Annotated in this window: 54 protein-coding genes, 3 tRNA genes and 1 riboswitch (1 of these 58 running past the window's edge); of the genes, 45 read left to right on the top strand and 12 right to left on the bottom strand. The window is 49.2% G+C overall.

Annotated features, from left to right (window positions below; all coding sequences use genetic code 11):
• A protein-coding gene (locus tag CBE68_RS15125; RefSeq protein ID WP_087506937.1) for a YgiQ family radical SAM protein crosses the window boundary here: on the top strand, positions 1-436 show its final stretch. It extends 1,865 nt beyond the left edge of the window; 436 of the gene's 2,301 nt are visible here — the last part of the coding sequence; the start codon falls outside the window, past its left edge; the stop codon is at positions 434-436.
• A 58-nt stretch (positions 437-494) separates the two neighbouring features.
• Here CBE68_RS15125 and CBE68_RS15120 read toward each other — a convergent pair whose 3' ends face one another.
• The 3 genes from CBE68_RS15120 to CBE68_RS15110 all read right to left on the bottom strand — a co-directional run bounded on the left by CBE68_RS15120 (position 495) and on the right by CBE68_RS15110 (position 3,411).
• A complete protein-coding gene (locus tag CBE68_RS15120) occupies positions 495-1,280 on the bottom strand; it encodes a MipA/OmpV family protein (protein WP_158100630.1) in 786 nt (261 codons plus the stop codon).
• A 208-nt stretch (positions 1,281-1,488) separates the two neighbouring features.
• Positions 1,489-2,697: a hypothetical protein gene (locus CBE68_RS15115; RefSeq protein ID WP_087506935.1), complete on the bottom strand. Its 1,209-nt coding sequence runs from the start codon at positions 2,695-2,697 to the stop codon at positions 1,489-1,491.
• A gap of 105 nt (positions 2,698-2,802) precedes the next feature.
• Positions 2,803-3,411, bottom strand: a complete 609-nt coding sequence (locus tag CBE68_RS15110; RefSeq protein WP_087506934.1) for a TetR/AcrR family transcriptional regulator — start codon at positions 3,409-3,411, stop codon at positions 2,803-2,805.
• 202 nt (positions 3,412-3,613) lie between these two features.
• Between CBE68_RS15110 and CBE68_RS15105 the strand changes: the two genes are divergently transcribed.
• The 3 genes from CBE68_RS15105 (at position 3,614) to CBE68_RS15095 (ending at position 8,319) form a co-directional block, all read left to right on the top strand.
• The gene (locus CBE68_RS15105) at positions 3,614-4,726 is read left to right on the top strand and encodes an efflux RND transporter periplasmic adaptor subunit (protein WP_143824584.1); all 1,113 of its coding nucleotides are present in this window, start codon (positions 3,614-3,616) and stop codon (positions 4,724-4,726) included.
• Positions 4,727-4,729: 3 nt separating this feature from the next.
• Positions 4,730-7,774 carry an efflux RND transporter permease subunit gene (locus CBE68_RS15100; protein WP_087506932.1) on the top strand — a complete coding sequence of 1,015 codons (3,045 nt, stop codon included), beginning with the start codon at positions 4,730-4,732 and terminating at the stop codon, positions 7,772-7,774.
• A 191-nt stretch (positions 7,775-7,965) separates the two neighbouring features.
• Positions 7,966-8,319 carry a hypothetical protein gene (locus CBE68_RS15095; RefSeq protein WP_087506931.1) on the top strand — a complete coding sequence of 118 codons (354 nt, stop codon included), beginning with the start codon at positions 7,966-7,968 and terminating at the stop codon, positions 8,317-8,319.
• Between the two features lie 28 nt (positions 8,320-8,347).
• Here the strand turns inward: CBE68_RS15095 and CBE68_RS15090 are convergent, their stop codons facing one another.
• Positions 8,348-9,247 (bottom strand): alpha/beta hydrolase, encoded by a 900-nt coding sequence (locus CBE68_RS15090; protein ID WP_087506930.1) that lies wholly within the window; start codon positions 9,245-9,247, stop codon positions 8,348-8,350.
• A 160-nt stretch (positions 9,248-9,407) separates the two neighbouring features.
• Positions 9,408-9,896: an Lrp/AsnC family transcriptional regulator gene (locus CBE68_RS15085; RefSeq protein ID WP_087506929.1), complete on the bottom strand. Its 489-nt coding sequence runs from the start codon at positions 9,894-9,896 to the stop codon at positions 9,408-9,410.
• 580 nt (positions 9,897-10,476) lie between these two features.
• Between CBE68_RS15085 and nifH the strand changes: the two genes are divergently transcribed.
• The 11 genes from nifH to CBE68_RS15030 all read left to right on the top strand — a co-directional run bounded on the left by nifH (position 10,477) and on the right by CBE68_RS15030 (position 21,827).
• Positions 10,477-11,355, top strand: a complete 879-nt coding sequence (nifH, locus tag CBE68_RS15080; protein WP_087506928.1) for a nitrogenase iron protein — start codon at positions 10,477-10,479, stop codon at positions 11,353-11,355.
• A 50-nt stretch (positions 11,356-11,405) separates the two neighbouring features.
• Complete coding sequence (gene nifD, locus CBE68_RS15075; RefSeq protein WP_087506927.1) at positions 11,406-12,872, top strand: nitrogenase molybdenum-iron protein alpha chain; 1,467 nt, start codon at positions 11,406-11,408, stop codon at positions 12,870-12,872.
• Between the two features lie 101 nt (positions 12,873-12,973).
• Entirely contained in the window at positions 12,974-14,545 is a 1,572-nt protein-coding gene (nifK, locus tag CBE68_RS15070; protein ID WP_087506926.1) for a nitrogenase molybdenum-iron protein subunit beta, read from the top strand.
• A gap of 304 nt (positions 14,546-14,849) precedes the next feature.
• Positions 14,850-15,062, top strand: a complete 213-nt coding sequence (nifT, locus tag CBE68_RS15065) for a putative nitrogen fixation protein NifT (protein WP_087506925.1) — start codon at positions 14,850-14,852, stop codon at positions 15,060-15,062.
• 239 nt (positions 15,063-15,301) lie between these two features.
• On the top strand, positions 15,302-15,988 hold the full coding sequence (locus CBE68_RS15060; protein ID WP_087506924.1) for a NifB/NifX family molybdenum-iron cluster-binding protein: 687 nt from the start codon (positions 15,302-15,304) through the stop codon (positions 15,986-15,988).
• A 13-nt stretch (positions 15,989-16,001) separates the two neighbouring features.
• On the top strand, positions 16,002-16,340 hold the full coding sequence (locus tag CBE68_RS15055) for a DUF6129 family protein (RefSeq protein WP_143824583.1): 339 nt from the start codon (positions 16,002-16,004) through the stop codon (positions 16,338-16,340).
• Positions 16,341-16,664: 324 nt separating this feature from the next.
• A complete protein-coding gene (locus tag CBE68_RS15050; RefSeq protein ID WP_087506922.1) occupies positions 16,665-17,441 on the top strand; it encodes an SDR family NAD(P)-dependent oxidoreductase in 777 nt (258 codons plus the stop codon).
• Between the two features lie 467 nt (positions 17,442-17,908).
• The gene (gene bglX / locus CBE68_RS15045; RefSeq protein WP_087506921.1) at positions 17,909-20,161 is read left to right on the top strand and encodes a beta-glucosidase BglX; all 2,253 of its coding nucleotides are present in this window, start codon (positions 17,909-17,911) and stop codon (positions 20,159-20,161) included.
• A 144-nt stretch (positions 20,162-20,305) separates the two neighbouring features.
• Positions 20,306-20,611 carry an aspartate/glutamate racemase family protein gene (locus CBE68_RS15040; RefSeq protein WP_087506920.1) on the top strand — a complete coding sequence of 102 codons (306 nt, stop codon included), beginning with the start codon at positions 20,306-20,308 and terminating at the stop codon, positions 20,609-20,611.
• Between the two features lie 25 nt (positions 20,612-20,636).
• The gene (locus CBE68_RS15035) at positions 20,637-21,176 is read left to right on the top strand and encodes a hypothetical protein (protein ID WP_087506919.1); all 540 of its coding nucleotides are present in this window, start codon (positions 20,637-20,639) and stop codon (positions 21,174-21,176) included.
• A 48-nt stretch (positions 21,177-21,224) separates the two neighbouring features.
• Positions 21,225-21,827: a DJ-1/PfpI family protein gene (locus tag CBE68_RS15030; protein WP_087506918.1), complete on the top strand. Its 603-nt coding sequence runs from the start codon at positions 21,225-21,227 to the stop codon at positions 21,825-21,827.
• On the opposite strand, the gene CBE68_RS15025 is transcribed toward CBE68_RS15030, so the two are convergent.
• Entirely contained in the window at positions 21,824-22,765 is a 942-nt protein-coding gene (locus tag CBE68_RS15025) for an AEC family transporter (protein ID WP_087506917.1), read from the bottom strand. The two genes, CBE68_RS15030 and CBE68_RS15025, sit on opposite strands and share 4 nt — an antisense overlap.
• Positions 22,766-22,941: 176 nt before the next feature.
• Here CBE68_RS15025 and CBE68_RS15020 point away from each other — a divergent pair, with 176 nt between their 5' ends.
• On the top strand, positions 22,942-23,499 hold the full coding sequence (locus tag CBE68_RS15020) for a sugar O-acetyltransferase (protein WP_143824582.1): 558 nt from the start codon (positions 22,942-22,944) through the stop codon (positions 23,497-23,499).
• Here the strand turns inward: CBE68_RS15020 and CBE68_RS15015 are convergent.
• Both CBE68_RS15015 and CBE68_RS15010 read right to left on the bottom strand, forming a co-directional pair.
• Positions 23,496-24,818: an NTP/NDP exchange transporter gene (locus tag CBE68_RS15015; protein ID WP_087506916.1), complete on the bottom strand. Its 1,323-nt coding sequence runs from the start codon at positions 24,816-24,818 to the stop codon at positions 23,496-23,498. The genes CBE68_RS15020 and CBE68_RS15015 overlap by 4 nt on opposite strands.
• Positions 24,818-26,638: a metallophosphoesterase gene (locus CBE68_RS15010; protein WP_087506915.1), complete on the bottom strand. Its 1,821-nt coding sequence runs from the start codon at positions 26,636-26,638 to the stop codon at positions 24,818-24,820. Before CBE68_RS15010 ends, CBE68_RS15015 begins: the two co-directional genes overlap by 1 nt.
• Before the next feature lie 240 nt (positions 26,639-26,878).
• Between CBE68_RS15010 and CBE68_RS15005 the strand changes: the two genes are divergently transcribed.
• From CBE68_RS15005 to CBE68_RS14970, 8 genes are all read left to right on the top strand, one after another.
• Positions 26,879-27,901, top strand: coding sequence for an alpha/beta fold hydrolase (locus CBE68_RS15005; protein ID WP_087506914.1), 1,023 nt, complete (start codon positions 26,879-26,881; stop codon positions 27,899-27,901).
• 201 nt (positions 27,902-28,102) lie between these two features.
• Positions 28,103-29,491: a family 16 glycosylhydrolase gene (locus CBE68_RS15000; RefSeq protein WP_229744701.1), complete on the top strand. Its 1,389-nt coding sequence runs from the start codon at positions 28,103-28,105 to the stop codon at positions 29,489-29,491.
• A 498-nt stretch (positions 29,492-29,989) separates the two neighbouring features.
• The gene (gene nifE / locus CBE68_RS14995; protein WP_087506913.1) at positions 29,990-31,429 is read left to right on the top strand and encodes a nitrogenase iron-molybdenum cofactor biosynthesis protein NifE; all 1,440 of its coding nucleotides are present in this window, start codon (positions 29,990-29,992) and stop codon (positions 31,427-31,429) included.
• 2 nt (positions 31,430-31,431) lie between these two features.
• Entirely contained in the window at positions 31,432-32,835 is a 1,404-nt protein-coding gene (nifN, locus tag CBE68_RS14990; protein WP_087506912.1) for a nitrogenase iron-molybdenum cofactor biosynthesis protein NifN, read from the top strand.
• Positions 32,835-33,317, top strand: coding sequence for a NifB/NifX family molybdenum-iron cluster-binding protein (locus CBE68_RS14985; RefSeq protein WP_158100628.1), 483 nt, complete (start codon positions 32,835-32,837; stop codon positions 33,315-33,317). The genes nifN and CBE68_RS14985 overlap by 1 nt, the downstream gene beginning before the upstream one ends.
• 50 nt (positions 33,318-33,367) lie before the next feature.
• On the top strand, positions 33,368-33,670 hold the full coding sequence (gene fdxB, locus CBE68_RS14980; RefSeq protein WP_087506910.1) for a ferredoxin III, nif-specific: 303 nt from the start codon (positions 33,368-33,370) through the stop codon (positions 33,668-33,670).
• Positions 33,671-33,679: 9 nt separating this feature from the next.
• On the top strand, positions 33,680-34,204 hold the full coding sequence (locus tag CBE68_RS14975) for a SoxR reducing system RseC family protein (RefSeq protein ID WP_087506909.1): 525 nt from the start codon (positions 33,680-33,682) through the stop codon (positions 34,202-34,204).
• 354 nt (positions 34,205-34,558) lie between these two features.
• Positions 34,559-36,526 (top strand): methyl-accepting chemotaxis protein, encoded by a 1,968-nt coding sequence (locus CBE68_RS14970; protein WP_158100627.1) that lies wholly within the window; start codon positions 34,559-34,561, stop codon positions 36,524-36,526.
• Positions 36,527-36,596: 70 nt separating this feature from the next.
• Here CBE68_RS14970 and CBE68_RS14965 read toward each other — a convergent pair whose 3' ends face one another.
• The 3 genes from CBE68_RS14965 to cmoA form a co-directional block, all read right to left on the bottom strand.
• A complete protein-coding gene (locus CBE68_RS14965; protein WP_087506907.1) occupies positions 36,597-37,655 on the bottom strand; it encodes a phosphotransferase in 1,059 nt (352 codons plus the stop codon).
• A gap of 126 nt (positions 37,656-37,781) precedes the next feature.
• Positions 37,782-38,756, bottom strand: a complete 975-nt coding sequence (gene cmoB / locus CBE68_RS14960; RefSeq protein ID WP_087506906.1) for a tRNA 5-methoxyuridine(34)/uridine 5-oxyacetic acid(34) synthase CmoB — start codon at positions 38,754-38,756, stop codon at positions 37,782-37,784.
• 36 nt (positions 38,757-38,792) lie between these two features.
• Positions 38,793-39,521, bottom strand: coding sequence for a carboxy-S-adenosyl-L-methionine synthase CmoA (gene cmoA, locus CBE68_RS14955; protein ID WP_087506905.1), 729 nt, complete (start codon positions 39,519-39,521; stop codon positions 38,793-38,795).
• 864 nt (positions 39,522-40,385) lie between these two features.
• On the opposite strand from cmoA, the gene CBE68_RS14950 reads away from it, so the two are divergent.
• The 5 genes from CBE68_RS14950 (at position 40,386) to ruvC (ending at position 44,521) form a co-directional block, all read left to right on the top strand.
• Complete coding sequence (locus CBE68_RS14950) at positions 40,386-40,619, top strand: FmdB family zinc ribbon protein (RefSeq protein ID WP_087506904.1); 234 nt, start codon at positions 40,386-40,388, stop codon at positions 40,617-40,619.
• A gap of 105 nt (positions 40,620-40,724) precedes the next feature.
• Positions 40,725-42,491: an aspartate--tRNA ligase gene (gene aspS, locus CBE68_RS14945; protein ID WP_087506903.1), complete on the top strand. Its 1,767-nt coding sequence runs from the start codon at positions 40,725-40,727 to the stop codon at positions 42,489-42,491.
• 48 nt (positions 42,492-42,539) lie between these two features.
• The gene (gene nudB, locus CBE68_RS14940; protein ID WP_087506902.1) at positions 42,540-42,986 is read left to right on the top strand and encodes a dihydroneopterin triphosphate diphosphatase; all 447 of its coding nucleotides are present in this window, start codon (positions 42,540-42,542) and stop codon (positions 42,984-42,986) included.
• Between the two features lie 54 nt (positions 42,987-43,040).
• Complete coding sequence (locus CBE68_RS14935; RefSeq protein ID WP_087506901.1) at positions 43,041-43,787, top strand: YebC/PmpR family DNA-binding transcriptional regulator; 747 nt, start codon at positions 43,041-43,043, stop codon at positions 43,785-43,787.
• 212 nt (positions 43,788-43,999) lie between these two features.
• Positions 44,000-44,521: a crossover junction endodeoxyribonuclease RuvC gene (gene ruvC, locus CBE68_RS14930; RefSeq protein ID WP_087506900.1), complete on the top strand. Its 522-nt coding sequence runs from the start codon at positions 44,000-44,002 to the stop codon at positions 44,519-44,521.
• 33 nt (positions 44,522-44,554) lie between these two features.
• Here the strand turns inward: ruvC and hcp are convergent, their stop codons facing one another.
• Positions 44,555-46,132, bottom strand: coding sequence for a hydroxylamine reductase (gene hcp, locus CBE68_RS14925; protein WP_229744700.1), 1,578 nt, complete (start codon positions 46,130-46,132; stop codon positions 44,555-44,557).
• Between the two features lie 296 nt (positions 46,133-46,428).
• Between hcp and ruvA the strand changes: the two genes are divergently transcribed.
• The 16 genes from ruvA (at position 46,429) to nadA (ending at position 57,444) form a co-directional block, all read left to right on the top strand.
• Positions 46,429-47,043 (top strand): Holliday junction branch migration protein RuvA, encoded by a 615-nt coding sequence (gene ruvA, locus CBE68_RS14920; RefSeq protein ID WP_087506898.1) that lies wholly within the window; start codon positions 46,429-46,431, stop codon positions 47,041-47,043.
• 12 nt (positions 47,044-47,055) lie between these two features.
• Positions 47,056-48,069 carry a Holliday junction branch migration DNA helicase RuvB gene (gene ruvB / locus CBE68_RS14915; protein ID WP_087506897.1) on the top strand — a complete coding sequence of 338 codons (1,014 nt, stop codon included), beginning with the start codon at positions 47,056-47,058 and terminating at the stop codon, positions 48,067-48,069.
• Between the two features lie 495 nt (positions 48,070-48,564).
• Positions 48,565-48,978 carry a tol-pal system-associated acyl-CoA thioesterase gene (gene ybgC / locus CBE68_RS14910; RefSeq protein ID WP_087506896.1) on the top strand — a complete coding sequence of 138 codons (414 nt, stop codon included), beginning with the start codon at positions 48,565-48,567 and terminating at the stop codon, positions 48,976-48,978.
• Positions 48,968-49,657 (top strand): protein TolQ, encoded by a 690-nt coding sequence (tolQ, locus tag CBE68_RS14905; RefSeq protein ID WP_087506895.1) that lies wholly within the window; start codon positions 48,968-48,970, stop codon positions 49,655-49,657. Before ybgC ends, tolQ begins: the two co-directional genes overlap by 11 nt.
• A gap of 2 nt (positions 49,658-49,659) precedes the next feature.
• A complete protein-coding gene (gene tolR, locus CBE68_RS14900; protein WP_087506894.1) occupies positions 49,660-50,085 on the top strand; it encodes a protein TolR in 426 nt (141 codons plus the stop codon).
• 12 nt (positions 50,086-50,097) lie between these two features.
• On the top strand, positions 50,098-51,006 hold the full coding sequence (tolA, locus tag CBE68_RS14895) for a cell envelope integrity protein TolA (RefSeq protein WP_087506893.1): 909 nt from the start codon (positions 50,098-50,100) through the stop codon (positions 51,004-51,006).
• The gene (gene tolB, locus CBE68_RS14890; RefSeq protein WP_087506892.1) at positions 51,006-52,370 is read left to right on the top strand and encodes a Tol-Pal system beta propeller repeat protein TolB; all 1,365 of its coding nucleotides are present in this window, start codon (positions 51,006-51,008) and stop codon (positions 52,368-52,370) included. Before tolA ends, tolB begins: the two co-directional genes overlap by 1 nt.
• A 39-nt stretch (positions 52,371-52,409) precedes the next feature.
• Entirely contained in the window at positions 52,410-52,925 is a 516-nt protein-coding gene (gene pal, locus CBE68_RS14885) for a peptidoglycan-associated lipoprotein Pal (protein ID WP_087506891.1), read from the top strand.
• Positions 52,926-52,936: 11 nt separating this feature from the next.
• Positions 52,937-53,656 (top strand): tol-pal system protein YbgF, encoded by a 720-nt coding sequence (ybgF, locus tag CBE68_RS14880; RefSeq protein WP_087506890.1) that lies wholly within the window; start codon positions 52,937-52,939, stop codon positions 53,654-53,656.
• Between the two features lie 158 nt (positions 53,657-53,814).
• The gene (locus tag CBE68_RS14875) at positions 53,815-54,129 is read left to right on the top strand and encodes a hypothetical protein (RefSeq protein ID WP_087506889.1); all 315 of its coding nucleotides are present in this window, start codon (positions 53,815-53,817) and stop codon (positions 54,127-54,129) included.
• Between the two features lie 216 nt (positions 54,130-54,345).
• A tRNA-Lys gene (locus tag CBE68_RS14870) sits at positions 54,346-54,421 on the top strand.
• A gap of 62 nt (positions 54,422-54,483) precedes the next feature.
• Positions 54,484-54,559, top strand: a tRNA-Lys gene (locus tag CBE68_RS14865).
• 17 nt (positions 54,560-54,576) lie between these two features.
• Positions 54,577-54,652, top strand: a tRNA-Lys gene (locus tag CBE68_RS14860).
• Positions 54,653-54,689: 37 nt separating this feature from the next.
• Positions 54,690-54,831, top strand: a riboswitch (molybdenum cofactor riboswitch).
• On the top strand, positions 54,820-55,797 hold the full coding sequence (gene moaA / locus CBE68_RS14855; protein ID WP_087506888.1) for a GTP 3',8-cyclase MoaA: 978 nt from the start codon (positions 54,820-54,822) through the stop codon (positions 55,795-55,797). (Overlaps the previous riboswitch by 12 nt.)
• Before the next feature lie 5 nt (positions 55,798-55,802).
• Entirely contained in the window at positions 55,803-56,294 is a 492-nt protein-coding gene (gene napF, locus CBE68_RS14850) for a ferredoxin-type protein NapF (RefSeq protein WP_229744699.1), read from the top strand.
• A gap of 115 nt (positions 56,295-56,409) precedes the next feature.
• Positions 56,410-57,444: a quinolinate synthase NadA gene (gene nadA, locus CBE68_RS14845; protein WP_087506886.1), complete on the top strand. Its 1,035-nt coding sequence runs from the start codon at positions 56,410-56,412 to the stop codon at positions 57,442-57,444.
• The last annotated feature ends 227 nt before the right edge of the window (positions 57,445-57,671 follow it).

Genomic DNA, 57,671 nt, shown 5'->3' with positions numbered 1-57,671 from the left:
GAAGCGCGAAGAGGTGGCAGTGCCCAAAGGTGACCGTCAGCGGCGTTTGCATAAAGCCTTGTTGCGCTATCACGATCCGGCCAACTGGAAGCTGATCCGAGAAGCCTTGGTGGCAATGGGTAAAAGGCATTTAATTGGCGACAAACCGAGCTGCTTAGTGCCTGCCGAGGATCGCAACGAACAAACACCGGCACAACGCCGCAAGTCAGGGCGTCACGGTGCTAATCGATTTGCCACTAAACACAGCAGCAATCAGCCGCACCACAAGCAAGGCCAACATGGTCAACGGACTGATAACAAAGCAAATGACTCAGGCGGCAAAACTAAGGTGAAGCGTGGTAAAGGGAGTAATAATCAGGCCAACAACGGCTCGAATCCCGGTCATGCTAAATCGCAACGCCGAGGACAAGGCAAGGGCCGACCGAACGCTCGTTAACGAGCAAGGTGAATGACAATAAAGCTGCCTATATTGGCAGCTTTATTTGTTCTGGGCTTTACCAAAAACGATAAGTGACACCGGTAAAAATAGTCGCTTCATTGTCGTCACTGACCATCGGGCTGTCACGCAGATCGGAATCGAGCATTTGTAGCCTTGCTCCAGCATTAATTTGCCAATCTTGGTTGAGTTGATAGGTGCTGATCAGCTCGACACCATACTTGATAGCGCTGCCTGGTTGATAAGCGGTGGCGCCGATGGTTCTGGCTTCCTCCTCGCTCACACCATAGTAATAATTGGCATAATCGCTATCCATCATTTTGACGAAACCGCGAGGCATAATCATCCAGTTGTCGGTGGCTTGAACAGGGTAGCCATAACTCACACTCGCCATAGAGCCATCGCTTTTGTCAGACACATCGAACGCAACTTTGGCATCAATGACGCCCCAGCTGTTGGCGTGACGATAGCGAGTTCCTAGCATGGCGCTCATGTCGCGATCATCAAACGCTCGCAGTTTTCGGCTCTTCGAGGCGTCAAACTCATCGCTGCTGGCACCAATAAACACGCTCCAACGATTTTGTTGATCTTCGATAATTTTGTATCCCAATTCGAACCCTTCGACATAGATATGAGGGTTGTTGTATTCAATCAGCGGAATGACTGACTGACGCTCATCATAGCCCAGATAAGCCTTGGACGAATGGGCGGCACCGACGCCAATTTTAAATGAAGACTGCTCATTGTTGGCCGTTGCGGGCTCAGGGACAACGTCAATACCAGCAAGTGCTGTCGAACTAATGAAGGATGTCGCCAAAACGGCGGCAGAAAGTTTAATTGTCATGATGTTTCCTAGCAATTTCATATTGTTATTTAAACTTTTGTGGAACTCCTGAGCGGCTAACACAATGATTTACTGATGCATGTATACTCAAAAGTTTACTTTGAGCGAAATGATAGTTGGTTTTGGATAAAAGTAAACCTAAAAGTTTACATGTGCGCAGAAATATCTATAACGCGATGATTAGTGGCTTGTTTTACTAGCTGGCTGTTTATGAGTTGTTGCTGGCGAAGTACTTGGCATAGAGTTCGACATGGCTGGTAAATGACACCAAATCCATTCGATTGAGCTGGTGTAACACATCCATGGAGAAACCAAAACTGTTAAGCAATATCAGGGTTTCGTGGCCTTTCATTCGTCCAGTGCCATATAGCTGACGATAAAAGGCATAGGCCCGAGCTTTCTCAAACAAATTTGGCCTGCCGGTGGCTTGATTGCTACCTTGAGTGATGAACTTCAGCGGATCGAAGTTGCTAAAGCGGATTGCATGAGACAAGTGCGGTTTCAACAGCTCCTCTTGTTGGATCAAGGCCCTTAAGCTGTCACCCGGTAAGTTGTAATGATTGAGAATTTGGTGACGAAATTCGGTCTCCGTTTGTTCATCTAGGGCATTTTGCTGTTGGTTAATCAGTTCTCTTATCTCAAAGCTGGCCAGAGAAATTAAAATACCCAAAGGGAGAATACTGAGTCCTGCTAGCAGGTAGGTTTTCCACTTGTCGATCTCATCATAGCTCTCTTGGAGCGCCAAGTAGACGATCGTGCCGCCAACAATGCGACCGTAGTAACGGATTTTCGACAGGGTAAATTTTAATGACGGGTGAATATGCTCATTGATTTCTTCGCCGATCATTTTGGCAATACACCAAATGAACATGGGGTAACCCATTTCTTCAAGATGCTGTTCAAAGCTGGCCGATGATGAAAGACCCAATAAGGCTTGGTGGAGCGGATTGTCGATAAATGCGCGTACCTTGCGTGACAGCCATTCGACTTCGGCAACGTGATTAATTAGCTCATCGTTGAAATCCTGGGCACAGCCGATATCGCGAATGATCGGCAGCACATCGACTACCTCTGGGCAAACCTGGAGTAAGTCGCCTTTATTCTGCAGTCGAGCATTGATGCGAGAGGTAAGCATCCAATCAAGCATTTTGCGATATTGAGGATCGGGGCACCAAGACTGAAAATTTCGCCGCCGCTCCGACTCACTCACTTCGACATCGAGTCGGACACGAACCAACTCCTGCTGATCATTGCCGTTGCTATCGGTTTCCGATGAGCCAACAAATGAATAAAACAACCGCTCATAATCGCCGCCAATAAGGTACAGGTAGAAGCGCCGCTCTAATTCGCTGAGCACGATCTGCTCCTGATAGCAGTCAGGAATAGCTGGCGTGGTGCCTGGTTGCGTCGGCTTCATCGTCGGCGTTTTGTTCCGTAGCAACTAAAAGACGTCTTTTAGTTATAAGTCAGCGCGATGATGTCTGCCGGATTTGTCATCCATTTGTTACGTTCGATTGGTTATTTATTGCGTCGACTCACAGTTGCCGTAGCTGTTTAAGAAGGTATCGACAACGAGTTCGATTTTGCTGCCGAGCTCCGCCGCCGCCATCGGCTGTGCCAGTTGCAGAATTTGCGGCCATAAAAACAAGCCATTGAACAACGCCATATAAATTTCTGCCACATCATTGGCATCCACCGACTTGATGGCGCCAGCGGCAATTGCCTGCTGAAGCCATGGTGTTACCGCATGGGTGTGGTAAAGCCGTTCGGATAAAGCTTTGGCCATTTGTGGCTGGCGGAAAAATTCCATCACGACCATGCGAGCCAGAGCCGTGCCGTGCGGCGCAAGCAACCGCTGCGCTTCTTGCTGGGTAATTGAGATTAACTGCTGACGCAGGTCAACTTTGGGCTCAAAGCGATAGTCGCGGAGGGCTTCGAGCTGTTGCTGTTCGATTGTCAGCACGGCTTCAAACAATAATTCTTTGCTTTCAAAGTGGCGATACAAGGTGCGCTTGGACACTTCCGCTTTATCACAAACCGTGTTCATGTTGGCGCCAGCAAAGCCATTTTCAATAAATTCTTGTTTGGCAGCGTTCAGAATGGACTGACGCTTTTGTTCTGACCGATTCATCTTGGTGTACTAACCTTTTTGCCTCTGTTCTCACCCACCAGATTAGCAGCTTACAACTAAAAGTATACTTATAAGTTTACTTGTTTCTAAATCGTGCTAATCTTGTTTTAAATAAACTTGTGATTGTACTTCTGGGGTTGTCCTGTTGAACCACCAGTTACTCATCACAGATTCATCTTTTTTTGTGCAGTTGAGGCATATCGTGAAAAACAAATTGAGTAGGCATTTCAGTCAGGGCAGGCACTCCGCCTTAGTGATGGTTGCTGCGGTGGTGGCGTTCGGTTCGGTAGTGGCTTGTAGCCCTGCGCCAGAGCAGCCACAAGCTGCCGTTGTTCGGCCGGTGTTGACCGAAGTGGTTTCTGCCGCCACGACCAATGGTCATAGTCTGACGGGCACAGTGCAGGCGGCGCAACGGGCCGATTTATCGTTTCGCATTGCAGGTCGTTTAACTGCCATTCTGGTGCAAGAGGGCGATGTGGTTGAAGCGGGGCAATTGCTAGCGACGCTTGAATCGAGCGATTTGCAGTTGGCCAAAAAGGCAGCTGAGCTTGAATATGAAAGCGCGCAAGCGGATCATCAGCGAGCCAGTGTGTTGTTTGAGCAGAATCAGGCCATTTCCAAGAGCGATATGGATCAGATCACCACACGTCTGCAGTTGGCTGAAAATCGGTTAAACGAAGCCAATCAGCAACTCGCCCATACCCAGTTGCTGGCGCCATTCGCCGGCGTCATTGGCCAGCGCATGGTTGATAATCATGTGCAGGTGCAAGCCAATGAAGTGATCTTAATGCTGCACGATGTCGACAACCTTGAGGTGGCGATTCAGGTGCCTGACCACATCATGATGCTCGATAGCGACAGCGATCAGGCAGTTGCTCAGTTAACTGTGCTGCCAGATGAGCTGTTTCCATTGCGGGTCAAATCCTACACCACACAAGCCGATCCAACGAGCCAAACCTATACCGTCACTTTGGCTTTTGAAGACGTCCGTGGTCACAGCATTTTGCCGGGGATGACTGCTCGGGTCTTTGCTCGTACGGATGCTGATACCGACGACAAGGTGCTCGATGTCGATGGCTTTATTTTCGTGCCGTTGACTGCCGTTCAGCCAGACAATCAAGGCCAGCAATATGTCTGGATCATCAATCAGGACAATCGCACCGAGCAACGCTTTGTAGAAACCGGCACATTGTTCGGCGACCGCATTGCCATTACCGCCAATCTAAAAGCGGGGGAGCGCATTGCCATCGCCGGTACTGCCAGTTTGCAAGCTGGCGTTGAAGTTCGACCGATCAGTCACCAGTCGCAGAGGTAATCGATGAATATTGCGCAATACACCATTACCAAGCGCACCAGCGTTTGGGTGTTGATCACGCTGATCTTGTTGGGTGGCTACCTCAGTTATCAACAATTGGGCCGGTTTGAAGATCCTGAGTTTGTTATTCGTCAGGCGGTGATTGTCACGCCTTATCAAGGCGCCACAGCACAAGAGGTGGCTGATGAGGTCACCGATCTGATTGAAGGTGCGGTCCAGTCAATGCAGGAGTTGAAAGAGGTCGAATCGATCTCGCGTCCTGGTATGTCAGAAGTGACGGTTGAAATGGCGATGAAATTTGCCAAGACCGATACCGAGTTGCAGCAGCTTTGGGACAAGCTTCGGCGCAAGATCCATGATGTCCAGAGTCAGCTTCCGCCGGGCGCAGGGCCATCCATTGTCAATGATGATTTTGGCGATGTGTACGCGCAGTTTTATGCCATTACCGGCGAGGGTTTTAGCGATCAACAATTACAGGATTATGTCGATGAGCTGCGTCGCGAACTCGTGTTGGTGCCTGGGGTGGCGCGAACGGCAACTTTAGCCGAAAAGCAACAAGCCATTTTTGTTGAGTTTGCCAGCGAGCGCTTGGCGCAGGCTGATATTTCAATGGAGCAAGTATTCGCCGTACTCGAACGACAAAACCAAGTGACGGTAGCCGGCAGCGTTGCCACTGACAACATGCGGGTACCGGTGATCCCTGCCAGTAATTTTCAGTCCATCAATGAGCTGCAAAACCTGCATTTGACGCTCGCTTCGGATAACACAGTGATCCGCCTTGGCGATATTGCCACCGTTACCCATGGCTACCAAGAGCCGGTCGATATGATGATGCGCTACAACGGTCAGCGGGCTATTGGCTTGGGCATCTCTAATATCGCCGGTGGCAATGTGGTGGCGATGGGCGATGCGGTCAAAGCGCGTATTGCCGAGTTAGAAGCTCAGCGTCCAATGGGCATTGAGCTGCATGAAATTTCGCTGCAGTCGGATTCGGTGCGCGATTCAGTGGCGGATTTTGTGCTCAATCTGGCAATGGCCGTTGCTATTGTATTTATTGTGTTGTTGCTTGCCATGGGCGCGCGCTCCGGTGCCATTATCGGTTTTGTGCTGTTGCTGACGGTCGCGGCAACCTTATGTGTGATGTTGTTTGACGACATCGCCATGCAACGAATTTCACTGGGGGCGCTAATCATCGCATTGGGCATGTTGGTTGATAATGCCATTGTGATTGCCGATGGCGTGCAGGTGCGCCTTCGTGACAATCCTGAATTAGACCGCAAGCAGGCCATTGCCGAGGTGGTTGATAACACTAAGTGGCCTTTACTGGGCGGCACTGTGGTCGGCATTCTGGCATTCAGTGCGATTGGCTTGTCGCCGTCGAACATGGGCGAATATGCTGGCTCATTGTTCTGGGTGATCCTCTATTCAATGATGCTCAGTTGGGTGTTTGCCATCACCATTACGCCGTTGCTTTGCCATGACTTTCTGACGGCATCAAGTAACAAAGCAACACAGCCGAGCGGCTTCATGACTCGCTATCAGGGGCTGCTGACTTGGGTGTTGCATCACCGCAAAACCACAGTTGTGATGATTCTCTCCATTCTGGTGACGGCGATTTATGCCTTACGTTTCGTTCCGCCGGGCTTTATGCCAGAGTCGCAGCGGCCCCAGTTTGTAGTTGATGTGTACTTGCCCCAAGGCTCCGATATTAGCCGCACAGAGCAGATGCTTGCGCAAATTGAACAAGATGTCCGAGCGAAAGAGGGCGTCACTAATACCAGCAGCTTTATTGGCGCCGGCGGTTTACGTTTCATGCTGACGTATTCACCCGGAGCGGCAAACCCTAGCTATGGCCAATTGTTGGTCGACGTTGATGATTTTCGCCGTATCGATGACCTGCTAGCGCAACTACAAACTGAGCTGACTGAAAACTATCAGGATGCAGCCATTATGGTGTGGAAGTTTGTTCTTGGTCCCGGTGGCGGCAAAAAAATTGAAGCTGGCTTTCGCGGCCCCGATAGCAAGGTGTTGCGGCAATTGGCTGAGCAGGCCAAAGACATTATGAATGCCAATCCACAACTGATTGCGATACAAGATGATTGGCGCCAGCAGGTTCCGGTATTACAACCGGTCTATGCCGCCGATCAACTGCAGCGCTTTGGTTTAACCTCCTTTGATGTTAATCAGGCCATTGCGCAAACGCTGGCCGGGCGACAGGTTGGCGTCTATCGCCAAGGCAAAGATCTGATTCCGATTATGGTGCGCTCGCCAGAGCATGAGCGCAATCAGCAAATGGCGATTGAAAACAGTCAGGTGTTTAGTGCCAAAAGCAATCGTTTTATTCAAGTGAGCCAGCTGCTCGAATCGATTGAGGTGGTGTGGCAAGACGATGTGCTAAAGCGCTTCGATCGGGTGCCAACGATTATGGCGCAAGCAGATCCAGCCCCAGGCGTGCTGACCTCAGAGGCCTTTGCCAGCATTCGTACAGAAATCGAAGCGATGGCCTTGCCGCCGGGTTATGAATTGCAGTGGTACGGCGAGTACAAAAATGCCAAAGAAGCAGATGAAGCCATTGCTATTTCTGCGCCATACGGTTTTGCGGCCATGGTGTTGGTGGTGATCCTGATGTTTAACGGTATTCGCCAAACTTTGGTCATTTGGCTAACAGTGCCTTTGGCAGTGGTTGGTGTCGCGGTTGGATTAATCGTATTCCAAACGCCTTTTGAATTCATGGCAACGCTCGGCTTTTTGAGCTTGGTTGGTATGATGATCAAAAATGCCATTGTCCTGGTCGACCAAGCGGATCAGGAAATCAATGCCGGCGCCAAGCCCTATCAGGCGGTGATCAAAGCGGCAACCAGTCGCGCAAGACCCGTCATGCTTGGCGCATGTACCACGATTCTTGGTGTGGCGCCGCTATTGATGGATCCGTTTTTCAAGAGCATGTCAGTGACGATTATGTTTGGCTTGTTGTTTGCCACCATTCTCACCTTGGTGGTGATCCCGCTGTTCTACGCCATGATTTTTCGGATAAAAAATCCGCTCTAATCCAAGCCACACTGCTTGCTTCGCAGGCAGTGTGTTCTATCTTTTTCACCTCAAGTTTACATGGCTCGGCATTCATTTCGGGTCTCTGTTCGATGGATGAATGCTCGGAGCTAATTCAGCTGGCGTTCAGCCAACAAAAGTAAACTTTTAAGTATACATTTTGTATTGTCATCACCTAGGAGAGATTGCTCATGACAAGCTTCAAGTTGTTTAGAAATGTTGGATTTGCAGTGGCCTGCGTGAGCTTGTTGTCGATGCCTGCACTGGCTGATGAGCAGAAAATTCAGGATTGCCGGATTGTTGCCACCTATATTGATCAGCATATTCCTCAGTTCGCTCAGCAAGAAGATAGCGACAGCAAACCCGAGCTGGCAGCAGGCGCTCAGGTCGCCTTTGCTGACAAAGCCAAGAATCAGCGTTTTCAGGAGTTAACCCGAGAAGTGATTGCGATGACCGCAACCACAGGTATTGCCGAATCACATTGGTGGAACGCGGTGTACCAGAAAAAATGTGCTGATGATTTGCTAGTGGTATCCCGAGGCTAATTGCTCCAGCGAGGCATCCAAAAGATTTTCACTGATTTGTGTTGTTAAACATGTGCCTGAAGCCGCGGTTGTATGCCGCTGGCGTCACGCCGCCATGAGCTTCGCCTTCAATAACGTCAAAACGGTAAACAAAATCGGGGTAATTGCGGGTGGCAAGTACTTCTGCCAATAGCTTGCTTTCCATTACATGAGCCACCGTTTCGGCACCGCCCACGGCCATATAAAACCGGCTATTCAACGCTTGTTTGGTTGACTCGACAAATACGCCGCCGCCATTTCGGTACAGCTTGCTTTCTTCCATCAACAATCGTCGGTCATTGACATACCAAGCTGGTGTCGCGGCGATGTGCATTTGGAACAAGTCTGGTTTGTGAAGCAGGCTGTATAGGGCAAACAAGCCGCCATAAGAGTTACCGACTAGTGCACGACGCGTGGGATCGGCGCGAAAATTGTCTTCAATGTAGGGAATGAGCTGTTGTTCGATAAACGACAAAAATGCTTTGGCGCCGGTGTTGGCATCAGCATCTGCGGCAGGAATATAGTCTCGTTCTCGCAGTTGGTTGTAGTTGGCATTTGGCCCTGGGTAACCAATACCCACCGCAATCACATCGGGCATCTTGCCATCGTAAACTAATCCGCCGATGACACTGTTAATGAGCGGGGTGTGCCAGTAAGCGTCGAGGTAGTACACCACTGGGTAATGTTTGGTGGTGTTTTGATGGTAACCGGCGGGTAGCCGAATATGTAGCTCGTAATCACCATTACTAGTCAGCTCGGTAGTCATTGTGCGAATGTGAACATTGCCCAGCTGATAAAGCGGATAGTCGTTGTTTGCATTGACCTTGGTGGAGGTGATTAGCACGAGCATGAATATAGTAAAGGGGGGCAACAGTGCCTTTATATGCGAAACCAGATTCTGGCCATTCATGGAAATTCGATCCTTGTTGTTAACTTGTAGTGTGGGTTAGCAGTCTGCCGACTGAGCGCATTTATCATCGAAAGAATGCGCTGAATACAAATTGATCGAGGCAGTTTTTTAGTGAACAAAGCACCAGCAATATCAATAAATTAGATTTTAGTCACGTTGACTATAACTGGGTGCCAGTATATGGCTCCAATGGTAGCTCTGTTTTATCAATGACTTTTCTTAACACAAAACTGGAATGGACGCCGGTGACCCCTTCGATGCGGGTTAAGCGGCCGAGTAAGAATGCCTGATAATAATCCATGTCAGGCACGACCACTCTAAGTAGGTAGTCAGCGGATTGACCGGTCACAATGTTGCATTCGATGACTTCTGGGAAATCGCCAATGATTTTTTCAAAATTGGCAAAGCGCTCTGGCGTATGGCGGTCCATGGAAACCGACAAAATCACCGTGAGTTTCAGCTCTAGTGCTTCTTGGTCAAGCAGCGTCACGTGTTTTTTGATGATGCCACTTTGTTCTAGCCGTTTTACTCGGCGCGCACAGGGAGTTGGCGACAGGCCGATCTTCTCTGCGAGTTCGAGGTTGGAGATGCGGCCATTTTGTTGCATCTCCGCCAAGATCAGTTTGTCGTAACGATCAAGCTTAAGCATCGGGCAATACCTTTAATGTTTAATAAAGAGTGAAATAGATCTCAATTTCTTTTGATGTGGTTAAACTAACTTCTAATTTATTACTTTGTAGCGAATTAACCTAATTTGATGGCTTATTTGTGTGATCTTTAGTGCCACTCACTCAATGTTTCTTTCTACACTAAGTTCACATCATAAGTCTCAGCCAATTGGTTACCCCAAGCGCTGAGAAGCCAAACGGATGATGTGGTGCAGACGGCTCAAAAGGTTAGTTGAATCCAACTCATCCAATGCTTCAAAAGAGCATCAGGCAAACCGTTTCGAAGCATAAGCCGCCACATGGCCTCTGTGTTCACCGTAGCGCCCCTCTGATTTCAAACCCGCAGCATGGACTGCGGGTTTTTGCTTTTTTGCTGCAAATTGTTTGTGTTGATTACGACAAAAGACCTCCATTTGTTGTGGCTTCATCGGTCATTGTTCTATTCTTAAATTTATAAACCCAATAAAAACAATAGCTTAATTTGTTGTGTGATCTTGGTGTGGTTTTCGCACTGTCCTATTCGGGAACCGTTTTTAAACCAATTTCTTGAAGGGACAAACCATGGCTATTCGTCAATGTGCAATTTATGGCAAGGGTGGTATCGGCAAATCCACCACTACGCAAAACCTCGTGGCTGCGCTGGCTGAAGCTGGTCAGAAGGTCATGATCATCGGTTGTGATCCGAAAGCGGATTCTACTCGACTGATCCTCCACGCAAAAGCGCAAAACACCATTATGGAAATGGCAGCAGAAGCTGGCTCAGTTGAAGATCTTGAGTTGGACGATGTTCTTAAAGTTGGCTACGGCGGTGTTCGCTGTGTTGAATCTGGTGGTCCAGAGCCAGGTGTTGGCTGTGCCGGTCGTGGTGTGATTACTGCGATTAACTTCTTAGAAGAAGAAGGCGCCTACGAAGAAGATCTCGACTTTGTATTCTATGACGTACTGGGTGACGTTGTATGTGGTGGTTTCGCGATGCCAATTCGTGAAAACAAAGCGCAAGAAATCTACATCGTTGTATCTGGTGAAATGATGGCGATGTACGCCGCCAACAACATTTCTAAAGGTATCTGTAAGTACGCTTCTTCTGGTGGCGTTCGCTTGGCAGGCTTGATCTGTAACTCACGTAAGTGTGACCGCGAAGACGAGTTGATTGAAGCATTGGCCGGCAAGATCGGTACTCAAATGATTCACTTCGTACCTCGTGACAACGTGGTTCAGCAAGCAGAAATCCGCCGTATGACCGTGATCGAGTACAACCCTAAGTGTAACCAAGCTGATGAGTACCGCATGCTGGCCAAGAAAGTAATGGCTAACGAACTGTTCGTGGTACCAGAGCCTTGCACCATGGACGAGTTGGAAGATCTGTTGATGGAATTCGGCATCATGGAAGTCGAAGATGAGTCCATCATCGGTAAAACCGCTGACGAAGCTGTTGCTTAAGCGACTGAGCAAGCAAACCTGCCACTAGACAAACTTCTCAGGAGAAGACTATGTCAATGGATAAAGCTGAAACTCAGGCGCTCATCAGTGAAGTGCTTGAGGTTTACCCAGACAAGGCGAAAAAAGATCGCCTGAAACATTTAACGGCAAATGATACCGAGCAGGCTGGCAAGAAGTGTGTCACTGCAAACCGTAAATCTTTGCCTGGTGTAATGACTGCCCGTGGTTGTGCCTACGCCGGTTCTAAAGGTGTGGTATGGGGCCCAATCAAGGACATGGTGCATATTTCCCATGGTCCAGTTGGCTGCGGTCAGTACTCACGAGCTGGTCGTCGTAACTACTACACCGGTATGACCGGCGTGAATAGCTTCGGCACCATGAACTTCACCTCTGATTTCCAAGAGCGTGACATCGTATTCGGCGGTGACAAGAAACTGTCTGCCATTGTTGATGAAATCGAAACCCTGTTCCCGCTGAACAAAGGTATTTCAATTCAGTCGGAGTGTCCGGTTGGTTTGATTGGTGATGACATCGAAGCCGTTGCCAAAGGCAAAGGCGCTGAAATCGGTAAAACCATCGTACCTGTGCGTTGTGAAGGTTTCCGTGGTGTCAGCCAGTCATTGGGTCACCACATTGCTAACGATACCTTGCGTGACTACGTACTGGACAAGTCAGAAGATAAAGAGATCGAAACAACCCCGTATGACGTTGCCATTATCGGTGACTACAACATCGGTGGTGACGCTTGGTCTTCTCGTATTCTGCTTGAAGAAATCGGTCTTCGCGTAGTGGCTCAGTGGTCTGGTGACGGCACCATCGCCGAGCTGGAAAACGGCCCGAAAGTGAAGCTGAACCTAATCCACTGTTACCGTTCAATGAACTACATCTCACGTCATATGGAAGAAAAATATGGTGTGCCATGGATGGAGTACAACTTGTTCGGCCCAACCAAGTGTGAAGAGTCGCTGCGCAAGATTGCTGCTTTCTTCGATGAGAAAATCCAAGCTAAAGCGGAAGAAGTCATTGCTAAGTACCGCCAGCAGTGGGAACCCATCGTTGCTAAGTACAAGCCACTATTGGAAGGCAAGAAAGTCATGCTGTACGTCGGTGGTTTACGCCCTCGTCACGTGATTGGCGCCTACGAAGATCTGGGTATGGAAATTGTTGGTACCGGCTATGAATTTGCCCACAACGATGACTACACCAAGACCATTCCTGAAGTGAAAGATGCCACTTTGATTTACGACGATGTCACCGGCTATGAGCTGGAAAAATTCGCCGAAAAACTCAAGCCAGATCTAATCGGCGCGGGTGTCAAAGAGAAGTACATCTTCCAGAAAATGGGCGTGCCTTTCCGTCAGATGCACAGCTGGGATTACTCAGGTCCTTACCACGGCTTTGATGGCTTCGCTATCTTCGCTCGCGATATGGACATGACGTTGAACAACCCTTGCTGGGACAAGCTCACTGCACCTTGGAAAAAATCTGAGGAAGCAGAGCTGGCAGAAGCGGTTTAAGCCTCGCTTTGGCAAGTAGAACACTGAATTGAGCGCATTGCGCTTATGTGTATCACTCAACCCGTCTGTTCACAGATGAGTGGCGCGGGAGGAGAAAGAAAATGAGTCAATCAGTAGAAGATATCAAACCGGGTTATCCGTTATTCGGCCAGCCGGAATATCAGGACATGATCGCCCGCAAACGCGAAATGTTCGAAGAAGGTCATGACGCCGAGAAGGTCAAAGAGGTATTCGAATGGACCACGTCCGAAGAATACAAAGAGCTTAACTTTGCTCGTAAGAGCCTCACCATCAACCCAGCAAAAGCGTGTCAGCCATTGGGCTCTGTGCTTTGTGCCTTGGGTTTTGAAAACACCTTGCCTTATGTTCATGGTTCGCAAGGTTGTGTGGCTTATTTCCGCACTTACTTTAACCGTCACTTTAAAGAGCCAGTGGCATGTGTCTCGGACTCAATGACCGAAGATGCAGCGGTATTTGGTGGCCAGAAGAACATGTTCGATGGTCTGCAAAACTCGCTGGCACTGTATAAGCCAGAAGTCATCATGGTGTCGACCACCTGTATGGCTGAGGTAATTGGTGATGACTTGAACGCCTTTATTGGTAACGCCAAAAAAGAAGGCTACATCCCAGAAGATTTACCAACACCATTTGCTCACACGCCAAGCTTCGTTGGCAGCCATGTGACTGGCTGGGACAACATGTTTGAAGGTGCTGCTCGCTACTTCACCTTGAACTACATGGAAGACAAAGAAGTTGGTAGCAATGGCAAAATCAACTTAGTGCCTGGCTTTGAAACGTATCTGGGTAACTACCGTGTGATGCATCGCATGATGCAAGAAATGGGTGTTGATTACAGTTTGTTGTGCGATCCAAGTGAAGTATTGGATACACCAGCAGACGGCGAATATCGCATGTACGCCGGCGGCACGCCAATTGCGGAAATGAAAGATGCGCCAAACGCCAAAACCACGATTTTGTTGCAACCAGACCAATTGGTGAAAACCAAGAAGTTTGTCACCAACACTTGGAAGCATGACGTACCGGCGACCAATATTCCGATGGGCTTGGATTGGACCGATGAATTCCTGATGACGATTTCAGAAATCAGCGGCAAAGAGATCCCAGAATCATTGGCCAAAGAGCGCGGTCGCTTGGTCGACATGATGACCGACTCACACACTTGGTTGCACGGCGTTAGTTTCTCTATCTACGGCGATCCAGATTATCTGTTGGGCTTGACCAAATTCCTGCAAGAGTTGGGTTGTGAAGTGAAACATATTCTTGCCAACAACGGTAACAAACGCTGGCGCAAGAAGATGGAAGCACTGATCGCTGAAGCGCCTGGTACTGCCGGTGCCGAAATCCACATTGGTAAAGACTTGTGGCATTTCCGTTCGCTGGTATTCACCAACAAGCCAGACTTCATGATTGGTAACTCGTACGCCAAGTTTATTCAGCGCGATACCAAAGCCAAAGGTGAAGAGTTTGAAGTACCTCTGATCCGCTTGGGCTTCCCAATCTTCGATCGTCATCATCTGCATCGCAACACCACATTGGGTTACGAAGGCGGCATGTACATGCTGACTACCTTGGTTAACTCAGTGCTTGAGAAGTTGGACGACGATACTCGCAAGATGGGTAAAACCGACTACGGCTACGACTTGGTGCGTTAATTAAGTCATGCCGAATGGCGAGGAAGAGAGCAGGAATGATCAGCCCCTGTTCTCTTCCTTCGCTAATTCATTGGATTGCATATTTCTGAGTTGACACAGGGTGAATTCAAGCGTGAACAAAACGCCGTGAAATCATTCCTAAAATGTCAGCAACACACTGACAGGCGCGGAATGGAAAGCTAAGCATCAAGCATCCGCTGCATGGAGGCAGCGGCTGAGTATCCATGGAAGGATTCACTACGTCTTGTTGCTTAGCTTTGCATTTCGCAGAACCGACACAGCGATTGATTAGAAGGAGTAGGACATGCCAAACGTCATGATCCGCAAAGAAGCCGATGGCGCGTTGTCGTGCTACATCGCCAAGAAAGATTTAGAAGAGGCCATTGTGGCCATTGAGTTTGATGAGCCAGAGCGTTGGGGCGGCGAAATCGAACTGGCCGATGGCACCAGTTATTACATTGAGCCGTTGGCTGGTGAACCGAAATTACCAATGACCATGCGCGCCAGAAGGGCTTAATAACGCTGGTGCGTATGGTCAATGAGTGGAATTAAATGTGAGCCAGCAGTGATTAATCCACCGGACACAGCAAAACAGTGTGCAAGGGTAGGTACGCAAGTTGACTCTGGAAGACGCCGTGAAATCTTCCCTGATGGCTCAGCCGCTGCGTCCATGCAGCGGATGCTTCCATCGCTAACTTCCATACCTACCTTCAATCGCGTTAGCGACTTGTTAGTCGAACAATCAGGAGGTACGTCATGACCACCACGTTATCAAATGCAGCGATATCTGAATCCGTTGCTTTACGGTTGGCACTTGCTGCTAAGGCTGTGCCGCAATTACAACTGGCGACCTTGGTGACCACCTTAGTCAGTCAATTGGGTGAGGTATTAACTGAGAAAAAGCTGCGTTCAATCTCCCCCAAGCAACTCCGCACTTGGTTCAGCGAAGATTTACCAGCGCAGATTGAGCCGCCCGATCGGGTGCAACTGGCACAAGTTCATGCGGTCCTGACCGGTGAAGAGGTTGCCACCATGGAAGCGCCAAAAGTAACGGCCACTGAGCCGCTTGCTGGGCCGAAGGTGAAAGTGGCGGTGACTTCCAATAATCAGCAACAAATCGATGGCCATTTTGGCTCTTGCCTGCGGGTCTTGGTCTACGAAGTCAATGCCGAGTCTTGGCAGCTCTTTGACGTCCGCCCAGTCACTTGTACCGCCAGTGGTGATGCCCGAACCAGCTTCATGATCGAACTACTGGCCGATTGTCAGATCTTGTCGACCTTATCGATTGGTGGCCCGGCCGCAGCTAGGGTGACTCGCGCCAATGTTCACCCGTTAAAACAAACCACACCTGCCGATGCCGATTTGATGCTCAGTCGGATTCGTCAAGTGATGCATGAAGGACCACCGCCATGGCTTAAAAAAGCCATCACTGATGACCAATGAGAGGACTATGACGATGCTTGATACACCCGTATATGAAGAAGCGCAGTTGGTTCAGCAGTTTTCGCCGACGCCAGAGAGTAGTTCAGAACAGTTATCGATGGCATTTCTTAACGAGCTTGCTGACATGTTGATTGCCTATCACCCAAGTTGGCAGACTGTTCAATGGCTACGCCAGCGTTTTCCTGCCATTCGCTTTTTGCTGTGTAGTGAAGATGACATGGCCGATCGAGAGCCATTTCTTGGCTTTGAAGAGTTTGGTTTTTATCTCATGGCTGGCGGTTGGGGTTGTGCTAGTTTGACCGAAGATATCGACAAATCGGTCGGTGTAATCATTGCCACTGTTGAATCCTAGCGGCTAATGCTGTTCTTCCTTACTCTCCAATAATCTCCAATCGACCCACAACAGTCCTCAACAGCGATGTTTAAATCGTTGCTTGAGGACTGTTGTTTTCAAATCTTAAATTGGTATGTCCAAAAATTGAGTTATTGGTCATTTGCTCATTAGGCTCAATAAAATCAAGGCGTTTGCTGCTGATTTGTCATAATCTGGATGTAAAATTTGACAGTCCAGTTTAATTAAATTGGTAATGCAAATTGACTTTACCTGTTTGTCTTATTATTGTTCCGTTGCATTTTGGCCAATCGCCTGAACACCTAATTTCAACGAGGACAAAACATGTTTGAAGATCTGAAAGGAAAACGCGTCCTGATTACTGGCTCTACTGCTGGTATGGGACTAGCCACCGCTCGTGAGTTTGCTAAGCACGGCGCTAAAATTGGTATTAATAGCCATATTACCGATGGCGCTGAACAAGCTGTTGCAGAGCTGCAGGAACTAGGCGCGCAAGGCGTTGTTTTTATTCAAGCAAACCTCATGAAAACCGCTGAGTGCGAGCGCTGTGTTAGCGAATTCGTTGCTGAATTTGGTGGCATGGATGTGTTGATTAACAATGCCGGAGGCCTTGGTGGTCGCGAAGGTCTGGAAAACATCGATGATGAATTCTATGACCGCGTAATGGACTTAAATGGTCGTTCTGTGTTGATGATGACCAAATACTCTATTCCTCATCTTCGTCAATCAGCTAAAGAAAGCGGTGAAACGGCTGCGGTTGTTGGCACAGGTTCGATTGCCGCTCGTGAAGGCGGTGGTGTTGGTGCTGGTATTTATGCTGCATCGAAGGCTTGGTTGCATGACATTCACCGCAACTGGGTGAAGGAATTCACGAAAGACAATATTCGCTTCAACATTGTTGCTCCGGGTACTATTGATACTGCATTCCATGATGGCAAAAGTGATGAGTTGAAAGCAAACATTGCCAGCACCATTGCCATGGGTCGTTTCGGTAAAATTGAAGAAGTGGCACCAACTTTCTTGTTTTTCTCTTCGCACCAATACTCAGGTTACATCACAGGTCAAATCCTTGATGTTAACGGCGGCCAGATGTGCCCATAAGCTATCGACTGATCTGAACACTATCAGCCAATAAAGGAAAAGCGAAGCTGACGGGCTTCGCTTTTTTTGTGCCGCCATAAACTCAATTTTCCGAGCGACTTAAACGTCCCTGCGCAAGACTCAACTAATCAAAGTAAGGCCTTTCTTGGTTTGCTTGCTCATTATTCATCTTGTGGCGATCTCTGGTTACTGTCTTAACACCCTCGTAACAGAATAGGTTAGATCAGTGATGCTCATCCCATTCGACAAGATTGATGGAATCCTACTCTGGTATCGAACGAGCAAATTTGTATGATTCATGTATGCGCTTACATTGGCGTTTTTTCTCGGCTCAGCAAAGTTACAGTATGTTACGTTGTTGACATTTAACAATGTGATCGTGCGCATATTTTGGGTTTTGTATTTGTCGCAGTCTAGCGCTGCCCGCTCAATTCCCTCAATGAGCTAATTATTATTCGGAGAAAAGCATGTTGAATGCTGCCACATTAAAATCATTGTTGGTGTGTTCTACCGTTGTTCTGAGTGCTTGCGCTATGAGCTCAAAAACAACTAGCACCACCACGTCGCCCACAACCCCGACCAATCCCACTATCGAAGCCATTCTTGCCGACTTAACCCTCGAAGAGAAAGTCGGTCAGCTTCATTTAATCAACTTTGAAGGTGAGCCAACTGAGGAGCAGCTCGAACAAATTCGGCAAGGTAAGATCGGCAGCATCCTAAAATCTAATGGCGCAGCACAAAACCTTAAACTGCAACAAGTCGCCGTTGAGCAATCACGTGCTGGCATTCCGATCCTGTTTCAGGAAGATGTGATTCACGGCTACAAAACGATTGCGCCGGTACCATTAGCCGAAGCCGCCAGCTGGGATATTCCAGCTATTCAGCAATCGGCCGCGGTAGCTGCTCGTGAGGCATCGGCTGGTGGTATTCAGCTGACGTACGCGCCTATGGTTGATATGAGCCGAGATCCGCGCTGGGGACGAATCATCGAAGCGGCTGGCGAAGACCCATATCTGGCCAGTTTGGTCGCCGCTGCGCGAGTGAAAGGCTTTCAGGAGTCAGGTGAACCGGGTCAAAATATCCTCGCTACGGTGAAGCACTTTGCCGGCTATGGGGCTTCCCTTGCTGGCCGCGATTACAACATCCAAGATTTGAGTGAACGTGAGCTTCGTGAAGTGCACCTACCACCATTCAAAGCCGCTGTTGATGCCGATGTTGCTGCTGTAATGGTGGCTTACACTGCCCATGATGGGGTGCCGCTAACGGCCAACCGATACATGGTGCAAGATGTTCTGCAAGGCGAATTGGGTTTTAACGGCCTGATTATGACTGACTGGGCTACCATTTTTAATCTGGTCCGTGCTGGTACTGCCGAGAATCTTGAAGATGCCACCACTGCGGCGATTCAAAACAGCATTCACATGGATATGGCCTCCAACCAATACAGCGAGTTGCTGCCCAAGCTGGTGCGCGAAGGTCGTGTTGATGAGCAATTGATTGACGATGCCGTTCGCCAAGTATTGATGCTCAAGTACAAGGCCGGACTTCTCCAAGACCCGTATGGCCGATTTGATGAAGCGCTTGAAAAGGCCGAGCTTTTGTCCGATGCCAATATCGCAGCAACGAAAGAAATGGCGCTCAAGAGTATGGTGTTGCTGAAGAATGAGCAGCAGACCTTACCGATTACTAATGAAGTGAAGAAAATTGCCGTCATTGGTCCGTTTGCCAAAGCGCAAAAAGATCTGATTGGCTGGTGGCCGGGCTTGGGCGAAGCGAAAGACGTAGTGTCGATTTTGTCAGGCATTGAAGCTGAATTCGGTGACAGTGTTGAAATCACCTATGCCCAAGGCGTAACTATTGATCGCTTTAACAAAGCCGGCGCTGAGTTGATCCCAGAGGCGGTGAAAGCGGCAGAGCAGGCCGACATGGTGATCATGGTGCTTGGTGAGCAAGAATGGATGAGCGGCGAGGGCGGCGGTTTGGCGTCGCTACATCTGCCAGGTTTACAGGAAGAACTATTGCGACAAGTGGCTAAAACCGATAAGCCAATTGCTACTGTGATTGTCTCAGGCCGCCCCTATGTGCTGACCGACGTTGCACAACATTCTGATGCCTTGCTACAAGCTTGGATGCCAGGTACAACAGGCGGTACGGCGGTGGCAGAAATACTTTCAGGTAAGTTCAATCCACAAGCAAAACTGCCGGTGACGTTCCCGCAGCACCAAGGCCAGGTACCGATTTTCTACAGCTATAAGAAGACCAGCCACCCCTTTGTTGAAGGCATCACCGAAGATCGCTATTCCACCACTTATCGCGATGTACCTCATGAGCCGCTGTATCCATTTGGATTTGGCTTAAGCTACACCAATTACAGCTACTCTGATGTCACCCTAAACAGCACGACAATGGACTTGCAGGGTTCGATTATTGCGTCTGTTGAGGTGACCAATACCGGCGATGTCGCAGGTCGTGAAATCGTTCAGCTCTATCTTCATGACAAGGTGGCATCTGTCACTCAACCGGTAAAATTACTGAAAGACTTTACCATCTTAGATTTAGCTCCGGGCGAGAGTAAAACTGCTAAATTTACCATTACCAAAGACAAGCTGGCGTTCATTGGTATTGATTACCAGCCGACTATTGAAGCTGGCGAATTTGTTGTCTTCATTGGAGCAAATTCCGCTGACGTCAAATCAGCCGAGTTTAGTTTGACCAACTAAAGCTATTTGATTATGTGTTGCTAAAAGCCGGCGTCAGCCGGCTTTTTTTATCGGTTCATTAATTTATGGTTGACGGTAACATGGTGATAAGTGAGCTCATTGTTAGCTAGGCGCACAAGGGGGAAGCGATGAAAACCATAAACCATGGAGCAGGACTTCTATAAACGCCGGTTACAGGACCAACAAATCGAGGTTTGTATTCCCAATGATGACGACCGAGCGGAGGTACATCGGGTGATTTACCAAGAGTTGTGTCAGGGGCAATTGAGTGCCCAATCGAAACAGCATTACTTAGAGGTAATAGATAAGCTCGCTGCTCAAGGAGCCCAAGCTGTGATTTTGGGCTGTACCGAAATATCCATGCTGCTAAGCTCTACCGATACCAGCATTCCGTTAATTGATACCACTGCCGTGCATGCCAATAAAGCAGTTGAGTTAGCGCTGTCTTGATCGTCATAAAGAGTCGAATAGAGTCATGATCATTGAACAACAAATCCCCCTACTTGAGTCCATCTTCGCTGACTGGCAACAAGTGATCGGCGACGAGTACCTTGGCTACCGCAATCACGTTTATCGGATGGTTCACTTTTGCTTCGCCCTGCGCCAGTGTTCCGATGAGGAACGGGAAAAGATCATGATTGCCGGCGCCTTTCACGACTTAGGTATTTGGATTGAGGATACCGTTGATTATATTCCGCCGTCGTTGCCGCCCGCCAAAGCCTATTTGGCAAGTCGAGGCCTTGAGCACTGGTGGGATGAAATTCAACTGATGATCACTGAACATCATAAAGTGCGGCAATATCGAGATAGTGACTACCCGCTAGTGGAACTATTTAGGCGCGGTGACTTGGTGGACTTTTCCTTTGGCATGGTCAAATTTGGCTTGGATAAAGCCGTTATCGAACAGGTCAAACAGGCCTTCCCTAATGCTAGCTTTCACAAGAATCTTGGCAAACGGGCTTGGCGTTGGTTTCTCAAGCACCCGTTTAATCCAGCGCCAATGATGAAGTGGTAGTAAGCGCTTCATCATCCTCCTAACTAAAACTAGAAAAATGGTGCCTGAATGAAAGTCGCGATTTACCTATATGAGCAAGCTGAAGTCATGGACTTCGCAGGGCCGTTTGAAGTGTTTTCCACGGCGTCTCGAATGCTGAGCCAATTGCGCACTGAACAGGCATTGGAGGTGTTTTTAGTGAGCGAGCGGGTTGAGCCGATTGCCGCGCGCAACGGTTTTTTGGTGACACCACATCATGACTTTGCCTCAGCGCCAGATATCGACGTGCTGATTGTGCCCGGTGGCGTCCATCAGTACCAAATGAAACAGCAATCAACCCTGCAATGGATTCAACAAGTTGCACCGAACTGTCGGATTATTGCATCGGTTTGTACCGGTGCGTTTTTGCTGGCTGCAGCGGGGCTGTTGGACAAGCTGACTGTAACCACGCATTGGCAAGACTGCTCCGACTTGCAGCAACAATTTCCCGCGCTGAAGGTAGTTGACGGTCCTCGCTGGGTAGAACAGGGCAATATCATCACCTCTGCGGGTATTGCCGCCGGTATTGATATGAGCTTCCATTTGTTGACACGACTGGTTAACCCATCACTAGCGCAAGTGACGGCAAAGCAAATGGATTATCCTTGGGCCGCGGATGATGGCAGCGACTAAATTAATCCAAATGAGCGGAGCGCTAACAAGCCTAGTGTGGTTGTGATAATGGCAAACACTGTGGTGACGGCAATGATGTCGGCGGCCAAATCAGCATCTCCGGCCATTTGTTTGGCCATGACAAAACTGGCAGTGGCAGACGGGGTGGCCATCATCAAATAGAGAATACCCAAACTGACATCGCGAAAACCAAGCATTGCGCCGCACAGCACAGAAAAAGCTGGTAGCAATACCAGCTTTACCAACGAGGCTTGAACGATGAGGCTGCGATTACCTTTCAATCGTTCTAAGCTCAGTGAACCGCCAACGCACAGCAGTGCGAGCGGTAGTGTCATGTTGGCTAGATAGCGGCCACTGGTCATTAGCCAGTCAGGCAAACTGAAACGCATTAACGCCAGTGCTAAGCCTGCGGCAATTGCCAAGAATAGCGGGTTGGTAACCATTGAACGGACGGTTTGCTTGAGCAAGTTTTGGTCGGGGCGACTTTGAGCCGCACTGAGCACTACAATCGCCGTGAGGTTATAAACAATGGCGATAATGGCGAGGTAGATACCGGCAGGGGCCAATGCTTCGGTACCGAAGGCATTGACGATGGTTGCCAAGCCAATGATGCCCATGTTGCCGCGAAAACAGCCTTGCACAAAAACGCCGCGCTGGGCGGGTGCCATGTTGCGGCCATACCACCAAAGAATTGCGGTTGATACCACAGTGATGATGGTGGCGGTGGCAAGTAGTTTGGGCTGAATCAGTGCGGCGACATCAGCGTTGGCAACATTGAGGAATAACAAACAAGGCAAAGTGACGTTGAATACTAGGTTCGAGCCACTTTGAATAAAGTCAGCTGAGATCATGCCTCGGTGGCGGAACACGTAGCCTAGCACCATCATTAGTAAAATCGGTGTCGTAACCGAAAGAGAAAAACCAAAGGCTTGCAGCATCGATGAATAACCTTGTATGACCAATAATGGTTTCTTGGTAATAATACTGGTCTGTAATGTACCTCAAACTTGGCGATAATGCTTGTCGGTGATCATGACGTCTAACTATTTAGATAGTTGAGACAACTTGTTGACCTTGATCGCGGCGGCGGAACTTTTAACTATGCGGAGCGAAGATGCCATCCGAATTTGAAAAAATGCTTAACGGCGAATACTACAACCCGTTTGATCCTGAATTAACGGCGCTACGCAAAAACGCCAGGGAGCTATTCGAACGACTCAACCAGACCAGTATGGGGGAGTTGTCCAAACGCACCAAAATTATCAAATCACTGTTTGGTTCGACCGGTAAACGGATCTATGTGGAGTCGAATTTCCGTTGTGATTACGGCGTCAATATTCATGTCGGCGAAAATTTCTATGCCAATTTTGACTGCGTGATTTTAGATGTCGCAGAAGTACGAATTGGCGACAACTGCTTGATGGCACCGCAGGTAGGTATCTATACCCCGGGCCATCCGTTGGATCGCCAAGAACGCGTGAGCGGCCTTGAGTTCGGCTTGCCGATTACCATAGGCAACGACTGTTGGATCGGCGGCCATGCGGTGATCAATCCAGGGGTGACATTGGGTGATAATGTTGTCGTTGCGTCGGGCGCGGTAGTGACAAAAAGCTTTGGTGACAATGTGGTAATTGGTGGCAATCCAGCTCGGGTTTTGAAACAACTCGACTAGTCAGGGCGATGCAATTGGCGGTGGCGATTGCCGATATTGAGGGCTAAGACAATGACGATGACCGATACTGCGATGACGAAGTAAAGAAAACTCTTTGGTTGGATAGCTAACACGTTGATGCCGATAAATACCGTGAGCCCTTGCAACATATCGCCGCTGCGAAAACACAGGGTTTCAATCAAGGCTCTGGCTTCGTAGCGCTCTTGTCTTGAGGTTGGAATGTACAGCATTTGTTTGACTGTGTTCATCAACGAATAATCAAGGCTGTTCTCGACAATTTTGATGATTTTGAATAGTAATAGCGCACCAACAAACAACACTAAGCTGTAGCCAATAAATATGAAAAGCGGTACCAGCACCAGCGATAACTTGACCCCAAAGGTATTGATAAAACGGGACACCACGAAGAATTGCAATAGCGCGCTCGCAATGTTCACGGCCAAAAAATAATTGCTATAGAACTGCTTGATGTAGGCATTCTTTGAGAGTTCCACTGAACCCGAATCCAGCGCCAAATCATAGTTATGTTCGACCAACAAGCTAACCAAGTACTCGCCCAGTGAATTGGTCCAACTAAACAACAACACAAACAAGGCAATTAGCAACAGGTAGCGATTAGCCAACACTAGTTTAAAGGCGTTGAGCAGTTTGGGTTTGTCGGCTGCCGTATCGATTTTGAGCCGCACATGACTCGACTTTGCAAACAACACCGGAAACTGGGCAATTAGTAATGTGACCGCCGCTGCAGCCAGAATGATACGACTATCGAGCTCTGGTGGCAGTGCTTTGGCTGCCATTGCCCCTATCATCGAACCCATCGAAGCACCAAAAGCAATTAGGCCAAATAAGCGTTTGCCGTCTTCTTCATCGAGGCGATCGCTGGCATACGCCCAGAATTGGCTGAGAGCCAGGACACCAAATGCACCGAGCCAAATATAAAAAAACAGGCCAATAGCAAATCCTGCCATGCTCGCCAACAAAAACACCACGAATGACAAAATGAAAAATGAAATCACCGCGATCATAAATCGGCGGCTGGTGAAACGACGCGAAAATGCGCCGTAAGCTGGTACTAAAAACAGCAACAACAGCGCTTGGAAGGCGGTGGCGTAACTTTTTAACTCCGAACCTTGTTCAACCAATATCAGCTCTTCTCGCACCGGTTTGAGGATATATGCGGTGAACATCAGCATGAACAGAATAAAGAACAGCGACAGTACTTTTAGCCCTTCTCCCGAATGGACGTCGCCGCCAAGCCTGAGTACCCGTTCAAGCCACGAATACTCAGTTGGCGTTTGCTGTTCAGCGCTCGCAGCCATTATTTGGCTTTTCTCAGAATGTAATCACGACGTTTGATAATCGCGTTGATTTGGGTGCCATTGAGATAATCAGACAGCTCGGCTTTGAGGTTGTCCAATGTCAGGCTACGCAAACGCTTTTTATGGAGCTTGGATAAACGAAAAGTCGAACGGCGATACATCTTGGGCTTACCGACCGTATCGCCAAAGGCTTGTGAATGGTCGATGAACATGCCAAAGAACTCCTCGTCCCAAAGAATGTTGCCGTTATTGCGATCGATATTGAATATCAGGGTATCGAAATTGAGCATTAAACGAGTCCAGCCGAGCTCTTCACACATGCCCGTGTATTCGACTTTGTGGTCATTCTTGTGGTTGTCATCAATCAGATCTTCCACCCACAACTGAACCGCGCCTTCCTTGCCATCGATTGTCCGCAATACGGTCGGCGGAACCAGATTTTGTCCGAGCAGACGGTCGAGTTTGTAAGCGGCAACTTCAAATATGTAGCGGTCGCCGCTCTTGTTGAAGGTTTTAAACGAGGCGCGAAACTGCTTATCGTCTTGCTTTAAGGTGAGTACCCGAGAGCGAGTGACACCTTTGCCTATCGGTTGGTTATCAATAATCTCTGCGGTTGTTAAAAATGCTTCAACATCCTCATCTTTCATCCCTGGAGGGTTATGGCGAAAGCGTTCGGTTTCGGCAACGATGTTGGCGCTAAACTGGTTATTGAGGTGGTGGCTAGTGGTTTGTTGTTCGGAGCTCAATAGCGCGGACGGTGTGCCACCATAGTAATTGGTGAGCATGCCAGTGTCAGCTAAAATCACGGCGCCATCGACTCGGCTGACGACGCGTCGATACTTGACCGAATGACCGACAACGATATGGTCAATCTGATATTTTCGCTGGGCTTTTTCGACCGTGTAGGACTCTAATAGCTCAGGGCAAAAAGCGTTGCCGCGATACCAAAATGGACCGGTTTGGGAGAACAGCAAACTGTCTTGTGCTTCGATAAATTGCTGCGCTGCTTTATACCAAGGTTGGCGTTTGGCATTGCGGCTGTCCAAAAAGGCTAGCGCAGCAGCCTCGCCAGAATAATTATCAAGAGTGAAGGGTAAAATGCCGAACTCAATTAGCTCGTCAAAAGGTTGCTGATAGTCGGCTAATGCTTTGCTGGTTGCCTGATTTAGCTCGTCAATCGAAAGCTCCAGTGAATCCAGCGATAGGCCAGCATGAACATAAACTTGGTTGTTTATTTTGATTGCCGCACGACCATGCTGTCTGAGCCATTTGCCGATTTCGCCTTGTGGCGAGAAAGCCTGCACTAAACCGGTAAAACCGGGAGGGAAATTGGCTGCAAAATCACTTTCAAGATCGGTTTCGTTAGGGTACAAGCGGCTGTATTTACGAAATAATTCTTTGCGTTGTTGTTCTGAAGCCAAGTCTTTATAACTGGCAAATTCTGCTTCGCTGACATAACGGTAGTCACCTGTCATCAGCATGATTTCGTGGTTGCCCAGTAGTTGACTGTAACCACCGCCAGCAGCTTCGGCTTGGCGTTGAAGTTTCATCATCAACTCGACAACTTGACGCGAGCCAGCGCCTCGGTCGACCAAATCACCAAGGCTCACTAAGTGGCGTTTGCCACCTATCCAATCGAGGTTGTCGTCAATAACTTTAAGTTCTTTGAGCAGTGATGTGACTTGCTCGAATGCGCCATGCACATCACCGATTACGACTACTTCAGCATCTGTTTCAATGTGCTCGGCAAGCGAATAAACAGGCACCATCAACAGCGTCAACATGAGTGCCGAGAAGAGAGTTGATATCCGTTGTGCCATTGCTAAATTCCTTATCTGTGTCAGATGGTTAAAAGCTAGTAGGCGATAAGGAGGTGTGCAAGATTTAATCAAGGTATGAAGCCATTTCTGAGCTTGTGTTGGCTTTATTGGTTGAATCTGGTGAATCTGCCAAAATTGTTAACTTGGCGCATGTCACTTGATCGTCAGGGTATGCTAGGGTGACGGGGTTTGATCTAGTTTGTTGGGCCTGTGCCTGTTTGCCCGTTTAAGGAAGACGTAATGACTTGTTCCGCTAAGCTCTTGGCTGCTTTATTACTGTGCAGCGCTGGTTTCGCTCATAGCCAAGAACTGACTTCTGCTGCTCAGCCTGGAGTCGAAAGCGCTGCTGAAGAAACATCAAAGAAGCAAAGTGTCTCATCATCGGCCGATACGCCGGTGGCCAATATTGAACAGGGTGCATCCGCTGCAGCTGAAGAGAATACTAAACAACCTGCGCCGCTTGTTCTGCCTGCTCCTGAGCTAACCGAAGTCGAAGAAGGTGCATTCAGTGAAAATACCTTCAGCCTCGGTGACGTGTCGATTCACTACCGTACCATGGGCACTGGCTCGCCATTATTGTTGGTCCACGGCTTTCTCGATTCCGGCGAATTGTGGCAACCCTACTTAGAGCAGCTTGCCAAGCAGTTCCAAGTCATTGTTCCTGATCTGCGGGGTCATGGTTTGTCTACTAATCCGTCTGCCGTGTTTAGTTATCGCGAAGCGGCAGCAGACTTATCGGCTCTGATGGCGCACTTGAATATTGCCAAGTTCGATGCCGTTGGCTACGGCGAAGGTGCGCTAACGCTCACTCGGATGGCAATCGAGCAACCAAAACGAATCGGCAAGCTGGTATTGATCGGATCGGGCTCCTATCTGGCTGAATCAGCCCGTGAACAGCAACGCAAAGCGAAAGGCTTTAATCATTTTTCTAAGGCGTTCCAAAGCAAGCTAGTGGCGCTTCACCCAGGCGGCCAGCCGCAAGTTGACGCTTTGTTAGCGCAATATCGAGCGCTGGCAGCTGACTATCAGCAACCTAACTTTTCGCCGCCGCAACTGCAGAAAATTGTTGCTGATACCTTGATGATCAATGGTCAACACGACAAGTACTTCCCAATAGAGCCTGTATTGGACCAACATCGGCACCTGAAGAACTCGAGCTTGTGGTTAATTCCTGACCGCAACCACGATCTGGTGTTTTATGGTGCACCGAAACCGTTAGAGCAGGAATTTCTGCGCGTATTGTTCGGTCATTTGCAAAAGTAATCACCTCTCTCGCTTGTCGCCGTTTAGCGATCTGGTGAACGGCGGCGAGCTTTCCCCTATGTTCCGTTAACACTCAATGATAGCTCGATCACAGTCTGATAGATGGCTGTGATTAACTATTGTAAGCGCTTACATGTGTCGTTAATTTATTCCTCAAATTAGGCCTTAGATGATGGCTATTGTTATTTGGAGTAATTTTCCGTGTTTTCTAAATGTAAGTTTGTCACTGCTGTGGTGGCAGGACTATTGGTGGGGTGCAGTGGTAGTAAAGATGATTCAGCTTCGCCCCAGAAGGCTAGCCCTGAGCAGGGACAGTTCTATCAGCTCAATCAGTCCCTGACGTCTAGCCAAGCCGTTGCTTGGGCAATGAATGTCGGTGGTGGTGACTACTGTGGTAATGATGGTATTCACTATCAGGCTGATGATGGCAGTATCGGTGGTAGCGAGGGCGTCATTTCTGAGATCTTAGGCTCTCAAGATCCAGAGCTATTTAAAAGCTACCGGCAAGGCAAACTGACTATTGCCAAACCACTGGCTAATGGCATTTACGATGTCACATTTAAATTTGCTGAGCCCAACGACATTGAGCAATATGGTCGGGTGTTTGATGTCTTAGCTGAAGGCCAAATTGTGGTGCCGCAACTGGCGGTTCGCCGAGAGCGAGATGGCAACTTCCGCTCAGCATTGGTTCGCACCGTGACTAATGTTGAAGTCACTGATGGGGTGTTAAACATCGATTTTGCTGCTTCTGCTGGTGAGCCATTGCTAAATGGCATTGTGGTGCGGCCCAAGTGGCACGATCCGCAAGAGTGGCAATTGGTTTGGAACGATGAATTTGATTATTCGGGTGCGCCCGATCCGAACAAGTGGAATTACGATATTTGGCCTGCGGGTAAAGTCAATGCTGAAGATCAGGCGTATACCGATCGGTTGCAAAACGTTCGGGTTGAGAATGGCCACTTGATTATTGAAGCGTTAAAAGAGCAGTACGACAATGCCCAGTATACCTCGGGCCGCATCCATTCCCGCGGCAAAGGTGACTTTTTGTACGGCCGCGCCGAGATCCGAGCAAAGTTGCCAGCAGGACAAGGCTCTTGGCCCGCCATCTGGATGTTGCCGTCTGATCCCTTCACCTACGCAACGACCTGCAGCACCGAAGCCGAGTGGCAAGGCAGCTCAACCTGTGACGCTTGGCCTAACTCGGGCGAAATCGATATCATGGAGCATGTCGGTTACGACATGAATCGAGTCCACGGCACTGTGCATAACAAAGCTTATTACTGGGTGAACTGGGAGCAGCGTAAGGGCGCCGTTGAAGGTAAAGATGTCAGTGAAGCCTTCCATGTCTACGCGCTCGAGTGGACACCAGAACGTATCGATGTTTACTTTGATGATACTTTGTACTTTAGCTACATGAATGATCATACCGGTTGGCAATCATGGCCCTATGATCACCCATTCCACTTGATCCTCAATATTGCCGTTGGCGGCGCATGGGGAAGCGCAGGCGGTCCGATCGATGACACCATTTTTCCACTGCAAATGGCTGTCGATTATGTCCGGGTATACCAGCGGCCGACCGCACACTAATGATCTTTGCACGGTAACAAGCGAGCCCACGTGGCTCGCTTTTTTGTGCCTAACGAACACAATAAAGTCTCCTTTGTCGTAAACCTTACAATATTTAAGTCAATTAAATCATTATGTTAGTGGAGGTCTGAAGTTTGCACTGGTTCCTATGAAGACTGTTTTAGCAAGAACGGACAATGGTTGCTTGGCATCAGGGCCTGTTGATCTCTGATGTATGTTTTTGCAGCAATTTATGGGGAATTTAGGCAAGGAAGCGGTTGCGACGTTGACTGGCTGTCAATAAGAAATCGCTGACGCAGAATAAATCACCCATAAATGCTGCCCTAAGGGTTCGTCAAAACACTCGTTTCGCGGCGTTGCTCGCTATTTGTATAGATGGCTATACGGCAAAGCTCGCGCCTTGCTCAAAAGAGTGTTTTGAACGAACAAAATTTATACATCAGAGATAAACAGACCCTAGCACCATTGAGCCGCTCTTTGCTTCTCAGGAGGAACCCAATGAAACGTAGTGAAATCGCCGAATTATTAGATGAACCCGCTTGCGAACACAATAAAGGTGACAAAAGCGGTTGTAGTCGGCCAACACCAGGTAACACCGCAGGAGGCTGCAGCTTCGATGGCGCACAAATCAGTTTGCTGCCGATTGCCGATGTTGCCCATATCATTCACGGACCCATTGCCTGTGCGGGGAATAGTTGGAACAACCGTGGCACCCGAGCCAATGGCCGAAATTTGTTTCGTTTGGGCTTTACCACTGACTTAAATGAACAAGATGTCATTATGGGCCGTGCCGAAAAGCGCTTGCTCCATGCCATCAAAGAGGTCATTGAGCGTCATGATCCGCCAGCAGTATTTGTCTACATGACCTGTGTACCTGCGCTTGAAGGTAACGATGTCGATGCCATTTGCGATTTAGCACAGCAACGTTGGCAGCGCCCAGTGATTGCCGTTGATGCCGCTGGCTTCTATGGCAATAAAAACTTGGGCAACCGAATCGCTGGTGATGTCATGGTGCGCAAAGTCATTGGTACCGCTGAGCCGCCACCTAAACCCGTGATGCGCCACGATCCGACCCGCAAAGTGCATGACATTGTGTTGATCGGCGAATACAACATTGCCGGTGAGTTTTGGCACATTTCACCGTTACTCGAACAACTCGGTTATCGAGTGCTGAGCTGCATGGCCGGTGACACTCGTTTTCACGAAATTCAAACCATGCATCGAGCCGATGCCGCCATGGTGGTTTGCTCGCGAGCACAAATCAATGTTGCCCGGATGCTGGAGCAGCGTTGGGGTATCCCCTGGTTTGAAGGGAGCTTTTATGGCCTTGAGGACACGTCAGAATCGCTTCGGCAATTTGCTCGTCTGATCGGTGATCCAAAACTGATTGCCGAAACTGAACAATTGATTGCCTTTAAGGAAATGGAAACCAAAGCGCTGTTGGCTCCTTATCGTGACCGGTTGCAAGGCAAACGGGCATTGGTCTACACCGGCGGGGTGAAATCTTGGTCAGTGGTCGCAGCACTGCAGCAGCTGGACATTGAAGTGGTTGCCACTGGCACAAAGAAATCAACCGAGCATGACAAAGCACGTATTCGCGAGATTATGGGCCCAGATGCGTTAATGCTGGATGAAGGCGGGGCGCGCAATTTATTGGATGTGGCTGCAGAGCACAACGCCGATCTAATGATTGCTGGTGGCCGCAACATGTACACCGCGCTCAAGGCCAAGATGCCATTTCTCGATATTAACCAAGAACGCGAGCATGCTTATGCTGGCTATGCCGGTTTGGTTAATTTGGCCAAGGAGCTATGCCGAACCTTGGAAAGTCCAATTTGGCAGCAAGTTCGAAGTACCGCGCCATGGCTTGAACCATCGGAATTGATCCATTTAAGTGTGGTCCGTCATCAAGGCCGTAACATCGCGCGGGAGCACTAATCATGGTGATTCGTAAAGTCAATAAGCGCGCTTTGGTTGAAAGACCTCTAAAGACCAGCCAACCGACCGGCGCGACGCTGGCGATGCTGGGGCTGGCCAACAGTATTCCATTGATGCACGGCTCTCAGGGCTGTGCAGCCTTTGCTAAGGTGTATTTGATCCAGCATTTTCGTGAACCGGTACCGCTGCAAAACACCGCTATCGATCAAGTTGCCGCCGTCATGGGCGGCGATGACAACCTGCTGAGTGCCATTGCTTTGCTGTGTGACAAACACCATCCGGATCTGATCGCAGTGATGACTACTGGCCTGACTGAAATGCAAGGGGCCGATATCGAGCGCATCGCCAAGCAATTTAGCCAGCAGTATCCGCAGCACAGTACCACTCGAGTAGTGACCATTAACACGCCTGATTTTACCGGCTCAATGCAGACCGGATACGCTGCCGCGGTTGATGCCCTTATTCGGCAAACAACGCGCCAAGCCACACGACCAACGGTGAGCCAATCAACGCGCGCATATTCCAATCACAGTTTGCAGCTCAACGTATTAGCAAGTAGTGCTTTAACGCCTGCTGATGTTGATCTATTGCAACGCTATATCGATGCCTTTGACATCGATGCCATCATGGTGCCGGACTTATCACAATCACTCGATGGCCATCTTGATGGCGATGATTTTTCTGCCACCAGCGCAGGAGGCACTGCTATTGAAGATATCGAGCGAATGGCAACCAGTGCGGCAACAATAGTGATTGGCGAGTCACTGCAAGCAACCGGTAAATGGTTGCAGCAGCACCATCAGGTGCCTTGCCATTTTGTCGGTAATGTCATGGGCTTAGCAGAAACCGATGGCTTGGTGCAGTTGCTGACGCAATTAAGTGGCAAGCCGGTGCCGAATTGGATTAACCGCAGCCGGCAACGACTGCAAGACGCGATGCTCGATTGCCACTTTGTACTTAGCCAGGCTGCTGTCGCCATTGCTGCCGAAACTGATTTGGCGGCAGGCTACCAAACTCTGTTGGCAGAACAGGGCATGGCGATCAAACGAATTGTTACCGCCACTGGCAGTGCAACGGCGGAGCACTGGCAAACAGATGACTGGGTTGTCGGTGATTTATCTGACATTGAACAGGTACTGGGTGAGGTAGAAGTGGTGGTTGGCAACAGCCATTGCGCTGCCCTTTGTGAACCGCAAGTACCTGTGCTTCGAGCTGGCTATCCATGCCATGACAAATATGGCAGTAGCGATACCTTGCAGCTTGGCTACGAAGGTAGTCGTGCCGTTTTGTTTGCGCTGGCCAATTGCTTGTACAAACATCATCACGATGAAGTGACCCCGCACTACTCAAAGTATCGATTTGAAGCAGCTGATACATTGTCGACTGTGGCGCGAGGTGCTGAATGATGAGTAGCGTTAATCCTCAGCGTAAGCTTCAGCTGGTAGCTGATTCGTCACAGCATTTCGAGCTGTTTGTGGCATTTGCCACCGATGATCAAGAACATATCAATCAACATTTTGGCACTTGCAAAGCGCTATCCATTTACGGCGTTGACCGTCATCAAGCGAGCGTTGCTGAAGTGGTCCAGTTCAGTCAATTGGCCAGTGGCCATGACCAAGGTAAGTTGCAAGCGAGATATGACGCCTTGCATGACTGCGCGGCGGTTTACTGCAATGCCATTGGCCCATCGGCTATCGCTCAACTTGTTAGTCAAGGGGTGCAGCCGCTGAAAGTGGCCGCTGGTCATGCCATTCAGCAAGCGATTACCGAACTTCAAATGCAACTCACTGAAGAGCCCAAAGGTTGGCTCGGTAAGGCCTTGCGGCGCGGTACTAGTCAGCACCATCAGAGTAAGGCACTCACTGATTTGCTGGATGAGAGTTGGTAACACACAGAATTCACTTAGGAACCTTTGTTTTAGAAAAAACGGAGAAAAACATGTCAGCCGAATTTATGGGGAAAACCCGCAGTGGTGACAGCTGGGAGCCGCAGTTTGTCACCGATATCGACCAATCAACCTGTATTGGCTGCGGTCGTTGTTACAAAGTCTGTCCACGGGATGTTTTCGATCTGGTCGAGCGTGAAATCGATGAAGACGATGACGCTTACGATGATTATGAAGACGATGTGATGATGGTGATGGATCTGAAAGATGCAGGTGATTGTATCGGCTGTAGTGCTTGCGCTCGTGTCTGTCCAAAAGCTTGCCATACCCACACGCCAGCGTCTGCCGTTGCGTAGGAAAACCTTATGACTGGGTCAACTGAACAGTATTCAAGTCCTGACTCTTTCAAGGCCCAGTCGTCTTCTGTTCATAGCAATGGTTCTGAGCCAGAACACCTTGGTGCGACCTTGCAGGTGGTTGCTGTTACCGAGCACTACGTACTTGCTAATGGCCAGCGGCAAGGGGGTTGCAGCAAGTGCCAGCAACGAAAGGGCTGCCCCTCCGGTGCCTTAGCCAAAGACGGCGAGTTCACCATCGAGCTACCTGCTAATGGGGATGTGCGAGTTGGCGATCAACTTGTGCTGCAATGCTCCGAGCGTCAATTGTTAGGCGCATTTGCAGTCCTGTTTGGTTTACCACTTGTCGGCATGGTTTTGCTGCCGTTGGCGCTCGAGTACTGGACTCAAGCAATTACCAATCAACTGCCCTTAATTACATTTATTGAAGTCAGCAGCGGATTTGCATTGGGAATGTTGTTCAGCAAGTTGTTGGCAAACAAAGTAAGTTGGCAAACTCACTATCAGACCAAAACCAATAAGTTAGCCAACTGACTTTCTGTAAACGTTTACGTTTTTGTCTTTCTGCTATCCCCCCTTTCTATCTCTCTCTTGTCGCGAGTTGCCGATAAAATAATGGCTATGTGTAACAAAAATGATCTTTAGCCTTGAACTGAGGTGATGTAACGGGTTACATTTTGTTTCAAATTGCAGTGACGGAATCACTTCATAAGAACAAGCCAGTTGTCATTGAAGCAAAGGGAATTGTCGATATGCAGTGCAGCTAAAGAGGCTAGGTTGTCCATGAGTTTGCTGAGCTCAACCAAAATAAATACTCGCATTGTCGCGTTAGTTCTAATCCCTTTAATCGCCACACTCCTGTTATCTGCTGAACGGATCAGTCAAGCGATGTCGAAAAAGACTGCCATGCAAGATCTTGAGTTGGTACTGAATTATGTTGATGTCGCGTCCCCACTCATTGTCGCGCTGCAGCAAGAGTGGTACTACACCCGTCTCTACATTGGTCCGGGCGCCGATGGCGACCCTCGCGGTAAAGAATTCAAATCGAGCTTGTTGGATCGACGCAGAGTCGCTCAAGCCGCTGAGAAGTTGTACGTGTCGTTTCTAGATGACAACCAACAAACTCTGGGCAGCTTTCCGACTCTTGCTGGTGATTTAGAACAGATCAAGGACTCACTATCTCGCTTCAAATATGTCCGAATGGCGGCAGATGAGCGAGTGAGGGGCTCAACACGCCATCAAGCTGAATTTGGTGAAAAGGTTTGGACCATGCCAGATATGGAGCGGCTGATCGCCAAGCTGATCAAATCGCTGACTCACATTGTCGTGCTCGCTTCCGAAGACCAGAAGCTTAGCCTGATGTCCAACGCGTTCTATAACTTGATTGAGGCCAGCTACGCCAATGCATTGCTAAATGGTTTTATTGATACCAGTTACACCGGTAACTACTCCTCGGCTTGGGCTTTTGGGATGATGAAAATCTTTGAGTCAAAGGAGCGAGCCTATCAGCAAATGTTTCTCAGTTTTGCCGATGATCACGGTAAACAGGTCTTTAACGATCAACTCATCAACACCAGCGATTATCGCCAAGCACTGAAGGCCTATAATTTTGCCGTCGAGAGTCACAAGGATCTGTCGGTAGGGATTCCCCTTGATGGTATCGACTGGCGCAGTACATCAGCCAATGTGTTTGCCGCCTATCAGCGCACGGCCGAAGCGGTGCTTGCCGAACTCATCGCAACCAAGAATGAGCGCGTGGCTGATGCGCAATCTATGTTGTACCAAACCATTGCGCTGGTGATTGTTCTGGTCATTGGTATTGTCGCCGTGTCGATCTGGATTGCTGGCAGCATTACCAACCCGCTGAAGAAGCTGGTGCTGAGTTTTAATCTGCTGGCTGACAATAAAGATATGTCGATTCGACTCAATGACTCCGGCAGCGATGAGTTGGCGGAACTAAGTCGAGCATTTAACAGTTTGGTGACGAGCTTCAACGATGCACTGGTGCGTGTGAAGGGGCATGCTGATGAAATGAATACCACCACGCATGATGTCGCTGAGGCAATGGCTGAGTCGTTACAATTATCTGCTCGACAACGTGAAGCCACTGATAGTGTGTCCGTTGCGGTTAATGAAATGACTGCGACGATTCAAGAAGTGTCGAGCATGGCACAGATGACCTCGCAAGCGGTCAACACAGCCCATGACACCTCAGTCAGCAGTGCCCAAAGTGCTGATGTCAGCCGCACCATGATGGAAAACTTAACGGTTGAACTGGGTAACACTAGCGATGTGGTGAATAACCTGAACGACGAGGCAACCCAAATCAGTAGTATCTTGAATGTGATTCAAGGCATTGCTGAACAAACCAACTTGTTGGCATTAAATGCGGCGATCGAAGCGGCACGAGCAGGTGAGATGGGTAGGGGCTTCGCTGTGGTTGCCGATGAAGTGAGAAGTTTGGCCGGCCGAACCCAAGAATCAACCGAGCAGATCCGCCAACAAATTGAGACCCTGTTGCATGGCGCTGAAGCGGCGACCAGCAATATGGCCTCGTTGCAAGCTGAAGGGAGCAGAGCGGTAGAGGCGGTGATTGAAACAACCTCGGCTTTCAATGCGATTAAGTCAGAGCTGGATAGCATCATGCAAATGGCTACTCAGATCGCGACCGCAACCGAAGAACAAACGTCAGTCTCGAACGAAATCAATCAGCGCATCACGGCGATTAGTGACGATTCTGCAGATTTAGCGAGCCAAGCGACCAAAACAGTGACCGCAACTGAATCGTTGACCACCAATGGTGACGATCTGCAGCGCTGTGTTGCTTTGTTTGAACTGGAGTCCACGCGCGCTTAAATGTGAGGCGTCGATAGCAAAAAGCCACGCTGACGCGTGGCTTTTTTTGTGTTGAGAATTGTTGAGCGAGTTAACCGATCACTTCTTGCGGCTCTTCAGACATAATTTGATGCAGTGCCGCCATGTCATGCTCTAGATTAATCATATCGCGCTGCAGCTTGCCGATGGTGACATCGCATTGATTATCAGTGACATCAAATTGATAGTCTGCCAATTGATGCAAAAAGTGCACTTCGGCCATTGCCACAAAGCATTGTCGTTCGGCCTCATTCAAAGGCTCGGCGACTTGCTCATAGTTTTCCAGAATCACTTGCAGGCTGTCTTGCCATGACTGCACACGTGAGTTGGCCATTGGTGTTAAAGAGAAGTGACTGTTTACACACAAGAAAGCTAACTGATAAAGATCATAAATCCGCAGATCTCGGCGAGCATCATCAAAATCAATACACGACACAAGCTTGTGCTCAGCGTCGAATAAGAAGTTTGAGGCCTGAATATCGCTGTGGATGATATTCTGCTGGCATTGAGCGAGCAGTTGCTCTGGCAAAATACGCGACAATCCCATGGCCTTTGGCATGGCGGTGTAGATCAACGATAGCATTGCAGCTGCGCATGGGTGGCTCTGTTCCAGTGTGTGTAACTCACAACGATAGGTCATCAAACGGTTGGTCAGTCCTTGCACGTCATGGCTGCAGATGTGAGTGGGCAGCAACTGCAATTCCTCATCTCTACCGGCACTATGAAAATTGGCCAGCAGCTGTGCGACTTGGGCAATGTGCCCTTCGGACAGCTGATTGTCGGTTGGTAACGGCGAACCTTCAACGAACTCTGTGACTACATATAACTCGGAATTTTGATATTCAGTAATCGGCTGTGACATCGAGTTGCTTAGCACCCGAGTGGTTGGGACGCCCTGCTGCGCCAGTTTAACTGTCAGTGCCACTTCTTGGCGGAGACGCTCAAGACTATTGTTTTGGATGTGGTGCTTTAGTGCCAGCCGTCCTCGCTGAGTGTCGACGAAAAATACTTCGTTGACACTCGATGAGGCGCAAATCTCTATATTCGACAACGGCTGAATGCCGTAATAAGAGAGAACTTCCTGTAGACGCTTTTGTATCGGCAAACTCATCGCAATTCTCAGCTCCAGACCTATCGGGTTAGACCTAAGTATTAGTCGCCAGTAATAATTTTGATAGCTTGATTAATGTGAGCCAGACTCAAAATTAATCATTGAATCTGGCTTGTTTGACCGAGATCACAGCGGCCGTTGAGCGGTGATGACTGCTCGCAGTGGCGCAGGGTAACCCTCGACCGTTTTGCTCTGGTCTGTCGGATCTAGAAAATCAGCCAAGCTTTCGTTGGTCATCCAATCAGTACGGCGTTGCTCTTCGATACTGGTTTGGTCTAAATCAACCAACTTGATGTGCTGAAAACCTATGCGTGACAGCCACAGTTGCAAGGCTTCTGCACTTGGCAGGAACCAAACATTGCGCATCTTGGCATAACGGTCGGTCGGCACTAGCACTTGATTGACATCACCTTCAATCACCAATGTTTCGAGCACTAACTGGCCGCCCGGATGCAGCAAATCATGCAGTTGCTGCAAGTGATCAATCGGCGACTTGCGGTGATACAGCACTCCCATCGAAAACACTGTATCAAAGGCCGCAAGCGGCGGCATTTGTTCAATGCCAAGCGGCAGCAAATGAATTCCCGCCGGATTGCCTGCGAGTCGTTTGATCGCCAAAAACTGCATTAAAAACAGCTCGGATGGGTCAATTCCGACCACCATGTTGGCGCCTTCGCCTTTCATCCGCCACATGTGATAACCATTGCCGCAACCGACATCGAGGATGGTTTTGCCAGCCAGCGGTGCTAAGTGAGGCTTTACACGATCCCATTTCCAGTCCGACCGCCACTCGGTATCAATGTGCAAGCCATGGACATGGTACGGGCCTTTGCGCCAGGGGTGGAATTGGGTCAGTAGCCCTTCAAGTTTGGCCTGCATACCAGAGTCAATACTGTCGTCGGTACCAATTCGGACCTGCTCACTAAAATCAACGTCTTGGCTAGCCAGCTCTGGTAGTTTGTTCAACACCCGCTGCCAGCCAGCAAACTTGGAATTGCGCAACTCGCGGTGCCAGCCTGCCAGTTGACTTGGCACAGTTTCAAGCCAATGACTGAGCTTGGTGTAGGGGAGTTCGCGGTATAAGTCGTCAAAATGAATCACGGTGAACCTATTTCATTTGGAGCAAGTTGATTGCAGTTATTTGAGGGCAACGATCGAACAGAAATTGTAGCTCTGATACCAAACGGAGGCGTGAGAAAAGCCTGCTTGCTGCAAACGTTGGAGATTGGTGTCTACGGTTTCAGTTTTCATGACGTTCTCCAGAGCGGTGCGTTTTTGCGATATTTCCAGCTCAGAATAGCCATTGGCGCGTTTGAACTCATGGTGTAAGTCGATCAGTACGTCGTTCATTACTGGATCAGCATGTTGAATCTTTTCCGATAGCAACAACATGCCGCCTTGATTCATTCCCGCTGCAATCTGACTCAATACATCTAACCGTTGTTCCGGCTCGATAAACTGCAGGGTAAAGTTCAGTACCACCATGGATGCATTGCTGATTTCGGTGTCTTGTAGGTTTTGGCAGCGCAGATCGACCGGCGTGTCGCCTCGGTAGCTATGAATATGTTGCTCGGCCCGCTCAAGCATGGCTTTGGAGTTATCAACCGACACAATCTGACAACCGGGTTGTTTATTGTGACGTCGCATCATCAAGGTTGCTGCGCCTAACGAACAGCCGAGATCATAGAGGTTCGAGTTGGCCTGAGCGTAGCGTTCGGTCAATAAACCTAGGGTGTGTAAAATGGTTTGGTAGCCTGGCACTGAGCGCTGAATCATGTCGGGAAAGACATCGGCAACGCGCTGATCGAAGTTGAAGTCAGCTACTTGCTGCTCAGAGGCGTAAATGTTGTCGGTTAATCGAGTCACGGACAAAATGGCAAATTCAAATAATTGGCTAGTCTAACCGAAGCAGGGGGCAGAGCTGAACCTCTTGAGCACAAATTGCTTCAGCTTTAGTTCGTTGCCAACAACCGAGCCTATGTCGGCAGCAAACAATGCCCTTCGGTGACGCTCGCGTCCATCCATGGATCGCTCTACACCCGACATCCATGTCGGCTGAAGCACCTCAGTGCATTATATGCTGCCTCTTTAAGTTATCGCGGACCACCTATCACACAGCACTCATGCTGTTCAGGAGTTGCTTGGGAGTTGGACCTAGGTGAAAAAATGCGCGGAACTGTCTAGAGCGGAATCAAGTGTCCTATATCAAAGCCTCTGCAGCAGGGAAGCTGCAGTGGAGCCATCAGGGACGATTTCTCGGCGTCTTTGATATTGGATACTTGATGCAGCTAGGCCGGAGGCTGACAACAGAGCTTTTGGGGCGGCAGTCAAGGGCACGCTTTAAGTCAAAGTGCAGCTGGCGATAACAAACCTCACCCCATGCTGACGCTCAAGCACATCCATGTGTCGCTCTGCATGCGGCATCCATGCCGCCTGAAGCAGCAAGTTGCGAGGTTTGCTATCTCTCAAGGGGATACCTGCACGTCCGATTCGGGAGCAGCTTGTAAGTTGGACCTAGGTGAAAAATGCACTGAGCTGTTGTCAGCAGCTGATACAACCGTTGCTCAAAGCACATTTGCCAATCGCCGCCACAATCACCAAATTCACCGCTCAAGCGCCTAGCACAGCGTAAGTGCTTTCAGTATAATTGCCCGCCGTTATTGATACCGTCGACAAGTTAGTTGCCAATTGAGTCACATTGATTGGCTATAAAGTTTAGAAAGACACGTTATGCCGATTTACGAGTACCGTTGTGACGATTGTGGTCACGAGTTAGAAAAGTTACAGAAAATGAGCGATGCACCGTTAACCGAGTGTCCAGCTTGCAACAACAGTAGCTTAAAAAAACTGATTTCAGCTGCTGGCTTTCGCTTATCCGGCTCTGGCTGGTATGAGACCGACTTTAAAAGTGGCAACAAGAAAAACTTGTCCGGTGATAAAAAATCAGACGCCAAGAGCGCCTGATTACTATCGAATTTAGAATTTGTGTGATCGCCCTTAAGGCCTTTACACAGAGCAAACATCACAGCATGAAATATCATGCTAAGTAACAAAATATAAGGGATACAGATGCGCACAGTTTATTGCGGTCAGGTTAATCTTGAACATGTTGAGCAATCCGTCACTTTGTGTGGCTGGGTAAACAAACGCCGCGACTTAGGTGGCCTGATCTTCGTTGACTTGCGCGATCGTGAAGGCATTGTTCAGGTCGTATTTGACCCTGACAACAAAGACGTGTTCGAAGTCGCCAACTCTCTGCGCAACGAATACTGTGTCCAGCTCACCGGTCAAGTGCGTGCTCGTCCAGAAAGCCAAATCAATAAGCAAATGGCAACCGGTGAAGTCGAACTGATTGCAACAGAACTAACTATTTTGAATGCCAGCGCACCGCTAGCGCTCGATTCCAACCAAGAAAACTCAGAAGAGCAGCGTCTCAAATATCGCTACTTAGACTTGCGTCGCCCAGTTATGAGCGATCGCATCAAGTTCCGCTCTAAAGTCACTAGCGCCGTTCGTCGCTTCTTGGACGACAATGGCTTTCTCGATATTGAAACCCCAATCCTAACCGCGGCAACACCTGAAGGTGCCCGCGACTACTTGGTGCCAAGCCGCACTCACAAAGGCAAGTTCTTTGCCTTGCCGCAATCACCTCAGTTGTTTAAGCAGCTGCTGATGATGTCCGGTTTCGACCGTTACTACCAAATCGTTAAGTGCTTCCGTGATGAAGACTTGCGTGCCGATCGCCAGCCTGAATTTACTCAGATTGATATCGAAACCTCGTTCATGACGTCGGCCGAAGTGATGGCTAAAACCGAAGAAATGATCCGCGACTTGTTCAAACAATTGCTGGACGTTGACTTGGGTCAGTTCCCATCGATGCCATACTCCGAAGCGATGCGCCGTTTTGGCTCGGACAAGCCAGATTTGCGTAACCCGCTGGAGCTGGTCGACGTTGCGGACTTGCTCAAAGAGGTTGAATTCAAAGTATTCTCTGGCCCTGCCAACGATCCTGAAGGTCGCGTCGCGGTCATTCGCGTGCCTGGCGGTGCAAGCTTGTCGCGCAAGCAAATTGACGAATACGGCAAGTACGTTGGCATTTATGGTGCCAAAGGTCTGGCGTGGATGAAGATTAACGGCGCCGCTGCCGGTGATGTGCAGTCGCCAATTGCCAAGTTCCTCAACGAAGACATCATTGCGCAATTGATTGCTCGCACTGAAGCTGCTGACGGTGACATCCTATTGTTCGGTGCTGATAACGAAACCGTCGTGGCGGAAGCCATGGGTGCGTTGCGTTTGAAGTTGGGCGAAGATTTTGAACTGGTAGAAGATTGCTGGAAGCCGCTTTGGGTGGTTGATTTCCCAATGTTCGAAAAACACGATGGCGGTTTAGCAGCCATTCACCACCCGTTTACTGCTCCAGTTGGGGTAACGCCAGAGCAGCTAGAAGCTGACCCTGCAAACGCGCTATCGGATGCCTACGACATGGTGTTGAATGGTGTTGAGTTAGGCGGAGGTTCGGTTCGTATTCACGATCAGGCGATGCAAGCTGCGGCCTTCCGCGTATTAGGCATTAGCGATGAAGAAGCTCGTGAGAAGTTTGGCTTCTTGCTCGACGCGCTGCAGTTCGGTGCGCCACCACATGCCGGTTTGGCCTTTGGTCTTGACCGCTTGATCATGTTAATGACCGGTGCCACTTCGATTCGTGACGTGATGGCATTCCCGAAAACCACGACGGCTGCTTGCCCGTTGACGGATGCGCCAAGTGTCGCCAACCCTGCGGCATTAGCCGAACTGGGCATTACTACCCAAGTTGAAGCAAAAGAAGACGACGCATAATTGTCGCCAGATATAGCGAAGCAAAAGGCTATGGCGAGTTAGGTCGCAATGACTATCGCTAAACGACCGGTTTCAGTGTTGGTGGTGATCACCAGCCAAACCGGTCACGCCCTAGTGATGCAACGGGCGGATGACGCTAACTTCTGGCAGTCCGTGACGGGCAGTTTGGAATGGCATGAACTGCCTGAACCCGCAGCAATTCGTGAGCTTGCCGAAGAAACAGGGCTGACTCCACAAATGGGAGTTTGGTCCAACATGAATCGGCAAGTTTGCTATACCATTCGTCCTCAATGGCGTCATCGCTATGCCGATGGCTGCACTACCAACACCGAGCACTGGTTTAGTTTAACGCTGCCATCTCCGACACCGATTCAATTGGCTCCTGAAGAACACCTGAAGTTTGACTGGCTGCCATGGCGTCAGGCGTTAACCCGTTTGAGCTCACCCAGTAATCAGCAAGCATTGCGATTGTTGATGACAGGGGCCGAGCAGTAGCGGTCTGATACAAACCCACAGTGCCATTGAGTAACCGCATGCAAGGAGTAACAAATGGCTGGTCACAGTAAATGGTCCAACATCAAACACCGGAAAGCGGCGCAGGATGCCAAGCGCGGCAAGCTTTTCACTAAATTGATTCGTGAGCTCACAGTATCTGCGCGAGAAGGCGGCTCCGACCCGGATTCAAATCCTCGCTTACGAGCGGCAATCGACAAGGCGTTATCGAACAACATGACTCGCGATACCGTTGATCGCGCGGTTAAACGTGGCGCAGGCGAGCTTGATGGTGTCGAACTAGAAACTGTGGTGTATGAAGGCTATGGCCCCGGCGGCACGGCGGTTATGGTTGAAACCATGACCGATAATCGCAATCGAACCGTCAGTTCTGTCCGCTCAGCATTTACTAAGTCAGGTGGCAACCTTGGTACCGATGGCTCAGTTGCTTACTTATTTAGTAAACAAGGCGTTATTAGCTACGGCGAATCGGAAGATGAAGATGCGCTGATGGATGCCGCTTTGGAAGGTGGCGCGGAAGACGTGCTGACCAATGACGACGGTAGCTTCGAAGTGGTTACCACACCGGAAGAGTTTGGTGATGTTAAAGATGCCCTTGATGCTGCAGGCTTCGAAGCGCTTAATGCTGAGGTGACTCAAGTACCATCGACAAAAGCTGAACTAGACCTCGATACGGCGAAGAAATTTCTCCGTTTGATTGATACCTTGGAAGATGATGACGATGTCCAAGAGGTGTATCACAATGGCGATATCTCCGATGACGTCATGGCTGAGTTAGATTGATCTTAATCGGCCGATCAAACTCGATTGGCTCAGGGGGCTTCAGTGTCCTGAAGAATGCAGGAAGCTAATGCAATTTAAGACGCGCCGTAAATCCATCCGTGGAGGCTTAGCGACCGCATCCATGCGGCCGATAGTCTGAAATCGCATCAGTCATCCTCCATTCAGGCCGGCGTAATCAATTGAGCTGGCAGTTTTTAAAAGAAGGCAGATTTTTGGCACTCATTCTTGGTATCGATCCTGGTTCTCGTATCACCGGCTATGGCGTGATCCGCGCCCAGGGTCGCAAACTCGATTATCTCGGCAGTGGTTGTATTCGCACCTCGGAAGGCGAGTTAGCTGAAAAATTACGGCAAATTCACGATGGCGTGCGCGAATTGATTGTTCAGTTTCAGCCCGAACAGTTTGCGATTGAACGCGTGTTTATGGCGCGAAATGCCGATTCGGCACTGAAGCTAGGGCAGGCTAGGGGCGCGGCAATTGTCGCTGCAGCATGCCAAGGTTTGCCAGTGGCTGAATACGCCGCGCGTGAAATTAAACAAGCTGTGGTTGGCACCGGCGCAGCTGATAAAACCCAAGTGCAGGCTATGGTTTCGCATATGTTGAAACTACCGGCAGCGCCGCAAGCCGACGCTGCTGATGCCCTTGGGGTGGCCATTTGTCATGCTCACACGCAGCAGAGTTTAATCGCCATGGCAGGGACGACCACGGGTACCCGCCGTGGCCGTTGGCGTTGACGTTTCCTGAGGGAAAAAATCACTGTCCTTTCATCATCGTCCCAGCATCATCGCTTCGACATCTTGTTCAGGGCTGCCAATGCCTTTCAGCTCAAAGTCATTGAGCAAGATATCGGCAACTTTACCGGTGACAAACGCCGGTAAGTTGGGGCCAAGGCGAATCCCTTTAACGCCCAAATGCAGTAAAGCCAGTAACACCGCCACCGCCTTTTGCTCATACCAAGCAACATCAAATGACAACGGCAAATCATTGAGCGAATCGACCGAAAATGCCTCTTGTAGCTTCAGTGCGATGACCGCAAGCGAGTAGCAATCATTACACTGACCCGCATCAAGCACCCGAGGAATACCATTAATCGTGCCCAAATCCAGCTTGTTATAGCGAAATTTTGCACAACCAGCCGTTAGGATGACGGCATCTTGCGGCAATTGCTCGGCAACTTGAGTGTAGTATTCGCGCTCATCTGAGCGTCCATCACAACCCGCCATCACCACAAACCGCTTAATGGCACCCGCTTGCACCGCTTCAACCACTTGATCGGCTAATGCCATCACTTGGTCATGGCCAAAGCCACCGACAATATGGCCTGTTTCCAATGGCTCTGGAGCACGGCACTGATGAGCCAAATCAATCAGTGCGGAAAAGTCTTTGTCGCCAGCGGAATTTGTTTCGATATGAGTCAGGCCAGAATGGCGCACTGGGCCGGTGGTAAACAATCTGTCTTCATAACTATCTTGTGGTGGTACCAAGCAATTGGTCGTCATCAATATAGGCCCGTTAAAGGCGCTAAAATCCTGCTCTTGTTGCCACCATGCGCCGCCGTAGTTGCCCTTGAGGTGGGAGTATTGTTTGAAGTAGGGGTAATAGTGGGCCGGTAGCATTTCACCATGGGTGTAGATATCAATGCCTGAATTCTTGGTCTGTTCAAGTAATTGGGCCAAATCCTTCAAGTCGTGACCGGAAATTAAAATACCCGGAGCAGAGCCTGCTTCGAGACTTACTTCGGAGATTTCCGGTGAGCCATAACATTCCCTGTGGGCCTTATCGAGCAGTGCCATGGTAGCGACCGATACCTCGCCGGCTTTAACGATCCAATCCATCAAATCACTAAACCGCAACGGAGTGGTTAAAGCCGCCATCACCTGGCGAATAAACTGATCGACCGAAGAATCGCGATAGCCCAACTGAGCGGCGTGTTCGGCATAAGCGGCAATACCCTTGACGCCATAAATCAGCAATTCTTTGGCCGAGCGGCGATCTGGGTTGTGCATGGTCAACACTCCCGCAGACTTGAGAATGTCCGTGCGGATCACACTTGGGATTGCATCTGGCGTGTAGCGTTCAATTTCATTAGTCATGCAAGTGAATAGTTGACGCAAGCTTTGATTGTCGAAGTTAACGTTGGTGATGGTGGCAAACAGAGCAGTGCGAATCAGATCGTCAACCTTCGGGCAGTCGCCGATTTCCAGTGTCGCATAGGCCAGTTGCGAAGCGGCCTCAATAAGCTGGTCTTGCAGCTTGGCAGTACTGACGGATTTGCCACACAAACCTTTGGTGGTGCAAGCCTCGCCATTGTTGGTTTCCTCACATTGGTAGCAGTGCATTGTCATAACTGGGTCCTTTTTACTCTTGCTTGATACGATTTGATTGCAGCTAACTAATTGATAAATATGGTTTATGTTGTCTCAGGTAGTAACGGCTTTGTGTTAGCTGGGGTGATTAGTTATGACTCATTGCAGATGCCAGGCCATTGTTGTCAGTGGAATGCAATTTATAATTTGCTACTGCAGATATGATGTTCAATGATTCCCAAGACACTACTGTATTTTTTTACAGTGAAATCTACTCAAGACTATGAAACTTTGTTACCCTCGGGCTCATCAAAGCTATTGATGGAATCAAACACGTGATTGGACGTTTACGGGGCGAAATCGCCGACAAACAACCGCCAGAAGTTTTACTGGATGTCGGTGGCGTGGGTTATGAAGTACAAATGCCGATGAGCAGCTTCTTTAATCTGCCTGAAATTGGCCAAGCCGCCACTATATATACCCACTTTGTGGTGCGAGAAGACGCTCAATTACTGTTTGGCTTTGGTTCTAAATCAGAGCGCGCATTATTTCGAGAACTCATCAAGACCAACGGTGTTGGACCTAAACTGGGTTTGGCAATCCTCAGTGGTATGACTGCAGAACAGTTTGTTCGGTGCGTGAATCTAGACGATGTCACGGCATTGACCAAGTTACCGGGGATTGGCAAGAAAACAGCCGAACGGCTACTGATTGAGATGCGTGACAAGCTAAAAGACTGGCACGGTGGTGAAACTGAGGCTCTGGCAATGCCGACGGTGGAGCCAAGTGCAGCAGTTGAAACACCTGTTGACGCTAAAGCAGATGCCATTAGTGCTTTGGAAGCATTGGGTTACAAGCACAATCAAGCCAAGCAAGCGGTGACTAAAATAGCCAAAGACGGCATGAGTTCAGAAGATCTGATCCGTGACGCATTAAAGTCCATGATGTAAGGATCGTGAGCCATGATTGAAGCGGATCGACTGATTCAAGCCGAAGCGACCCGAGAAGACGATGCCATTGAGCGGGCAATACGGCCTAAAACATTGGCCGAGTACGAGGGCCAACCTCATGTTCGCGAGCAAATGGACATCTTTATCGAAGCGGCGCGGAAGCGACAGGATGCGCTGGATCACTTACTGATCTTTGGCCCACCCGGTTTAGGTAAAACCACACTAGCCCATATTGTTGCCAATGAAATGGGCGTCAACATGCGACAAACCTCTGGACCTGTGTTGGAAAAAGCAGGCGATTTAGCTGCCATGCTGACTAACCTTGAAGCTAATGATGTGCTGTTTATCGATGAGATCCATCGTTTAAACCCAGCGGTTGAGGAAGTGTTGTATCCCGCCATGGAAGATTATCAGCTGGATATTATGATCGGCGAAGGGCCGGCGGCTCGCTCGATCAAACTGGATTTACCTCCTTTTACTCTGATTGGCGCCACCACTCGTGCGGGATCATTAACCTCGCCACTGCGCGATCGCTTTGGCATTGTGCAGCGCTTGGAGTTTTACAATACCGCCGATTTAACCAACATCGTTGAGCGCTCAGCTGGCTATCTCAGTATGAATTTGTCATTAACCGGTGCTGAAGAAATTGCCAAACGTTCGCGCGGCACACCAAGGATCGCTAATCGCTTGCTTCGTCGGGTGCGAGACTTTGCTGATGTTCGTCATGATGGACAGGCAGATCAGGACGTGGCAAACAAGGCGCTGGACTTACTTGATGTTGATCCGCGTGGCTTTGATTTCATGGACCGTAAATTGTTACTGGCGATAATCGATAAATTCAGTGGTGGGCCGGTTGGCTTGGACAACTTGGCAGCAGCTATTGGTGAAGAGCGCGATACCATTGAAGATGTGCTTGAACCTTATCTGATTCAGCAAGGCTTTATTCAGCGTACGCCTCGTGGCCGTATCGCGACCGAGCGGGCCTATCAACACTTCTCCCGTATCCATCCGTCTCTCGATCAGTAAAATCAAGGCAAAAAAAAGCCCGCGAAATTCGCGGGCAGCATTTATGCTTCAGGAAAGAAAATAAATCAGGGAACTATCCGTAGTAACCACCAAGTCCGTACTAAAAACTCGATGGTCATAAAACGCTTACTCGAACACAGCGCTAACTGTTGCTTCGATGGGGAGCATATTATTGCCAGATCGGTTTTATCTCAAACGAGATAATTTGAGAATCATCATTAATAAAACTAATGTAGCTTCTATTTTTTCAGTTTTTAATTTTATTTGTGAATATTTTGTTAAGCCTTGCAGGTGTGGCCTTTTTCGATTTATTCGTGTTTTTTGAATGATTATTCGATCTGGTGGCTAAGTTAACGATAGTAATGCAATTTCGAGTGATCCTTGGCCAATTGCTAACAGACTTCGTCGAAAGTTAAATTTGCCGGAAACTTTCTGTATAGTGAGGCACTCAAACGAATGTGCGCTAAATAAACTGGATGCTCTGGCAGGTAAGCCGTGACAACAGAATCATTTATCTGGCCGGTACGTGTTTACTACGAAGATACAGATGCCGGTGGTGTGGTCTACTACGCCAACTATCTCAAATTTATGGAACGAGCCAGAACTGAATGGCTTCGTCAGCTAGGTATTGAACAAGATACCTACTTGGACGATGGTATCGCGTTCGTCGTTCGTCACGTCGATATCAATTACCTCGCGTCCGCACGCTTCAATGCATCGCTCAATGTTACCTGTGAGCTGACTAATCTTCGCAAAGCTAGCTTAACCATTGCACAAACGGTCTGCAGTTCTGATCAAAATCAACAGTTTGTGTCTGGTCAAGTGACCCTAGCCTGTGTAGATTTGACCCGCAACAAACCCGTTGCCATACCAAAACCCATTATGGAGGTGCTGACACGTGTCGGCTGAAATTTCTCTCATCGGTCTGTTTTTAGAGGCGAGCTTACTGGTTAAGTTGGTAATGCTGACGCTGTTACTGCTCTCCGTAGTGTCTTGGGCGATGATTTTCCAACGCAGTAAAACCCTCAACAATGCTCAGACACGGTTGAGTCAATTTGAAGACAAGTTTTGGTCTGGGTTGGATCTGAACCGCTTGTATCAAGAAGTGAGCGCTCGTTCCGATACCTTTGGTTTAGAAAAGATATTTCACTCCGGATTCAAAGAGTTTATTCGCCTGCGTCGCACTGGCCATCGTGATGCCGCGCAGTCGCTAGAAGGAACCCGACGCGCGATGCGTGTGGCCTTGTCACGAGAAGTAGACGAACTTGAAACGCACTTGCCGTTCCTGGCAACAGTCGGCTCAACAAGCCCATATATTGGCTTGTTCGGCACCGTTTGGGGGATTATGAACGCCTTTATCGCGTTGGGCGCGGTAAAACAAGCAACCTTGCAAATGGTTGCCCCCGGTATTGCCGAGGCCTTGATTGCCACAGCCATGGGCCTTTTCGCTGCAATTCCAGCGGTAATTGCCTATAACCGCTTTTCTACTCGGGTTGAAAAACTGGAAAATGCTTACATCAACTTTGCTGATGAGTTTCTTTCTATTTTGCAACGCCAAACAGTCGCTGAAGAGCAAAAAGAGTCCTAACCATGTCATTTGAGCGAAAGCGCCGCCGCAAAGTCGCTGATATTAATGTAGTGCCATACATTGATGTCATGCTGGTGCTGCTGATTATCTTCATGGTAACGGCGCCATTGATCACCCAAGGAGTCAAAGTCGACTTGCCGCAAGGTGAGGCGGAGCCATTGTCGACTGATACCAACCCACCACTGGTGGCGTCTGTTGATGCTGATGGTAACTATTATGTATCGATCGGTGATGATGATGATAACACCCCCCGAGAGCTTGATGAGCTGGCTGAAATTGTTGCCGCTCAACTAGTGATTGCGCCGGATACCCCGGTTGTTGTCAAAGGCGATCGCCGGGTACCCTACGAAGTCGTGATTAATCTTATGGTGACACTGCAAAATCATGGTGTGCCAGCTGTCGGTCTGATGACCGAAGATACTGAGTAGTAGGGTAGGTCAGTGAAGCTAGGTCCTTTTAGCAAGTACATTGGTTTATCAGCACTGGTCCACGTCGGCATTGTTGCCTTGTTGTCGATCAGTATGAGCATGACGCCGAAACCAAAAATACAGCCGCAACCTCAGGGCCAGCCGATTCAGGCCGTGACCATCGATCAAAGTCGAATTGATGAGCAGGTTAAGCGCATTAAGGCCGACAAAGAAAGGAAGCGGCTAGCGGAGAAAAAGCGCATTGAGGAGCTCGAGCGAAAGCTCAAAGAAGTGGAGAACAAGCGCAAAGCTGAGCAGAACCGACTGAAGAAACTAGAAACAGAACGCAAACGCAAAGAACAAGAGAAAAAAGCGGCGGATAAAGCCGTTGCTGAAGCGAAGAAAAAGCAAAAGCTAGAGGCTGAAAAAGCACGTAAGGCCGAAGCCGAGCGTAAGCGCAAAGAAGCTGAACGCAAGGCAGCGGAAAAAGCTGCTGCCGAAGCCAAGAAAAAGCGTGAAAAAGAGGAAGCGGAGCGTCGCCGTAAGGAAGAAGAGCGCAAACGCAAAGAGCAAGAAGCACGAGAACAAGCCGAGCTAGAGCGGCTGATGCAGCAAGAATTGGAAGCAGAAAACCAACAGATTGGTCAGCAGCGTCAAGCCCAAATTCTTTCGGAAATTGACAAGTTCACAGCTCTGATCCGGGCGACTATCCAACGCAACTGGCTAGTTGATAGCAGCATGGCGGGTAAGCAGTGTCAGCTCACGATTCGACTCGCGCGTGATGGCTTTGTTACCTCTGTTGATAACGGTGTCGGAGATCCTGTGGTCTGTTCTTCTGCCCGAAATGCGGTCCTTAAAGCAGGCACATTACCTATGTCTGCAGACCCTGAAGTAAACCAAAAAATGCGAGAAATTCGACTGACTGTGGAGCCGAATCTTTAATGAATACTTTGTTCAAACGCTTGGTTAGCAGCGTAACCTTTGTTGTTGTGCTGTTGGCAGCTGCGCCGTCGCATGCTGCTTTGGAAATTGTTATTACCGAGGGCATCGATAACGCTCGCCCTATTGCGATCGTGCCATTTAGTTATCAAGGTCAGCCAAATTTGCCGCATGACGTTGCTGCAATTGTATCTTCTGATTTGCGTCGCAGTGGTAAATTCAATCCATTGGCAGTCCAAGCCATGCCAGAGCGTCCAAGCCAGTCTTCGCAAGTTAACTTTGATAAGTGGGCTAATTTGGGAGTCGAGGCTGTTGTCACTGGTTCCATCACCTTTATTGGTGACGACCGCTATCAAGTAAGTTTTGAGCTATTGGATGTGCTTCAGGGCCAAATGTCCAAGGGCGATGTAGCTGTTGCTGCTGATGGTTCGATTATTTCAAGCCAGTCGTTCATTCTCGATGGCCGTCGCAGTGTCGTCAAAGGCGCACAATTGCGCCAATACGCTCATCGGATTAGCGACATTATCTATGAGCGCTTGACCGGTGAACGCGGTGCATTCCTAACCCGCATCGCATATGTTGTAGTCGATCGCGACGATAGTCATCCATATAAATTGATGGTGGCCGACTATGATGGTTATAACGAACTAAACTTATTGCGTTCGACCAAACCCCTGATGTCACCAGCATGGTCGCCAGATGGTCGCCAGTTGGCCTATGTGTCATTTGAAAAGCATAAGGCACAGCTCTACATTCAGGATTTGTACACTGGTCAGCGACGATTGTTGACCGATTTTCCGGGTATTAACGGCGCGCCAAGATTCTCACCTGACGGCAAACGCATGGCGATGGTGTTGTCAAAAGATGGTAATCCAGACATTTATGTGATGGATATCGCCAGTGGTCAATTGAAACGGGTTACGCGCAGTCGTAGCATTGACACCGAGCCCTATTGGACGCCCGATGGCAGCAGTTTGGTATTCACCTCTGAGCGGGGTGGTAATGCGCAACTTTATCGCGTAGAGTTAGCGTCGGGCAAAATAAAAAGGCTTACTTTTGAGGGCGATATGAACCTTGGTGGTGCAGTATCTCCTGACGGTAAGCAGATGGTATTGGTGAACCGAAATCGCGGTAACTACCACATTGCCAGACAAGATTTGCAAACCGGGCTACTTCAGGTGTTAACCAGTACCCGTTTGGACGAATCGCCCAGTATTGCTCCCAATGGGGGAATGATTATTTACAGTACCGTGCACGGTAACAAGCAAGCTCTTGCCTTAGTTTCCATGGACGGTCGCTTTAAAGCACGGCTCCCTGCTGTGAACGGTCAGGTCAAAGCGCCTGCTTGGTCGCCGTTCCTGCAGTAATAAGTATTTGAAAAATTTTGATTGAAAAGGAAAGTGGCAATGCAATTGAAACCGTTGACTAAAGGCCTAGTTTTGGCGCTGCCGATGATGTTCTTGGCAGCATGTAGCACAACTGATGATGCCGCTAGCGGCTCTGCTGGCTCTGGTGCTGAAGACTCTGCGATCAGCTCAGCTGTTGCGCCAGTACTGACGCCTGAAGAAGAACGTATGCAGAAGTATGCTGAGTTGCGTAAAGAGCACATCATCTACTTCGATTTTGACCGCTCTGACGTTCGCGGCGAATTCGCCGAGTTGTTAGCAGCTCACGCGGACTACCTTGTTAAGAACCCTAACGTTGCGGTTCGTGTTGAAGGCCACGCAGATGAGCGCGGTACGCCAGAATATAACATTGCATTGGGCGAGCGTCGTGCCAAGGCTGTGTCTAAGTACCTGATGAGCTTGGGTGTGATGGCTAGCCAAATTAGCACTGTATCGTACGGCGAAGAAATGCCATTGGTTTCTGGTCACACCGAAGAAGCCTGGGCGAAGAACCGTCGCGCTGTTTTAGTTTACTAATCAGTTAAGCCATGAAACGACATATTGTTGTGTTAGCCGCTACCCTCACGGGAGCGGCTTTTGCTGCTGCACCAGTTCGCGAAGCCAGTGGCAATTCGTTAGAAGAGCGTGTTGATCGTCTCGAGCGTATGCTTGAATCTCGCAATCAGGTCCAGATTGAAATGCAACAGCAAGTGTCTGATCTGGAATATGAAGTGGGTCAGCTGCGCGGTTCGATAGAACTTCACGGCCACCAGCTCGAGCAAATCTTGGCTCGTCAGCGTGATTTGTACCAAGATATCGAACGCCGTTTGGGTGGTGCAAGTCAAGCTCCTGCGCCCTCTACGCCGACCACTGTAGCACCTGTAACGCCGCAATCTACCGCAGAAGTGACAGCAAACGTTGCTTATGAAGCTGCGTTTGGCTTGCTCAAAGGCAAGCGTTTCGATGAGGCGGCAACTGCCTTTGCGAACTTTATTCGCGATTACCCGACATCCAATTACGTTGCTAACGCCTATTATTGGCAAGCGCAATTGAAATATCGGGAGTCGAGTTTAGTTGACGCGAAGCAGTCGTTTTTGACTGTGGTGAATAAGTATCCGAAGTCGTCCAAACGAGCAGAGTCGATCTTTAAGCTGGGCTTAATTGCTGACAAGCAAAATGATTCGGCTGAGGCCAAAAAGCGCTATCAGCAAGTAATTAACGAGTATCCTAGCTCCAACGTGGCACAGTTGGCCAAAGGCAAGCTGTAATCTCGCTTGTCATTTAGTGAAAGCCGCAGGCTTTAAGTCAGCGGCTTTTTCGATCCTACAAAACTATTTTTTTATCAAGCTCAGAAGGTTATCTCTGGGCCGCGATCTGACCGTCATTGTTATCCGTTTACCCCATTGCACTATGAGTGGAGGGTTGAATGATGACGAAGTATTTATTTATTGGTCTTGCTTTAGCGATTTCCGGTTGCGCGAATGTGTCGTCGGGGCCGAGCTTGGTCGCTTATCACGACGATAGCGCTTGGGTCGTGGATGAAGCGACTCAATGTAAGGTTAACCGCTATTATGTGGGTAATGCTCAAATGGTTAGTTGGAGTGGCCGTTGTATTGATGGCTTTGCCATTGGTGAGGGCATCCTCGTGTGGGTCGATGAGTCTGGGAGTAAGGGAGTGCATTCCACTTGTTTGCAGCCCGACCACTTTATGTCGGCTTGTAAGATGGGTTCATCGATTTGAAAGTGAGCGTTGTGCAAACGCTTGTTGTCAGACGCGGCGGTGATAGCCGCGAGCTTTTAGTCCGGGTAAAAAACGGTCAAGCTGAGTGAGTATTGCTCGACTAGCGAAAAGATTGCAATTTTCTGTTGCAACTGCCCGTCTTTTAAGTATTATATGCGCCGCGCCGGAGGATAGGGTCTACTCTTTATCAACGCAGGCCGGTGCGCAAGTTCAGATGGGTTGTTAGCTCAGTTGGTAGAGCAGTTGACTTTTAATCAATTGGTCGCAGGTTCGAATCCTGCACAACCCACCACTTACTTCTTCTCATCCTGCAATTTATCAAGTTCGCTTTGCAACTTGATGACAGCGAAATACGGGTTGTTAGCTCAGTTGGTAGAGCAGTTGACTTTTAATCAATTGGTCGCAGGTTCGAATCCTGCACAACCCACCACTTTCGCAACTCAATACGGGTTGTTAGCTCAGTTGGTAGAGCAGTTGACTTTTAATCAATTGGTCGCAGGTTCGAATCCTGCACAACCCACCACTTTTACTTCCTAGTTTCTTCGCGCTAAACTCAATACACAATTAGTTCACTCCGAAGCTTCGTGACCTTAGCCGTTTGCTATAAACGAGATGGTGACGTAGCCGAGACCTTGAGTCTCCGGGTTGTGCTTGAAAAGGCTCAGCCTCCCGTGCTTGGAAAGGGGTAAGATGTCACTATCCGATAATTTTGGTCGGCAGTTTCACTATGTGCGCCTGTCGATAACCGATGTTTGCAATTTTAGTTGCAACTATTGCCTGCCTGATGGCTATCAGTGCGATGGCGATCGTAACTTTCTCAATCTCGACGAAATCCGCCGTGTGGTTCGCGCTTTTGCCGAACTTGGCGTGGAGAAGATCCGCGTCACTGGTGGCGAGCCGACATTGAGAAAAGACCTGCCGCAAATCATTGAACAATGTGCCAACACGCCGGGGATCCGGAAAGTGGCATTGACCACCAATGGCCACAAAATGGCACGCCATTTAACGAATTGGCAGTCAGCAGGTTTAGATGCGATCAATGTCAGTGTTGACAGCCTTAATCCCCATGTTTTTCATCAGATCACGGGTCATAACTCCCTGACTGATATCCTCGACGCCGTTGACCAAGCCCAGCGAATGGATTTTGACTCAATCAAGCTCAATGCCGTGAGGATGAAAGGGATTAATGGCCACGAGTTAGATAGCTATATCGATTGGCTCAAAGATAAAGACATTTGTCTGCGCTTTATTGAGCTGATGGAGACCGGCGACAATCGTGACTTTTTCCGCAAGCACCACAGTTCTGGCGAAGAAATAGTCGCCAGTTTGCTCAAGCAAGGGTGGCAGCGGATAGAGCGCAGTATTTCTGCTGGCCCAGCGGAAGAATATCGCCACCCAGACTGGCAAGGTCGGGTTGGCGTCATTATGCCGTATAGCAAAGATTTTTGTGCCAGCTGTAATCGCCTGCGGATGTCATCGCGTGGTGACTTGCATTTATGCCTGTTCACCGAAAGCGGATTGAGTGTCCGTCATTTGATGCAATCGGATGCCGATTTGCCATTACTGAAAAATCGCTTGCAGGAGCTATTGGTTGAGAAACACGCCAGCCATTACTTGCCCGAACATCAAGTTGGCTCAACGAGGCATTTAGCCTCTATCGGTGGCTAGCTTTGGTGGCCGATAGAGCCAGGAGAGCACTGTTTCGTGGCAAAGTGGCCACGGCTGTTATCGTTCGGCCGCCGCATGCGTTGGATGAAAACGCATTTGTTGACGCTTGCACGCGTTGTGAAAAGTGCATTGCGGTTTGCCCCACCAATATTATTGTCAAAGGTTCAGGCGGCTTTCCTGAGATTGATTTTTCTGCTGGTGCCGCCGAGTGCGAGCTTTGCGACAAATGTGTCGAAGCTTGCCAAGATGATGCTCTGAACGCCGCCAACGAGCCAATATGGCGTTGGCAGCTAACGTTAGACGAGCAAACCTGCCTTGCATATCAAGGCGTCGCGTGTCGTAGCTGCGGCGAGTATTGTGCCGACAGTGCGATTCTTTTTCGGCCTCAAATTGGCGGCCAGTTTACGCCTGAGCTTGTCAGCGAAGCCTGCACTGGCTGTGGCGCCTGCATTCATCCATGCCCAACTAATGCCCTCCAAATTCAGCAAGTCGATTAAAGCTTTATAGCAATGCTTTTCTGAATGGATTGGCATTATTTATTTCATTAATTTTCGCGTATAATCCCTGCGCTTAAAAATTTCCAATCACTGTCCGTTGTTGCCGGAGTTCGCCATGAGTGACGTGTTAGACGTGTTGTCGCCAACTTTCCCATTTCCGCCAAAGCCAAAACGCTTGGATGAGGATGAACGACAAGCCGCCATTGAGCGCATTAAGAAGTTACTCGTTGAAAAAGATGCGGTGTTGGTAGCCCACTACTACACCGACGACGATATTCAGGCCCTAGCTGAGGCAACTGGAGGCTGCGTTGCCGACTCACTCGAAATGGCACGGTTCGGTAATCAGCATCCTGCATCAACGCTGCTGGTAGCCGGTGTACGCTTCATGGGTGAAACCGCGAAGATTCTAACGCCGGAAAAGAAAGTGATCATGCCGACCCTTGAAGCAACTTGTTCATTGGATCTTGGCTGTGATGCTGACGAATTTGCTAAGTTCTGCGATCAGCACCCAGATCGTACTGTAGTTGTTTATGCCAACACTTCGGCCGCTGTAAAGGCTCGCGCGGATTGGGTGGTAACTTCCAGTATTGCGCTTGATGTTGTTGACCATTTGGATGCTGAAGGTGAGAAGATTCTATGGGCACCTGACAAGCATTTGGGGGGCTACGTTGCCAAGCAAACGGGGGCCGACATGTTGTTGTGGCAAGGCGCCTGTATTGTTCACGATGAGTTTAAGTCGAATGCTCTGCGACAGCTGAAGATTGAACACCCAGAAGCGGCCATTTTAGTGCACCCAGAATCTCCTGAAAGTGTTGTTGATATGGCCGATGCCGTAGGCTCGACCAGTCAGCTTATTAAAGCTAGCCAAGAGCTGGATAACGAGACCTTTATTGTTGCTACCGACCGCGGTATTTTCTACAAGATGCAGCAGTTGTCACCGGAAAAGAACTTTATTGAAGCGCCAACCGGCGGCCAGGGTGCTACCTGTCGCAGCTGTGCCCATTGCCCGTGGATGGCAATGAATGGCTTAGTTGCTATCGAAGAAGCGCTGCTAGATGGCACAGGTCGTGAGGTGTTTGTTGACGAAGATGTTCGCCAAAAAGCGCTTGTGCCACTCAATCGAATGCTTAATTTTCAAGTAAATCGCTAACTTTGGCTGGATTTTGCTCGAACAGCGCATTTAAGCAAATTTCTTGGCGGTAGGTCATTGACCTGATCAGGGCTTTTCCTTAATATACGCCGGCCTTGAGGGATAGCCCTCCCATGAGCTACATGGATAAAAATGCAGACAATTGGGTTTTTAAGTGTGGAGAGGTGTCCGAGTTGCTGCTAAGCCGCGCAGCGAGGAAATAGTCACGCAAAGCGTGCTCCCAGCCA

Source organism: Neiella marina (assembly GCF_002165625.1).
In the GTDB taxonomy this organism is placed as follows: domain Bacteria; phylum Pseudomonadota; class Gammaproteobacteria; order Enterobacterales; family Neiellaceae; genus Neiella; species Neiella marina.
This window is presented reverse-complemented; position numbering and strand designations above follow the sequence as displayed.

Bases quoted from the DNA above. Each gene is read 5' to 3' on its own strand.
- CBE68_RS15120 (WP_158100630.1), bottom strand. From the start codon at position 1,280: ATGACAATTAAACTTTCTGCCGCCGTTTTGGCGACATCCTTCATTAGT.
- CBE68_RS15115 (WP_087506935.1), bottom strand. From the start codon at position 2,697: ATGAAGCCGACGCAACCAGGCACCACGCCAGCTATTCCTGACTGCTAT.
- CBE68_RS15110 (WP_087506934.1), bottom strand. From the start codon at position 3,411: ATGAATCGGTCAGAACAAAAGCGTCAGTCCATTCTGAACGCTGCCAAA.
- CBE68_RS15100 (WP_087506932.1), top strand. From the start codon at position 4,730: ATGAATATTGCGCAATACACCATTACCAAGCGCACCAGCGTTTGGGTG.
- CBE68_RS15095 (WP_087506931.1), top strand. From the start codon at position 7,966: ATGACAAGCTTCAAGTTGTTTAGAAATGTTGGATTTGCAGTGGCCTGC.
- CBE68_RS15090 (WP_087506930.1), bottom strand. From the start codon at position 9,247: ATGAATGGCCAGAATCTGGTTTCGCATATAAAGGCACTGTTGCCCCCC.
- CBE68_RS15085 (WP_087506929.1), bottom strand. From the start codon at position 9,896: ATGCTTAAGCTTGATCGTTACGACAAACTGATCTTGGCGGAGATGCAA.
- nifH (WP_087506928.1), top strand. From the start codon at position 10,477: ATGGCTATTCGTCAATGTGCAATTTATGGCAAGGGTGGTATCGGCAAA.
- nifD (WP_087506927.1), top strand. From the start codon at position 11,406: ATGTCAATGGATAAAGCTGAAACTCAGGCGCTCATCAGTGAAGTGCTT.
- nifK (WP_087506926.1), top strand. From the start codon at position 12,974: ATGAGTCAATCAGTAGAAGATATCAAACCGGGTTATCCGTTATTCGGC.
- nifT (WP_087506925.1), top strand. From the start codon at position 14,850: ATGCCAAACGTCATGATCCGCAAAGAAGCCGATGGCGCGTTGTCGTGC.
- CBE68_RS15060 (WP_087506924.1), top strand. From the start codon at position 15,302: ATGACCACCACGTTATCAAATGCAGCGATATCTGAATCCGTTGCTTTA.
- CBE68_RS15055 (WP_143824583.1), top strand. From the start codon at position 16,002: ATGCTTGATACACCCGTATATGAAGAAGCGCAGTTGGTTCAGCAGTTT.
- CBE68_RS15050 (WP_087506922.1), top strand. From the start codon at position 16,665: ATGTTTGAAGATCTGAAAGGAAAACGCGTCCTGATTACTGGCTCTACT.
- bglX (WP_087506921.1), top strand. From the start codon at position 17,909: ATGTTGAATGCTGCCACATTAAAATCATTGTTGGTGTGTTCTACCGTT.
- CBE68_RS15040 (WP_087506920.1), top strand. From the start codon at position 20,306: ATGGAGCAGGACTTCTATAAACGCCGGTTACAGGACCAACAAATCGAG.
- CBE68_RS15035 (WP_087506919.1), top strand. From the start codon at position 20,637: ATGATCATTGAACAACAAATCCCCCTACTTGAGTCCATCTTCGCTGAC.
- CBE68_RS15030 (WP_087506918.1), top strand. From the start codon at position 21,225: ATGAAAGTCGCGATTTACCTATATGAGCAAGCTGAAGTCATGGACTTC.
- CBE68_RS15025 (WP_087506917.1), bottom strand. From the start codon at position 22,765: ATGCTGCAAGCCTTTGGTTTTTCTCTTTCGGTTACGACACCGATTTTA.
- CBE68_RS15020 (WP_143824582.1), top strand. From the start codon at position 22,942: ATGCCATCCGAATTTGAAAAAATGCTTAACGGCGAATACTACAACCCG.
- CBE68_RS15015 (WP_087506916.1), bottom strand. From the start codon at position 24,818: ATGGCTGCGAGCGCTGAACAGCAAACGCCAACTGAGTATTCGTGGCTT.
- CBE68_RS15010 (WP_087506915.1), bottom strand. From the start codon at position 26,638: ATGGCACAACGGATATCAACTCTCTTCTCGGCACTCATGTTGACGCTG.
- CBE68_RS15005 (WP_087506914.1), top strand. From the start codon at position 26,879: ATGACTTGTTCCGCTAAGCTCTTGGCTGCTTTATTACTGTGCAGCGCT.
- nifE (WP_087506913.1), top strand. From the start codon at position 29,990: ATGAAACGTAGTGAAATCGCCGAATTATTAGATGAACCCGCTTGCGAA.
- nifN (WP_087506912.1), top strand. From the start codon at position 31,432: ATGGTGATTCGTAAAGTCAATAAGCGCGCTTTGGTTGAAAGACCTCTA.
- CBE68_RS14985 (WP_158100628.1), top strand. From the start codon at position 32,835: ATGAGTAGCGTTAATCCTCAGCGTAAGCTTCAGCTGGTAGCTGATTCG.
- fdxB (WP_087506910.1), top strand. From the start codon at position 33,368: ATGTCAGCCGAATTTATGGGGAAAACCCGCAGTGGTGACAGCTGGGAG.
- CBE68_RS14975 (WP_087506909.1), top strand. From the start codon at position 33,680: ATGACTGGGTCAACTGAACAGTATTCAAGTCCTGACTCTTTCAAGGCC.
- CBE68_RS14970 (WP_158100627.1), top strand. From the start codon at position 34,559: ATGTCGAAAAAGACTGCCATGCAAGATCTTGAGTTGGTACTGAATTAT.
- CBE68_RS14965 (WP_087506907.1), bottom strand. From the start codon at position 37,655: ATGAGTTTGCCGATACAAAAGCGTCTACAGGAAGTTCTCTCTTATTAC.
- CBE68_RS14950 (WP_087506904.1), top strand. From the start codon at position 40,386: ATGCCGATTTACGAGTACCGTTGTGACGATTGTGGTCACGAGTTAGAA.
- aspS (WP_087506903.1), top strand. From the start codon at position 40,725: ATGCGCACAGTTTATTGCGGTCAGGTTAATCTTGAACATGTTGAGCAA.
- nudB (WP_087506902.1), top strand. From the start codon at position 42,540: ATGACTATCGCTAAACGACCGGTTTCAGTGTTGGTGGTGATCACCAGC.
- CBE68_RS14935 (WP_087506901.1), top strand. From the start codon at position 43,041: ATGGCTGGTCACAGTAAATGGTCCAACATCAAACACCGGAAAGCGGCG.
- hcp (WP_229744700.1), bottom strand. From the start codon at position 46,132: ATGACAATGCACTGCTACCAATGTGAGGAAACCAACAATGGCGAGGCT.
- ruvB (WP_087506897.1), top strand. From the start codon at position 47,056: ATGATTGAAGCGGATCGACTGATTCAAGCCGAAGCGACCCGAGAAGAC.
- tolR (WP_087506894.1), top strand. From the start codon at position 49,660: ATGTCATTTGAGCGAAAGCGCCGCCGCAAAGTCGCTGATATTAATGTA.
- tolB (WP_087506892.1), top strand. From the start codon at position 51,006: ATGAATACTTTGTTCAAACGCTTGGTTAGCAGCGTAACCTTTGTTGTT.
- pal (WP_087506891.1), top strand. From the start codon at position 52,410: ATGCAATTGAAACCGTTGACTAAAGGCCTAGTTTTGGCGCTGCCGATG.
- ybgF (WP_087506890.1), top strand. From the start codon at position 52,937: ATGAAACGACATATTGTTGTGTTAGCCGCTACCCTCACGGGAGCGGCT.
- CBE68_RS14875 (WP_087506889.1), top strand. From the start codon at position 53,815: ATGATGACGAAGTATTTATTTATTGGTCTTGCTTTAGCGATTTCCGGT.
- moaA (WP_087506888.1), top strand. From the start codon at position 54,820: ATGTCACTATCCGATAATTTTGGTCGGCAGTTTCACTATGTGCGCCTG.
- nadA (WP_087506886.1), top strand. From the start codon at position 56,410: ATGAGTGACGTGTTAGACGTGTTGTCGCCAACTTTCCCATTTCCGCCA.